Annotated in this window: 51 protein-coding genes, 2 pseudogenes, 3 riboswitches and 2 other annotated features (1 of these 58 cut by a window edge); of the genes and pseudogenes, 45 read left to right on the top strand and 8 right to left on the bottom strand. The window is 50.8% G+C overall.

Going from position 1 to position 57,671, the window contains the following annotated elements; translation table 11 throughout:
* The 3 genes from Q4E64_RS01795 to Q4E64_RS01785 all read left to right on the top strand — a co-directional run.
* A protein-coding gene (locus tag Q4E64_RS01795) for a vitamin B12 dependent-methionine synthase activation domain-containing protein (RefSeq protein ID WP_303165947.1) crosses the window boundary here: on the top strand, positions 1-430 show its 3' portion. 200 nt of this gene lie to the left of the window's left edge; the window shows 430 of its 630 coding nt (coding positions 201-630); its start codon lies off the left edge, out of view; its stop codon occupies positions 428-430.
* A gap of 212 nt (positions 431-642) precedes the next feature.
* Positions 643-3,000, top strand: coding sequence for a homocysteine S-methyltransferase family protein (locus Q4E64_RS01790; RefSeq protein WP_303165946.1), 2,358 nt, complete (start codon positions 643-645; stop codon positions 2,998-3,000).
* Between the two features lie 177 nt (positions 3,001-3,177).
* Positions 3,178-3,438 (top strand): hypothetical protein, encoded by a 261-nt coding sequence (locus Q4E64_RS01785; protein WP_303165945.1) that lies wholly within the window; start codon positions 3,178-3,180, stop codon positions 3,436-3,438.
* A 166-nt stretch (positions 3,439-3,604) separates the two neighbouring features.
* Here Q4E64_RS01785 and Q4E64_RS01780 read toward each other — a convergent pair whose 3' ends face one another.
* The 4 genes from Q4E64_RS01780 to Q4E64_RS01765 all read right to left on the bottom strand — a co-directional run bounded on the left by Q4E64_RS01780 (position 3,605) and on the right by Q4E64_RS01765 (position 5,376).
* The gene (locus tag Q4E64_RS01780; protein WP_303165944.1) at positions 3,605-3,829 is read right to left on the bottom strand and encodes a BrnA antitoxin family protein; all 225 of its coding nucleotides are present in this window, start codon (positions 3,827-3,829) and stop codon (positions 3,605-3,607) included.
* 14 nt (positions 3,830-3,843) lie between these two features.
* Positions 3,844-4,134, bottom strand: coding sequence for a BrnT family toxin (locus Q4E64_RS01775; protein ID WP_303165943.1), 291 nt, complete (start codon positions 4,132-4,134; stop codon positions 3,844-3,846).
* A gap of 170 nt (positions 4,135-4,304) precedes the next feature.
* Positions 4,305-5,015, bottom strand: coding sequence for an LrgB family protein (locus Q4E64_RS01770; RefSeq protein ID WP_303165942.1), 711 nt, complete (start codon positions 5,013-5,015; stop codon positions 4,305-4,307).
* Position 5,016: 1 nt separating this feature from the next.
* Positions 5,017-5,376 (bottom strand): CidA/LrgA family protein, encoded by a 360-nt coding sequence (locus Q4E64_RS01765; RefSeq protein ID WP_303165941.1) that lies wholly within the window; start codon positions 5,374-5,376, stop codon positions 5,017-5,019.
* A gap of 207 nt (positions 5,377-5,583) precedes the next feature.
* Here Q4E64_RS01765 and clpB point away from each other — a divergent pair.
* Positions 5,584-8,055 (top strand): annotated as a pseudogene (clpB, locus tag Q4E64_RS01760) (ATP-dependent chaperone ClpB); the annotation flags it as partial.
* A 197-nt stretch (positions 8,056-8,252) separates the two neighbouring features.
* Here the strand turns inward: clpB and Q4E64_RS01755 are convergent.
* Complete coding sequence (locus tag Q4E64_RS01755; protein WP_303165939.1) at positions 8,253-9,194, bottom strand: cation diffusion facilitator family transporter; 942 nt, start codon at positions 9,192-9,194, stop codon at positions 8,253-8,255.
* A gap of 98 nt (positions 9,195-9,292) precedes the next feature.
* Positions 9,293-9,386, bottom strand: a riboswitch (NiCo riboswitch).
* A gap of 109 nt (positions 9,387-9,495) precedes the next feature.
* Entirely contained in the window at positions 9,496-10,758 is a 1,263-nt protein-coding gene (locus Q4E64_RS01750) for an FAD-dependent oxidoreductase (RefSeq protein ID WP_303165938.1), read from the bottom strand.
* A 259-nt stretch (positions 10,759-11,017) separates the two neighbouring features.
* Between Q4E64_RS01750 and Q4E64_RS01745 the strand changes: the two genes are divergently transcribed.
* Entirely contained in the window at positions 11,018-12,277 is a 1,260-nt protein-coding gene (locus Q4E64_RS01745) for an S-layer homology domain-containing protein (protein WP_303165937.1), read from the top strand.
* A 400-nt stretch (positions 12,278-12,677) separates the two neighbouring features.
* On the opposite strand, the gene Q4E64_RS11425 is transcribed toward Q4E64_RS01745, so the two are convergent.
* Positions 12,678-12,755 (bottom strand): putative holin-like toxin, encoded by a 78-nt coding sequence (locus Q4E64_RS11425; RefSeq protein ID WP_368501481.1) that lies wholly within the window; start codon positions 12,753-12,755, stop codon positions 12,678-12,680.
* 277 nt (positions 12,756-13,032) lie between these two features.
* On the opposite strand from Q4E64_RS11425, the gene Q4E64_RS01740 reads away from it, so the two are divergent.
* The 4 genes from Q4E64_RS01740 to Q4E64_RS01725 all read left to right on the top strand — a co-directional run bounded on the left by Q4E64_RS01740 (position 13,033) and on the right by Q4E64_RS01725 (position 16,049).
* The gene (locus Q4E64_RS01740) at positions 13,033-13,197 is read left to right on the top strand and encodes a DUF3800 domain-containing protein (protein ID WP_303165936.1); all 165 of its coding nucleotides are present in this window, start codon (positions 13,033-13,035) and stop codon (positions 13,195-13,197) included.
* 10 nt (positions 13,198-13,207) lie between these two features.
* Positions 13,208-13,501: a hypothetical protein gene (locus tag Q4E64_RS01735; protein ID WP_303165935.1), complete on the top strand. Its 294-nt coding sequence runs from the start codon at positions 13,208-13,210 to the stop codon at positions 13,499-13,501.
* A gap of 310 nt (positions 13,502-13,811) precedes the next feature.
* The gene (locus Q4E64_RS01730; RefSeq protein ID WP_303165934.1) at positions 13,812-15,065 is read left to right on the top strand and encodes an S-layer homology domain-containing protein; all 1,254 of its coding nucleotides are present in this window, start codon (positions 13,812-13,814) and stop codon (positions 15,063-15,065) included.
* Positions 15,066-15,290: 225 nt separating this feature from the next.
* Positions 15,291-16,049, top strand: a complete 759-nt coding sequence (locus Q4E64_RS01725) for a transporter substrate-binding domain-containing protein (RefSeq protein WP_303165933.1) — start codon at positions 15,291-15,293, stop codon at positions 16,047-16,049.
* A 151-nt stretch (positions 16,050-16,200) separates the two neighbouring features.
* Here Q4E64_RS01725 and Q4E64_RS01720 read toward each other — a convergent pair whose 3' ends face one another.
* Entirely contained in the window at positions 16,201-17,175 is a 975-nt protein-coding gene (locus Q4E64_RS01720; RefSeq protein WP_303165932.1) for a M14 family metallopeptidase, read from the bottom strand.
* Between the two features lie 128 nt (positions 17,176-17,303).
* Between Q4E64_RS01720 and Q4E64_RS01715 the strand changes: the two genes are divergently transcribed.
* The 36 genes and pseudogenes from Q4E64_RS01715 to Q4E64_RS11420 form a co-directional block, all read left to right on the top strand.
* Positions 17,304-18,614 carry an MATE family efflux transporter gene (locus Q4E64_RS01715; protein ID WP_303165931.1) on the top strand — a complete coding sequence of 437 codons (1,311 nt, stop codon included), beginning with the start codon at positions 17,304-17,306 and terminating at the stop codon, positions 18,612-18,614.
* Positions 18,615-18,730: 116 nt separating this feature from the next.
* Positions 18,731-18,862, top strand: a riboswitch (cobalamin riboswitch).
* A gap of 99 nt (positions 18,863-18,961) precedes the next feature.
* Complete coding sequence (gene nikB / locus Q4E64_RS01710; RefSeq protein WP_303165930.1) at positions 18,962-19,903, top strand: nickel ABC transporter permease; 942 nt, start codon at positions 18,962-18,964, stop codon at positions 19,901-19,903.
* A gap of 4 nt (positions 19,904-19,907) precedes the next feature.
* Entirely contained in the window at positions 19,908-20,744 is an 837-nt protein-coding gene (nikC, locus tag Q4E64_RS01705; protein WP_303165929.1) for a nickel transporter permease, read from the top strand.
* A gap of 80 nt (positions 20,745-20,824) precedes the next feature.
* A complete protein-coding gene (locus Q4E64_RS01700; RefSeq protein WP_303165928.1) occupies positions 20,825-22,396 on the top strand; it encodes an ABC transporter substrate-binding protein in 1,572 nt (523 codons plus the stop codon).
* Positions 22,397-22,435: 39 nt separating this feature from the next.
* Complete coding sequence (locus Q4E64_RS01695) at positions 22,436-23,227, top strand: ABC transporter ATP-binding protein (protein WP_303165927.1); 792 nt, start codon at positions 22,436-22,438, stop codon at positions 23,225-23,227.
* Positions 23,220-24,194: an ABC transporter ATP-binding protein gene (locus Q4E64_RS01690; protein ID WP_303165926.1), complete on the top strand. Its 975-nt coding sequence runs from the start codon at positions 23,220-23,222 to the stop codon at positions 24,192-24,194. The genes Q4E64_RS01695 and Q4E64_RS01690 overlap by 8 nt, the downstream gene beginning before the upstream one ends.
* An 845-nt stretch (positions 24,195-25,039) precedes the next feature.
* Positions 25,040-27,415: a heavy metal translocating P-type ATPase gene (locus tag Q4E64_RS01685; protein WP_368501480.1), complete on the top strand. Its 2,376-nt coding sequence runs from the start codon at positions 25,040-25,042 to the stop codon at positions 27,413-27,415.
* A 239-nt stretch (positions 27,416-27,654) separates the two neighbouring features.
* Positions 27,655-27,867: a ferrous iron transport protein A gene (locus Q4E64_RS01680; protein ID WP_368501472.1), complete on the top strand. Its 213-nt coding sequence runs from the start codon at positions 27,655-27,657 to the stop codon at positions 27,865-27,867.
* A 13-nt stretch (positions 27,868-27,880) separates the two neighbouring features.
* Positions 27,881-28,102 carry a ferrous iron transport protein A gene (locus tag Q4E64_RS01675; protein ID WP_293728775.1) on the top strand — a complete coding sequence of 74 codons (222 nt, stop codon included), beginning with the start codon at positions 27,881-27,883 and terminating at the stop codon, positions 28,100-28,102.
* A 13-nt stretch (positions 28,103-28,115) separates the two neighbouring features.
* Positions 28,116-30,269 carry a ferrous iron transport protein B gene (feoB, locus tag Q4E64_RS01670; RefSeq protein ID WP_303165923.1) on the top strand — a complete coding sequence of 718 codons (2,154 nt, stop codon included), beginning with the start codon at positions 28,116-28,118 and terminating at the stop codon, positions 30,267-30,269.
* 116 nt (positions 30,270-30,385) lie between these two features.
* Positions 30,386-30,571, top strand: a complete 186-nt coding sequence (locus Q4E64_RS01665) for a FeoB-associated Cys-rich membrane protein (protein WP_303165922.1) — start codon at positions 30,386-30,388, stop codon at positions 30,569-30,571.
* Between the two features lie 98 nt (positions 30,572-30,669).
* Positions 30,670-30,751: riboswitch (ZMP/ZTP riboswitch) on the top strand.
* A 72-nt stretch (positions 30,752-30,823) separates the two neighbouring features.
* Complete coding sequence (locus tag Q4E64_RS01660; RefSeq protein WP_303165921.1) at positions 30,824-32,041, top strand: OFA family MFS transporter; 1,218 nt, start codon at positions 30,824-30,826, stop codon at positions 32,039-32,041.
* Between the two features lie 218 nt (positions 32,042-32,259).
* Positions 32,260-32,424 (top strand): hypothetical protein, encoded by a 165-nt coding sequence (locus tag Q4E64_RS01655; RefSeq protein ID WP_303165920.1) that lies wholly within the window; start codon positions 32,260-32,262, stop codon positions 32,422-32,424.
* Positions 32,425-32,518: 94 nt separating this feature from the next.
* Positions 32,519-32,730, top strand: a binding site (T-box leader).
* A gap of 89 nt (positions 32,731-32,819) precedes the next feature.
* Positions 32,820-35,474: a valine--tRNA ligase gene (locus tag Q4E64_RS01650; RefSeq protein ID WP_303165919.1), complete on the top strand. Its 2,655-nt coding sequence runs from the start codon at positions 32,820-32,822 to the stop codon at positions 35,472-35,474.
* 50 nt (positions 35,475-35,524) lie between these two features.
* On the top strand, positions 35,525-36,829 hold the full coding sequence (locus Q4E64_RS01645) for a folylpolyglutamate synthase/dihydrofolate synthase family protein (RefSeq protein ID WP_303165918.1): 1,305 nt from the start codon (positions 35,525-35,527) through the stop codon (positions 36,827-36,829).
* 45 nt (positions 36,830-36,874) lie between these two features.
* Positions 36,875-38,194, top strand: coding sequence for an O-antigen ligase (locus tag Q4E64_RS01640; RefSeq protein WP_303165917.1), 1,320 nt, complete (start codon positions 36,875-36,877; stop codon positions 38,192-38,194).
* 116 nt (positions 38,195-38,310) lie between these two features.
* Positions 38,311-38,571: a binding site (T-box leader), on the top strand.
* A 106-nt stretch (positions 38,572-38,677) separates the two neighbouring features.
* Positions 38,678-39,682 (top strand): homoserine O-succinyltransferase, encoded by a 1,005-nt coding sequence (gene metA / locus Q4E64_RS01635; RefSeq protein WP_303165916.1) that lies wholly within the window; start codon positions 38,678-38,680, stop codon positions 39,680-39,682.
* Positions 39,683-39,711: 29 nt separating this feature from the next.
* A complete protein-coding gene (locus Q4E64_RS01630; protein ID WP_303165915.1) occupies positions 39,712-40,998 on the top strand; it encodes an O-acetylhomoserine aminocarboxypropyltransferase/cysteine synthase family protein in 1,287 nt (428 codons plus the stop codon).
* A gap of 207 nt (positions 40,999-41,205) precedes the next feature.
* Positions 41,206-41,562, top strand: a complete 357-nt coding sequence (locus Q4E64_RS01625; protein WP_303165914.1) for a DRTGG domain-containing protein — start codon at positions 41,206-41,208, stop codon at positions 41,560-41,562.
* Between the two features lies 1 nt (position 41,563).
* On the top strand, positions 41,564-42,007 hold the full coding sequence (locus Q4E64_RS01620) for an anti-sigma regulatory factor (protein ID WP_303165913.1): 444 nt from the start codon (positions 41,564-41,566) through the stop codon (positions 42,005-42,007).
* A gap of 61 nt (positions 42,008-42,068) precedes the next feature.
* The gene (locus Q4E64_RS01615) at positions 42,069-43,442 is read left to right on the top strand and encodes a [Fe-Fe] hydrogenase large subunit C-terminal domain-containing protein (protein WP_303165912.1); all 1,374 of its coding nucleotides are present in this window, start codon (positions 42,069-42,071) and stop codon (positions 43,440-43,442) included.
* A complete protein-coding gene (locus tag Q4E64_RS01610; protein ID WP_303165911.1) occupies positions 43,432-43,782 on the top strand; it encodes a serine kinase in 351 nt (116 codons plus the stop codon). Before Q4E64_RS01615 ends, Q4E64_RS01610 begins: the two co-directional genes overlap by 11 nt.
* Before the next feature lie 3 nt (positions 43,783-43,785).
* Entirely contained in the window at positions 43,786-44,556 is a 771-nt protein-coding gene (locus Q4E64_RS01605) for a PHP domain-containing protein (protein WP_303165910.1), read from the top strand.
* Positions 44,557-44,672: 116 nt separating this feature from the next.
* A complete protein-coding gene (gene nuoE, locus Q4E64_RS01600; protein WP_303165909.1) occupies positions 44,673-45,182 on the top strand; it encodes an NADH-quinone oxidoreductase subunit NuoE in 510 nt (169 codons plus the stop codon).
* Between the two features lies 1 nt (position 45,183).
* Positions 45,184-45,732: an ATP-binding protein gene (locus tag Q4E64_RS01595; protein WP_303165908.1), complete on the top strand. Its 549-nt coding sequence runs from the start codon at positions 45,184-45,186 to the stop codon at positions 45,730-45,732.
* 1 nt (position 45,733) lies between these two features.
* On the top strand, positions 45,734-46,099 hold the full coding sequence (locus Q4E64_RS01590; protein ID WP_303165907.1) for a ferredoxin: 366 nt from the start codon (positions 45,734-45,736) through the stop codon (positions 46,097-46,099).
* 67 nt (positions 46,100-46,166) lie between these two features.
* The gene (gene nuoF / locus Q4E64_RS01585) at positions 46,167-47,957 is read left to right on the top strand and encodes an NADH-quinone oxidoreductase subunit NuoF (RefSeq protein WP_303165906.1); all 1,791 of its coding nucleotides are present in this window, start codon (positions 46,167-46,169) and stop codon (positions 47,955-47,957) included.
* 13 nt (positions 47,958-47,970) lie between these two features.
* Positions 47,971-49,698, top strand: a complete 1,728-nt coding sequence (locus Q4E64_RS01580; RefSeq protein ID WP_368501479.1) for an NADH-dependent [FeFe] hydrogenase, group A6 — start codon at positions 47,971-47,973, stop codon at positions 49,696-49,698.
* A 443-nt stretch (positions 49,699-50,141) separates the two neighbouring features.
* Complete coding sequence (locus Q4E64_RS01575; protein ID WP_303165904.1) at positions 50,142-51,671, top strand: succinate CoA transferase; 1,530 nt, start codon at positions 50,142-50,144, stop codon at positions 51,669-51,671.
* A 222-nt stretch (positions 51,672-51,893) separates the two neighbouring features.
* Positions 51,894-53,543 (top strand): methylmalonyl-CoA mutase, encoded by a 1,650-nt coding sequence (locus Q4E64_RS01570; RefSeq protein WP_303165903.1) that lies wholly within the window; start codon positions 51,894-51,896, stop codon positions 53,541-53,543.
* Between the two features lie 35 nt (positions 53,544-53,578).
* Positions 53,579-53,968, top strand: a complete 390-nt coding sequence (locus tag Q4E64_RS01565) for a cobalamin B12-binding domain-containing protein (protein WP_303165902.1) — start codon at positions 53,579-53,581, stop codon at positions 53,966-53,968.
* Between the two features lie 80 nt (positions 53,969-54,048).
* On the top strand, positions 54,049-54,987 hold the full coding sequence (gene meaB / locus Q4E64_RS01560; protein WP_303165901.1) for a methylmalonyl Co-A mutase-associated GTPase MeaB: 939 nt from the start codon (positions 54,049-54,051) through the stop codon (positions 54,985-54,987).
* Positions 54,988-55,021: 34 nt separating this feature from the next.
* Complete coding sequence (gene mce, locus Q4E64_RS01555; RefSeq protein ID WP_303165900.1) at positions 55,022-55,453, top strand: methylmalonyl-CoA epimerase; 432 nt, start codon at positions 55,022-55,024, stop codon at positions 55,451-55,453.
* A gap of 155 nt (positions 55,454-55,608) precedes the next feature.
* Entirely contained in the window at positions 55,609-57,108 is a 1,500-nt protein-coding gene (locus Q4E64_RS01550) for a carboxyl transferase domain-containing protein (RefSeq protein WP_303166056.1), read from the top strand.
* 59 nt (positions 57,109-57,167) lie between these two features.
* Entirely contained in the window at positions 57,168-57,518 is a 351-nt protein-coding gene (locus Q4E64_RS01545; RefSeq protein ID WP_293729088.1) for an OadG family transporter subunit, read from the top strand.
* 55 nt (positions 57,519-57,573) lie between these two features.
* Positions 57,574-57,671: pseudogene (locus Q4E64_RS11420) on the top strand (acetyl-CoA carboxylase biotin carboxyl carrier protein subunit); the annotation flags it as partial.

Below are 57,671 nucleotides of genomic sequence, written 5' to 3'. Positions count from 1 at the left end.
GGCGCGGCATTTGCAGGGCTGCGGCGAGGCGCTGCTGCTGGGCGCGACGCTGGGCAGCAGGGTGGACGTGGCTATTCGCCGTCTGGCCTTGGGCAGCGTGGCCGAAGGCGCGGCGGCTCAGGCTGTGGCTGCGTCGCTGATTGAAAGCTATTGCGACCAAGTGCAGGCTGCGGCGGATACCGGCGGCTTGGCCCAACGCCCGCGTTTTTCCCCGGGCTACGGCGATTGGGATTTGCAGGAGCAGCGGTTGCTCTTTCCCGTTTTAAACTGCGCTAAGCTCATCGGCCTGGCGCTGACCGACGGCTTGATGATGGCTCCGTCCAAATCGGTAACGGCGATTATCGGCCTGTCGGAAAAAACGGAATGCGTTTGGAACAGGTGTATGACGTGCGGCAACATAAACTGCCCTTATAGGGAAAATGGGGTATAAAGATTTATAGATTTATTGACTGTTTTACTTATTTCTCCCCCAGTCACCTTTCGGTGACAGCCCCCTCTTAGAGGGGGCAAGAAAAATTAGTGCTTAAACATTACTTTTGCTCCCTCTTTGAGGGAGCTGGCATTTTGCGTAGCAAAATGACTGAGGGAGTTAGTCTTTTTCATAAGTCGACATATTAAACAACGAGGAGAAGAAAAGGAAATATGAATTTTAAGGAACTATTAGGTAAGCAAATGCTGTTTTTTGACGGCGCGACCGGCACCCAATTACAAGCGCGCGGCCTGCAGCCCGGCGAACTGCCGGAAAGCTGGAATTTTCTTCATCCGGAAATCGTCGAGACTGTCCACCGCGGCTATCTGGATGTGGGCTCCAATATTGTAAAGTCCAATACCTTCGGCGCTAACCCCATTAAGCTGAAAGGAACGGGACTGGACTGCAAGGAAACTATCGAGGCGGCTGTGGCTATCGCCAAGAAAGCCTGCGGCGGCCGGGAAAATAAATTTGTCGCTCTCAATTTGGGGCCGACGGGCAAGCTGTTGGCTCCCTACGGCGATTTACCCTTTGAAGAGGCTGTGGCAGCCTACGGCGAAATGGTGCGCTACGGCGCGGCTGCCGGAGCCGATTTGATTTTAATAGAAACCATGAGCGACACCTATGAACTCAAGGCTGCCGTTTTGGCTTCTAAGGAAAACTGCGATTTGCCGGTTTGCGTGACGATGACCTTCGACGAGGACGGCAAGCTGTTGACCGGAGCTACCGTGGAAGCGGCGGCGCTGATGTGCGAGGGCCTGGGCGTGGACGCCGTAGGCTTTAACTGCGGCCTGGGGCCGGTGCAGGTGGGCAAGCTGCTGCCGCAAATGCTGGCGGCGACGAGCCTGCCCGTAATTATCAACCCTAACGCCGGTTTGCCCGTGCAGCGCGACGGCAAGACCTGCTTTGACGTAGGGCCGGAGGAATATGCCGAATTGATGTACGATTTAGCGCGGCAGGGCGCGAGCATCGTCGGCGGCTGCTGCGGTACGACGCCGCAGCATATTGCGGCGATGATTGCTAAATGTCGCGAATTGCCGCCCGGAGGACGTCGCGACTGCCGCTTGACGGCGGTATCTTCCTATGGACGGGCCGTGCATTTGGGCGAAGGGCCTGTTATCATCGGCGAGCGCATTAACCCGACGGGCAAAAAACGCCTGAAGGAAGCTTTAGCCAATAACGATTTGGATTATGTGTGCCGCCTGGGCTTGGAGCAAATCAACAGCGGCGCGCATATTCTTGACGTTAACGTGGGTTCTCCCGGTATCGACGAGCCTGCTATGATCGCTAAGGCCGTGCCGGCTTTGCAGGCTATTACCGATACGCCGCTGCAAATCGACACCTCTAATTACGACGCTATGGAAAAGGCGCTGCGCTTGTATAACGGCAAGCCCATGCTCAATTCCGTCAACGGCAAGGAAGATAGTCTGAACCATGTGCTGCCGCTGGCGAAAAAATACGGCGCAGTGCTGGTAGCTTTGTGCCTGGACGACGGCGGTATTCCCAGCACTGCGGCAGGACGCATTGCCGTGGCGGATAAAATTATCGCCCGCGCTGCCGCATACGGCATCGATAGCCGCAATATCGTAGTGGACCCTCTGGCGCTGACTATTTCCACCGGCGCGGAAAACGCCGCTATTGCCTGCGAGGTGATTCGCGCTATGAAGGCTCGTGGCATTAACACGGTCATGGGCGTGTCTAATATTTCCTTTGGCTTGCCGGGACGCGAGGCCGTCAACAGCGCTTTCTTTACGCTGGCTCTGGCGGCGGGGCTGTCCTGCGGCATTATAAATCCGCAGAGCAAGCCCATGCTGGACGCTTTTTACGGCTACCGTGCGCTGAGCGGCTATGATGCGGGCTGCAAGGAATATGTGCAGCGTTACGCCGACGCGCCTAAGGCTGCGGCGACTGCGGTCAGCGAAATGGGGCTTTACGACGCTATCGTCAAGGGTCTGCAGGGAGAAGCGCGCAAGGCTGCGGCCGCTGCTTTAACGCAGGAAGCTCCCTTGGAGGTTATCAATAAATATATGATTCCGGCGCTGGATTTTGTGGGCAATGGCTTTGAAAAGAAAACTATGTTCCTGCCCCAGCTTTTAATGAGCGCCGACGCCGCTAAGGCCGCCTTCGAGGTGATCCGCGACGCTGTGGGCGTAGGCGAAACTCAGGGCGAAACGGTGATTATCGCCACAGTACACGGCGATATTCACGATATCGGCAAAAATATTGTGAAAGTGCTGCTGGAAAATTACGGCTATCGCGTACTGGATTTGGGCAAGGATGTGCCGGTAAATACTATTGTAGAGGCGGCTCAGGCAAGCGGCGCTAAGGTGGTGGGCCTGTCGGCGCTGATGACGACGACCGTAGGCGCAATGGAGGAAACGATTGCGGAGCTGCGCAAGGTGAGCGACTGCAAGGTGGTCGTAGGCGGCGCGGTGCTGACGGAGGAATACGCCGCGTCCATCGGCGCTGAACATTACGCGCCCAACGCCGTCAGCGCGGTTAATTATGTGAACAGCGTCTTTGGAAAGTGAAAACGGCTAAAATTTTATGTGTGGTTCAAGTGAAGCGACGCAGATAATGGCAGAGCCGCGGGAGTCATGATATTAAGTGAATGCTTAGCGATTGCGGAGCCAAAGGCGAACGCAGAGCTTAGCAGAACTTATGCCCTTGTGGTATAATAATATCAGGATAAGCAAGGAGGTGCGCGGATGAATATTTACTTATGGCGTCATAACAAGACCTATCACAGTCACAGCATGATCGAGGAGCCCTGCGTAAACAACGAATTTTATCTTGATGCGTTGGCTATTGTGGTGGCTGCCGATATGGAGGAAGCGCTGAACAAGCTGGCGGAGCGGAACGCGGGCTGGCGCGTGGACGATTTGCGCGCCTTGCCCTGTCAGGTATTTCCTGCCGATAAAGCGGGCGTCGTCTTTACGGAGCTGCGCGGCATGATTAATCATTTGTGAGAACAAAAAACCTTCGGACAAAATTGGATAGCAGTCCTATTTTGTCCGAAAAGTAAAATATCACTATAAAACTAAAAGCCTGCCTCCGCAGTATTGGCGAAGGCAGGCTTTTGTTGCTAGTTTGTAAGATTCCTAAAGATATTCTGCTGTGTAGTTACTACTTGTACTATACTGCGGCTTTTTCTTTCCACATAGTTTGCAGTTGCAGTTTGTGCTCTGCGCAGTATGATAAATACATATTGATAAGCGTTTGATAAGGTATTCCTGTTTGTGCGGCTAGTTCTTTAAAATAAATAACGACAGAGCTGTCGAGATTCATCGTTACTTGTTTTTTTATACGTTTGGCATAAGGATTTTTAACAGAATTGGTGAAATCATATTCTTCTCTCATAATTACACCTCTTTTCATAAGAAATCATGATATTGACGGGCTTCCTTGGCAGTAGCTTTTCGTGCCGAAATAATTCTGATTACAGAGTCATTCTTCCTGTAGCAATGACAAACGACCAAAAGATTTGCTTTTATGCTAAAGCCTAAAATAATAAATCTTTCCTCCTGTTCTGAATGGTCTGGGTCCGTAATTATCCTTGCTTCGACATCTTCAAAAACGGTTTGCGCTTCTTCAAAGGAAATTTTATGTTTCTTTTTGTTGATGGAATTTTTATTTTCATCCCACTCGAAATATAATTCTTCCATACTTATATTATAATTATAAAATAAGTATAAGTCAAGAGGTTGGAGATGAACGGTTTTTGTGTAATTATGCCAGGTAATTTTAATTGCTTTAATATAAAAAGCCCGCCTCCACAGTATGCGCGAAAGCAGGCTTTGACTATTTATGCTGTTATTACGTAGCGCTGGCCGCTTTACCAAACGCTTTGCAGAAGCGGCAGCAGCAGGGGCGCAAAGATGGAGGTGGCAATGCCCGTCAGGGCGATAGCCACACCGCCGATGGCCAGCTGCATAGCGCTGACGGCGGCGCAGGCGCTGGTGCCAATGCCGTGGCTGGACGCGCCGATGGCCAGCCCTGCGGCCAAGTCGCTTTTAATGCCGAAGACAGCCAGCAGCTTGTGATTAAAGGTAGCGCCTAAAATACCTGTAAAGATAACGGCGGCGGTGGTAAGCGCCGGGATGCCGCCGATGGTCTTGGATACCTCGATGGCGATGGGCGTGGTTACTGATTTAGGCAGTAGGCTTAAAAGTACCTGGTCGCTGGCGCCCAGTCCTTTGGCGCAGACGTAAATGGCAATAATCGCAACGACAGTCGCTAATGTTATGCTGCTGATGATAGCCGCAGCGTTTTGGACAATAACCGCACGGTTGTTATACAGCGGCAAGGCCAGCGCGATAGTCGCAGGCCCCAGCAGAAAATTAATAAAATCTGCACCGGCTGCATAATGCTCGTATTCCACGCTGGGGCAGAAAACGATGACGGCGATAATGACGGGGCAGGCGAGTAAAATAGGCGGAATGACGCTGAGCCTTAACCGGTCGACGATAATTTCGCTGATGGCGTACACGATAACGGTCAGGCCGATGCCGAAAAGGGGCGAGTTGATTAAAGCTTCGGGAAACATGTCAGCGGTCTCCTTTTTTTAATAAAAATTCCAGAAACAGAGCGGTGCCTGCCAAGACGGCCAGACTGCCGGTAATAATGGTTGCAAGTATCGGCAGCCATTCGGCTCTGATAACGTCGGCATAGAGCATGACGCTGACCCCGGCCGGCAAAAAGAGCATACCCATTTTAGAAATGAGAATATCGCAGACGTCTTCTATGGAAGATGCGGGAATAATTTTACCGCATAGCAACGCCGTTAAAATCAGCATTCCTAAAAGGGACGGCGGAAAGGGCAGGCCGATAGCGTTGATGATGATTGTAGATATCCATTGCAGTAAAAGCAAAAAAGCGGTACCCCTGAGCAGGGATGTGGGTGACATAATAATTTTTCCTCCTCTATAGCAAAAAGCATGTTCCATTGTGACATACTCATATATCATTGTCAAGGAAAAGAGGCGAATATTTCACGGATTTAACAAAATCTCCTATTTGACTTTTTGACTTTTACTGTTATAATATCAAGTGTAAGGACTTTAAAGCAAGCGGCGAGGATTAACCTGCCGCAGTGTATAGAGGAGGTTATTGAGATGAATGAACGCTATAGCGAAGAGGTAAAGGCGATTTTAGAAGCGGCGCAGCAGCAGGCCGTGATGAATTATCATCAGGAGCTGACTTGCGCTCATGTTCTGGCAGCTTTGTGCGGCAGCGACGGCTTTTTTAAATATTTGCTGCAAAGCCTGCATATCGACGAGAACGCTTTTGCTAGGGAGGCCAAGGCGCTGGTGCAGAAAATTCCCGGCGTGAAGGGGCAGGACCGCCAGCTGGTAATGGGCACCGGCTTTGCCAGAGTGATGGCTATTATTGGCCAGGGGCAGCAGGAAATTACCGTGGGCGCGCTGGTTGCGGCGCTGGCCAGCGACGGCGACAGCGACGTTGTGGCTTTGCTGCGCAAGTACGGTATCGATAAGAAGAAGGTGGAGGCAGCTTATATGCAGTATCAAAATACCGCAGCTGACGACGAAACGAAAAAAACCTTGGAAAAATATGGTCAGGATTTAACTGCCAAGGCCAGCGACGGCAAGCTGGACCCGGTTATTGGCCGCGACGAGGAAATTCGCCGCGTGGTAGAAATTTTGAGCCGCCGCAAGAAGAATAATCCTGTGCTGATCGGCGAGCCCGGCGTCGGCAAGACAGCTATTGCCGAAGGCTTGGCGCGGCGTATTGTGGCTGGCGACGTACCTGAAAGCCTGAAGAACAAGACGCTGTATGCTTTGGATTTGGCCGCTCTGGTGGCCGGCGCTAAATACCGCGGCGAATTTGAAGAGCGTCTGAAAAAGGTGCTGAAGGCTGTCAGCGACAGCGCAGGCCAGATTATTATGTTCATCGACGAGCTGCACACCGTAGTGGGCGCAGGCGCTGCCGAGGGCGCGATGGACGCGGGCAATATTTTAAAGCCTATGCTGGCGCGCGGCGAGCTGCGCTGCATTGGCGCTACTACGCTGAACGAATATCGCAAATATATTGAAAAAGACAGCGCTTTGGAGCGCCGTTTCCAGCCGGTTATGGTTAAGGAACCGGGCGTGGAGGACACGATTTCCATCCTGCGCGGCCTGCGTGAGCGTTACGAGGTGCATCACGGCGTAAGAATTAAGGACGCCGCACTGGTGGCCGCCGCCGTGCTGTCCAACCGTTATATTAACGACCGTTTTCTGCCGGATAAGGCTATCGATTTGGTGGATGAGGCTGCCGCCCGCTTGCGCACGGAAATAGATTCTCTGCCGACGGAGCTGGACGAAAGCAAGCGCCGTATTTTGCAGCTGGAAATTGAAGCTCAGGCCTTAGGCAAGGAGGACGACGACGCCTCCAGGGAGCGCCTGCAAAAGCTCAACGAGGAGCTGGCTAAGCTGCGCCAGGCTAACGACGAGTTGGTTAAGCGTTGGGACGCTGAAAAGGCTGCCATCGCCCGCGTGCGCGAGGTGAAAAAAGAAATCGACGACGTTAAGCAGCAAATGGAGCAAGCCGAGCGCAATTACGATTTGAACAAGCTGGCCGAGCTGAAATACGGCCGTCTGCCGGCTTTGCAAAAAGAGTTGTCCGCGCTGTCCCGCAAGGACGAGGCCGGTAACGATAACGTATTATTAAAGGAAGAAGTGGACGAGGAGGATATTGCCAGAGTGGTAAGCACCTGGACCGGTATTCCCGTTTCCCGTTTGGGCAGCGGCGAGCGCGATAAATTAGTGCATCTGGAAGAAATCCTGCACCGCCGCGTTATCGGTCAGGACGAGGCCGTTAAGGCCGTCAGCGAGGCCGTTATCCGCGCCCGCGCAGGCATTAAGGACCCCAACCGTCCGATCGGCTCCTTTATTTTCCTTGGCCCTACCGGCGTCGGCAAAACGGAGCTGGCCAAGACTCTGGCCGAGGTGCTGTTCGACGACGAGCGCAATATGGTGCGCATCGATATGAGCGAATATATGGAGAAGCACACTGTATCCCGTTTGATCGGCGCGCCTCCGGGATACGTCGGCTACGACGAGGGCGGCCAGCTGACAGAGACTGTACGCCGTCACCCCTACAGCGTAATTTTGCTGGATGAAATCGAAAAGGCGCACGCCGACGTGTTCAACGTGCTGCTGCAGGTGCTGGACGACGGCCGCTTGACCGACGGGCAGGGTCGCAGCGTGGACTTTAAGAATACGCTGATTATTATGACCAGCAACTTGGGCAGCAGCGAAATTATGAAGAACCAGGGCAGCATGGACAGGGAGAAAATTCAGCAAATGCTCATGAACTTCTTCCGTCCGGAATTCTTAAACCGTGTGGACGACATTGTGGTATTTAAGCCGTTACAGGCCGAGCAGATCAAGGATATCGTTAAGCTGGTGCTGCATGAACTGGGCGAGCGCCTGAACAAGCAGCTGGAGTTGACGCTGACCGCTACGGACGAGGCTGTGGCTTATCTGGCGCAGGCAGGCTTCGACCCGGCCTTTGGCGCCCGTCCGTTAAAACGCCTCATTGTACACACCGTGGAAAATATTCTGGGACGAAAGATTGTGGCCGGTTAAATTAAACACGGCTCCAGGGCAGAGGTTGTCCTGCAGAACGGCGCTATCGACGTAGTCGTAAAATAAAGTATATCGCTTATAAATCCTGAAGGTTAGCTCGAAGCTGGCTTTCGGGATTTTTTTATGAAAAATATGAGCAATAAAAAAGACCGAAGGGCTATCGCTTTAGCCTTTCGGTCTCTGTTTATTTAAAATTATCTGTTGCTGGGGCGCAATTCCGGCGGCAGCAGCGGACAGCGTTCGTGGATTTTCTCGCTGACGGGATTAACGTGAACCATGCAGTGCTTAACCAGTGGGAAATTTGCTTCGATGGCGGTGTGTACCGTTTCGGCGATGGCGTGAGCCGCCAGCAGGGAAAGATTATCCTTAACGCTGATTTCTACGTCCACATAAAGGCGGCTGCCGAAAATGCGCGTGGTCAGGCTGTCCAAATGCTCTACGCCGGGAACGCGGGCAACTAAAGCTTCCAGCTTTTGCGTGGTTTCTTCGTCGCAGCTGCGGTCCACCATTTTATCCATAGCGTCTTTAAAAACTTCGTAAGCGGCATACAAAATCATTACGCAAATGACCATGCTGGCGATAGGGTCCAGCACGGGGTAGCCCATGCGCGCGCCCAAAATGCCCACGAAGGAGCCGATGGAGGACAAAGCGTCGCTGCGATGGTGCCAGGCGTCGGCCATCAGAGCGCCGGAATTAACTTTTTTGGCAGCGTTGCGCGTATACCAGAACATAGCTTCTTTAACTACGACGGAAATCAGCGCCGCCCACAGCGCTAGTTGACCGGGAACGACGAGCTCGGATGCGTCGGCGACAAAAACCTTTTCGTAGCCGCTGTAGCCGATGAGCAGCGCTACCAGCGTCAGCATAACGGACAAAATAATGGCGGCCACGCATTCCATGCGTTCGTGCCCGTATTGATGCTCGGCGTCGGACGCCTTGTTGGAAAGCTTAACTCCTGCCATCACCACAAAGGTGCTGAAAACGTCGGACGCGGAATGAATGCCGTCGGAAATCATAGCGGCGGATTGAGCCATAAAGCCCGCCGCCAGCTTGCCCAGCGAAAGAGCCAGGTTGGCAACGATGCTGTTGAAGGACACCACCATGGCGATACGTTCTTCTTCGTTACTAAAGTTCATACTAAAACCTCCTTGAAATAAGGGGCTGGCAATGCCAGCCGCAATGGTCTTTGCAAACAGGCAGGCGCGCATAGAAAAACGCCTGCGGAATAGTAATTAACTGTCCCGCAGACGTTGAAACGCTGTCTGCTGCCCCAAGGGGCCCGGCTGCAAAAACCCTTGCAGGTTTACCGCCTGATCAGTTTGTACTGTAGCTCAAATATCGCAGTGCAAAGAGATTATTTGTAGTATAAGCGGTTAGCCAAAGCTTTGTCAAGCATAATTTTTGAAATATTTTTCTTAAAGGTAAGCGTTGCTTTTGTCAGCCGCGCAGATATTTAATCGCGCTTTGCGCGGCGATAGCGCCGTCGTTGGTGGCCGTCACCACCTGCCGCAGCACCTTGTCGCAGACGTCGCCTGCGCCGAAGACGCCGGGAACGGCGGTGGACATATCGTTATTGACCGCCAAATAGCCGTATTGATTGGTAATGCCCAGCTGGCGGCAGAAATCCGTTACCGGGTCGGCGCCAATATACGGGAAAACGCCCTTCGCTTGCAAAATTTCTTCTGAGCCCGTGTTTTTGTTCAGCACGCGCACGCCGGCAACGCGATTATTTGCAATGAGTATTTCCTGGGGAATACGCCAGGGCAGCACGGTGATTTTAGGATGGGCGGTTACCTTATCCTGAATAATTTGCTCGGCGCTGTATTTATCGCTGCGGGCTAAGATAGTGATGTGAGAAGCGAACTCCGCCAGATACAGGGATTCCTCAAAGGCGGAATTGCCTGCGCCGATAATAATAACCGGCTTGTCGCGGTAAAAGGCGGCGTCGCAGACGGCGCAGAAGCTGACGCCGCGGCCGATCATTTCCTGCTCGCCGGGAATATGCAGCAGCCGTTCTACCGTACCGGTGGCGATAATAACAGCCGGAGCGCTGAACTGCAGCCCGCTGGCGCAGCTGACGCGGTGCAGCTTGCCCTCCTGGGTGATGGATTCGGCTTTTTCGTATAAATAGGTGGCGCCCAGCGCCATGGCCTGTTCGTAAATATCGTAGGCCAGCTGGGAACCGTTGACTTGTTTCAGGCCCGGCCAGTTTTCCAGCTCAAAGGTTTTGATGAGCTTGCCGCCGGGAGCGAAGGCCTCCAGCACCAGAATTTTCAAACCGGCGCGGCGGGCGTAAATTGCGGCGGTCAGTCCTGCCGCGCCGCCGCCGATGATAATTAAATCGTAATTTTCGTCGGGCGCGGCTTCCGTCGGCGGTTGGCTGCCTAAAAGCTTTTCCAGCCGCGGCTGCAAGCGTTCTAACGGCAAAAAGCCCGTGTAACGGGAGACTGTTTTTCCTTCCTTTACAAAGAACAAGCCGGGGATAATGGTAACGTCCATTTCCTCCGTTAGTCTCGGCTCCTGGTCGATATCGATTTTTACAATATCAATGCGCTCGCCCATTTGCTTATTTATATCGTCCAGCACGTAGCCTAACATTTTGCAGGGGCCGCACCATTGGGCGTAAAAATCGGCTAGAAAAGTTTTACCCTCCGCCAGCATTTTGCGGAATTGCGCGGCGTCTGCGTGCAGTATAGCCATAATATCAACTCCTTGTGTCGTTTTGATTCTGGTAACGCTTCTATGTATATTATAACCTAAAGTCTGAACTTTGCCATGCTGCGCCGGAAAATTTTGAGCGAGCGTCACATAAGTGAAATTTATGAAAAAAGTTACTTGCAATAATGTGCAAGGAATATTATAATATAGCTAGTAATCATTTCTGTTAAGAACGGCTAAGCGTTAAATACCGCAGTGCTTAATAGTTCTGATTGCGATAATTTACAGGAGTGTGATGAACATGAAAAAATCCTTAGTATTGGCTATGGCCATGGCATTGGGCGTTACCGCTTCCGCTTATGCAGCCAATCCGTTCAGCGATGTTCCTGCTGGTCACTGGGCTTATGACAGCGTCAATAAGTTGGCAGCAGCAGGCGTTATCGATGGTTACGGCGACGCTACCTTCGGCGGCGACAAGCTGATGACCCGTTATGAAATGGCTCAAATCGTTGCCAAAGCTATGGCAAGAGGCGCCAACGTCGATAAGCTGGCCGCTGAATTTGCCGATGAACTGGACACCTTGGGCGTGCGCGTTGCTAATTTGGAAAAGAAAGCCGACAATGTAAAGATTACCGGTGAAGTTCGTTTCCGTCATTTTGAGTACAGCGGTTCTAAGGAAAAAGCTAATGGTAATAACAGCACCGTAGCTCGTTCCCGTATTTACATCAATGGTCAAATCAACGATACTTGGTCTTACACCGGAATGCTGGAAAATATTGAGAAGTTCAGCCATAACTCTGTTGGTGAAGAAGATACTTCTTTCCAACGTGCTTTTGTAAACGGTAGATTGGGCGGCGTAAAAGTTACTGCCGGTCGTTATGCCGAGTTCTTGGAAGATGGCAATATTTACGATCATCGTGCCGATGGTATCGTTTTTTCCTATGGCAAGGATGTTAACTTAACTGCTGGTTTTGGTAAAGCGGCTAATAAAGCTGAGAGCGGTACTTCTGCAGGTACTTCCGCTGCTGGCGATATGGCTTATGGTGTTTTGTCCAGCAAATTTGGCGTAATTGACGCTCATGTGGGCTATTACAAATTTGATGATGTAAAGAAGTTCGGTCGTGACACTTCTATCGGTAGAGAAGGTCAAGATACTGAAATTTGGACCGTTGGAGCTGCCGTACCTATCGTTAAAGATTTGAAGTTGTCTGCTGTATACCTAAAATCTGATCTTGATAAAGATTACACTGGTAAATCCATTGACGACGACGGGTATGTAATCGGCTTGAATTGGAAAGGCGCTAAAGCTGCAAAAGCAGGTTCTTATGGCGTTTGGGCTAGATATTATGACCAAGCTGCCGGTACCGTTATCGCTCATACTATGAATGGTAATGCCGATGGTAATTTTGGTACTAATGGCTTCAAAGGTTATGGCGTTGGTTTGGATGTGACTTTGGCTAAGAATATTGTTGGTTCCGTTGAATGGTATGATTTGGAAGACAAAGATAATTCCAGCAATACTGATAGAACCTTGTACTCCACTGTTGTATTCAAATTCTAATCCCTTCCCAACAATACAACGCAAAAATTTCGCAAGCGGGACGGCGCAGCCGTCCCGCTTTTTTGCTGTGCGAAAGAGAAGATACTTAACTTAAAATTTGACTTTTAACATAATTTGAGTTAAAATGCAGAAAATAAGTTAAATGCGATGGGGTGCTGTTCTTTTAGTTCTTTCCAGGCTCCTCTGTAAGGGAAGCTAGCGCGCAGCGCCTGAGTGCTTTTCTACATCTATATAAATCGATGCAAAATGCAACGCAAAGCGTTGACGGTTTTTATTTTTGAGTTTATAATAATAAAAGAGATAGCTTGATGTTGGCGTGTCAGCTTTCTCCAAAGTGTAATATGTGTGAAAGAAGAGCTGCTTGCCAAGAGTGGCTCTATTTCATTTTATAAGCAAAATCTTACTTACAAGCAGAAATAATGGTGGCTACAAGGATACCGAATGCTATCATCAAAGATAGCGCTTCATATATTCTCACGGCTTACCACCTCCCCACCGACAGTGGAGAAGAACCGACCATCAAACTATCTCATGGGTACAATTATATCACAAGATTGTCTAAAGAAAAATGTTTTTTCTACGGGACGGCGCAGCCGTCCCGCTTTGTGTTGAAAACAACCTTGCAAATTACTTGACTTTTTAGAGCTTTTTTTTACAATATATTTAGAAAATCAGTGCAACTGATTGGGCTGGTCATAAGACCTGGGTCCATCACAGGCGGGGAAGTTCCCCGCCAATTTTTTTAGGCGGATAAAATGAAAATGAAGGAATTAAGTGTATTTATTGATGAATCTGGAGATTTTGGCGCTTATGAACCGCATTCTCCGTATTATATTATAACTATGGTATTCCATGTTCAGGACTCCTTAATTGAAGCGGCTATTATGAATCTGGAAAAAGAACTGTCTTATATAAACTAGTGAACATTATTTGGATTTTCTTCATTTTGATAATGTAAAGATTTATTATGATAATGGTCAAGTGGAAGTTAATAAAATTCTATCTTCTGTTTTTAATGCGTTATTACCAAAAGTTGAATTTCGTAAAGTTGTGCCTTCACAATATAAGTTATTTCAAGTTGCTGATTTACTTTGTACTATGTATTTGATTCAACTGAAATTAGAAAGCAATTTTCTTTCAAGGTCTGAAATATATTTTTTTGGTAATGAACGTGATTTAAAGAAGAATTATTTGAAGCCTTTGTCTAAGAAAAGTTGGATTTAAAATTTGGCGTTTATAGGCGGGACGGCGTGAGCCGTCCCACTTTTGTTTGCATTTGCGGAAGCAGAATAGCGATAAAGTCGGAAGTAACACCTTGATATTTTCGGAAGTTGGTGATAGTTTGTGCCTATCTATCCACAATTTGTCTGACAATTAGCTTGTAATTTATCGTATACATAAAAAACGCTGATTTGTAATAAAAGATAAAGAAAGCTATAATATAAATAGCAATTATTTCTGTTAAGAATAAAAGGCGTAAATGCAGGCGAACTTAATAGTATTGATTGCGATACTTTTGAGGAGTGTGATGAATATGAAAAAGCCGTTATTATTGGCTATGGCAATGGTATTGGGCGTTACTGCCTCCGCTTACGCAGCGAATCCCTTCAGCGACGTCCCGGCAGGGCATTGGGCTTATGATAGTGTGAATAAGCTGGCGGCAGCAGGCGTTGTCGACGGTTATGGCGACGCTGCTTTTGGCGGCGACAAGTTGATGACCCGCTACGAAATGGCTCAAATCGTAGCAAAGGCTATGGCGAAAGGGGCTGACGTGGATAAGCTGGCCGCTGAATTTGCCGACGAGCTGGATACCTTGGGCGTGCGTGTAGCCAATTTGGAAAAGAAAACAGATAACGTAAAAATAACCGGTAATATCCGCGCTCACTACGCTTCGTATAAAAATGCCGCTAAGCGTAACGGCAGCTACGGCTCCAAGCTGCGTACCCGCTTGTTCGTCAACGGACAGCTCAATGAAGATTGGACTTATACCGGGCGTATCGAGAATATCCAAAATTTCAGAAATAATACCGGCGATGAAAAAACAGACTTTAACTGGGCTTTTGTCAATGGTAAAATCGGCGGCGTGAACGTGCGCGCAGGCCGTACCTGGATTTATTTGGGCGACGGCAATATTTACGACGAGAATATGGACGGCGTGGTTCTGTCCTATGGCAAGGATGTTAAGCTGGAGGCCGTTTACGGCAAACCGACCGGCACTAATGATAAATTTGGCTGGAATTATGAAAGCTTGATTGGCGCGTCCTTGAGCGGCAATATTGATAAGCTGAATTTATCCGCCGGTTACTATCGTTTTGGTGCAGATGGAGATAATCCTTACACTGATAGCAAAGGTAATTTAAAGCATGTGCATGGGCAAAAATTAGAGGATAATAATATCTGGTATGTAGGCGCTAATTATTCTTTTGGTAAGGCCAACCTAGGCGCGTCCTATTACTATACGGATTTAGATAATAATTCGGACGAGGACGGCTATTCTGTGCAGCTTTCCTACGGCAAGGCGCGTCCTAACAAGGTCGGCAGCTTCGGCCTAGTTGCGCAATATATGGATTTGCCTGCTGGCGTAGCGGTAGCGCATACGATGAACGGCGACTATCCCTTCGCGTGGAGCAACGAGAATCCCAGCGTCGGCTTTGAGGGTTATAAGCTGGCCGGTTATTATACGGTGGCTAAGAATATGGTGGCTGGCGTAGAATGGTTTGACCTTGACCCGGACGATAACCAGGACGATTATAAAACGCTGTGGACGCAGCTCATTATAACTTTCTGATTTTGTTTTGACAAAAGCAATACGGAGAAAAATTGCAGGCAGGACTGCTTTGGCGTTCCTGCCTGCTTTTTTCTGTACATTAACGCCAAAGTGTTCAGTATCTTTGAAAACAAAAGAAAGAACATATGAGCAGATATTGACATATGACTAAAATGCGCTATAATAAAAGCATAGCATGAATGCGCACACTCTCACAAAATTTAAGTAACAGTGGAGGAATTACAGATGAAAAAATTATTGTTGCTTGTTTTTTGCGTACTTTTGGCGGTTGCCATGGCTGGGTGCGGCAACTCTTCTAAGGAGAAAGCTGCCGGTAAGATTTTAAAAGTGGCGACGGACGCTAATTTCCCGCCGTATGAATATTACCAGGAAAAGACTAAGGTTCACACTGGCTTCGATATCGGCTTAATGAACGCTTTGGCAAAAAGCATGGGCTACGACAAGGTGGAATACATCAACGTTGATTTTAAAGATATCCTGACCGGACTGAACGAGAAAAAATACGACGCCGCAATTGCCGGTATGACTATTACTCCGGAACGTGAAAAATTAGCTACTTTTACCGAGCCTTATGTTGCGGACAGTTACCGCATTATCGTAGCGAAGAACAAGAACGGTAAATTCTTAGTGAGCGGCAAAACAGTAGCAGTGGAAGAAGGCAGTTATTCTATGGAATTGGCTCGCCAGAACGGCGCCGCTAAGCTGCTGCCGGTAAAAGGCGTGGAAGAAACCTTAAAAGCCGTTAGCGAGGGTTTGGCTGACTGCGCCGTGGCTTCTTCCGTATCCGCAGGTTTTTTCATTGCGCACGGGTATGGCGACAAAGTGAAATTCGCCGATGAAAAAGAATTGCTCACCGATAATATCGGCATAGCTGTAGCTAAAGACAACAAAGCTTTGGCGGAAGATATGAATAAAGCGCTGGCAGAATTGCGCCGTAGCGGCGAGTATAAAAATATCTATAGTTCTTATTTCGGCGCCAATTAATCTTTTTCAGTAAGTTCTTAGCATAGAGATTATTTTACAGGCTTTTAGCTGCTTATACATACACACCCCCTACAACTTCATAGAATGCAAAACTAAAAAGCTGTCGCCCTTTGTCCAGGGGCGGCAGCTTTTTGCTATGCGCGTTTTAATTTTAATCTTCGTCATCAAATTCTTTAAGTGTGCCGTAGGCTACTAAAATAGTGCCCTTGGGCGAAGCCAGCGCCGGGCATACATACAGGATAACGCCGGTCTGTTCGGCGTAGTAGGTGGTGAGCGTATTGCCGAAAACGTCGGTAATGCGGCCCAAAACCTGGCCTTCTTCTACGAAGTCGCCGCTGTGAATGTGGTGCAGCCAGCAGCCTGTTTCCAGCGCTTCCAGATAGATGAGGTTTTCTACGTCGCGGGGGCTGTGACGGCGCGGCTTAACGGGCAGGGAGAACATTTTCAGCTTGCGCAGAATATTGCGCACGTCGTCCTTGTAGGCTTCGATGTCTTCGTGCAGGCACAGTCCCGCCCCGCCGCGTTCGATAAGAATGGACGGCAGGCCGGTGCTGGCGGCATAATTATAAGCGCCGCCGGTAGCGAGCGAACGCACCATATATTCCATATCCAGCACGCGGGCGATGGAACGGGATTTCTTTTCCACCTCCGGAGTGGGCTGGCCGGGATAATACACATAAGGGTGCAGGCTTTCGTGAATATCGCCGCTGTGCATATCCACATAAAAATCGGCGATGGGGAAGAAGTTGCTGCTGATGAGATAAGCGGTTTTATCCGCCAGAGTGCCCAGCGGGTCGCCGGGGAATACGCGGTTCAGGTTTTTGCCGTCCTCAGGAACAATCATTTCCCTGCGCGCCCAGAAGCCCTGGATATTTACCGGGTGCATCAGAATGAGCGTGCCGCGCAAATCGCTGGGTTCTATGTCGCGTCCCAGCTCCATAGCCGCCGCAATCCCTGGGTATTCGCCGCCGTGAATGCCGGCGGTGATGAGCAGCGTGGGGCCGTCCTCGCAGCCGTTGATAATAGTAATAGGGATTTTTACCTGGGTGTCGGGAACAGGTAAAAAGGTACGCAGCTTTTGTCCTTGTTCGATGGTTAAGCCGCATATTTTGAGGGTGTTAGACATTATTACAACTCCTTACTTGATATTTTGCCATATTTTCTCTCTTGCCAAATATTATAACATGTGATAATCTTTTCACACAAGAGGTAATTATAAATAAAATAATATCCCAATAAGAGAGGTAAGTAGTAATGCGTATATTGACTGATAAGGAATATCTTGGCTTGACAGTACCGTTCATGCTGTCCACTATGACCCAGCCGTTGATGGGAGCGGTGAATACCGCCGTGATGGGGCAGCTGCCCGACCCAAAGTATATTGCGGCTGTGTCGCTTGGCGCAATTTTGTTTAATAATCTTTACTGGCTTTTCGGCTTTCTGCGCGTCAGCACTACGGGCTATGCAGCTCAGGCTTTCGGCGCGGCGGATAAGAGGTTGGGTCTGCTGGCGTTTTTCAAACCGCTGGTTTTGGCGCTTTTGGTAAGTTTTTTTTGCATCGTGCTGCAAAATCCCATCGTCGATTTATATTTGGGCATGATTGGCGCGGCGCCGGAGGTCAACCAGCTGTGCCGCAGCTATTATTATATTTTGATTTGGGGCGCGCCGCTGGTGCTTTTCAATTATGTGGCGTTGGGCTGGCTGATGGGGCAGACGCGGGTGCGCGCCAGCGTCTTTATGCAGGTGTCCATGAATGTGCTTAATATGTTTTTAAGCGTTTGGTTCGTTTTCTGGCTGCATATGGATATTGTGGGCGTAGCGCTGGCGACGCTGCTGAGCCAGCTGTACGGCGGGCTTTTAGGCGCTTTGCTGATGTATATTTACGGCGATTTCGATTACGGCAGCTTGCCCTGGGGCGAACTTTTGGACTGGCGCACCTTTGTAGGCATGTTGCAGGTCAACGCCAATTTGATGATCCGCACTGCCTGCCTGCTGACGGTAAATAATATTATCGCCGCCGTGGGCGCGTCGCTGGGAACGGTAGTGCTGGCGGCCAACGCCGTGCTTTTGCAGCTGAAGGATATCATGAGCTACCTTATCGACGGTATGGCGAACGGCGCGGCGATTTTTTCCGGGCGCGCAGTGGGCGCCGGCAGCAAGCAGCTCTTCAATGAAACCATCAGCGTGACTTATAAATGGCTGGGCGTACTGGCGGCGCTTTTAATGGGCGGGTATTATCTGACCAGCGATTATTGTATCCGTCTCTTTACCGGTATTGACGAAGTAATAACAGCAGCCAAGGCTTACGATATTTATGTGCTCTTTTATCCGGTCTGCGCAGGTATCGGCATGGTGCTGTACGGCGTGTTCTGCGGCGCGACCTATACGGCGCCTATACGCAATATGATGCTGCTGGCTTTGGGCGTTTTTTACCTGGCGCAATATTTTTTAGTACCGTTGTGGGGCAATTCCGGCTTGTGGCTGGCGCTGCTGTGCTTCATGCTGGCGCAGTCCGTAGTATTGTTGTGCTATTTGCCGGGGCTTAAGAAAAAAATCACACAATAGACAAATTATCGACAAAAAAGTGGCAAAAGCCTTGCAATTATTGAGAACCAGTGCTATTATAGATACAAAGCGTTATGTGTAAAATTTATCAATAGTACGCTTTACGATAATAATAAAATTATTAAATCTGCTGAGGTTGTCTCTAAATAAACGGAGATAAAATGGGAATACGGTGCAAATCCGTAACGGTCCAGCCACTGTGAAGCCTTTGCGCAAGTCAGACCTCTGCCTCAGTTTGATATATTTCCGCTTGAGACAGAAATATATTGCATAATAGTGCACGTTATGTTATATACCTTTTCTGCTGCGAGCGGAGAAGGTTATTTTATGTATGGAGATGATGCGCTTTGACTAAAAAGCAAATTCTGGCTCGTTTGGGTCAGATCGTCCTCGTATTACTGGGCATCAGCTTTATTACCTTTGCTTTGGTAATGCTGGCGCCCGGCGATGTTGCCCGTCAGATGATCGCAGGCAACGAGGATATTATCGTTAGCCAGGCTGAAATCGACGCTTTGCGCGCGGAATTAGGCTTGGACAAACCCTTCTTCTTCCAATACCTGGATTGGCTGGGACGCGCTTTGCAAGGCAACCTTGGCTTTTCCTTTATGGCGAAAAAGCCTGTGGTGGAAGAATTGTTTGAGCGTTTGCCCGGCACTATTTTGCTGTCTTTGGCTTCTCTGGTAATGATGATGGTAGTATCCATTCCCATGGGCATTTATTCCGCAGTAAAGCGCGGCGGTTGGATTGACAACATTGTGCGCGCATTTACTTTTATGGGCGTATCCATGCCGGGCTTCTGGGTCGGCTTGATGCTGTTGTGGATTTTTGGCCTGAAGCTGGATCTGCTGCCCATTGTCGGCGGTACGATCGGCGTTGATACGATTATTTTACCGGCGGCTACACTGGCTATCGCCATGGCCTCCAAGTACACGCGCCAGGTGCGCACAGCTATTTTGGAGGAGCTGGGGCAGGATTACGTAGTGGGCGCGCGCGCCCGCGGCATGAGTGAAAGCCACATTCTGTGGAAGGAAGTCCTGCCGAACGCTATGCTGCCGTTGATTACGCTGCTGGGCTTGTCCTTGGGCAGTTTGTTAGGCGGCGCGGCGGTTATCGAGATGGTATTTTCCTGGCCGGGGCTTGGCCGTCTGGCTATTGAAGCTATCACCTACCGCGACTTCCAGCTGGTACAGGGCGTTGTAGTTTGGATTGCTTTGATGTATATGGTAATCAATTTGATCGTGGATCTGTCTTACAATTATCTTGATCCGCGCTTGAGAAAGGTAAGGTAAGGGCATGGAAACATTAGTCAACGGTTTTAAAAATAATCGCGCCTTTGCCGTTACCAGTATCTTGGTAGTGCTGTTATTGCTGGTAGCTGTGGCCGCGCCTGTCTTGGCTCCCTACGACCCGACGCAGGCGACGATGAAGGACGCTTTTTTAGAGCCCGGCGCGCAGCATATTTTTGGTACCGATAAATTGGGCCGCGACTGCTTCAGCCGCGTGCTTTACGGCGCGCGCGCATCCTTGAGCGGCGTGCTTTTCCTGGTAGCCAGCGTATTTATCGTCGGCACTACCATGGGCGTGCTTTCCGGTTATTTCGGCGGCAAGGTGGATATAGTCATCATGCGTATTTCCGATATGATGATTTCCTTCCCCGGTATGATTCTGGCAATCGCCGTTGCCGGTATTATGGGCGGCAGTCTGGTTAATGCCGTTATCGCTTTGACCATTGTAAGCTGGACGAAATACGCGCGTTTGGCGCGTAGCCTTGTATTGCAGATTAAACGCCGCGACTTCGTTGATGCGGCTATTGTAAACGGCGGCAGCTCCTCGCATATTTTGTGGGTTCACATCCTCCCGAACATTCTGCCGATGATGGTAGTTACCGCGGCGGCTGATATCGGCGCGTTGATGATGGAACTGGCAGGCTTGTCCTTCCTGGGCTTTGGCAGCCAGCCGCCAGCTCCCGAATGGGGCTTGATGTTGAACGAAGGCCGTCAGCAGCTGCAAACGGCTCCTTGGTTGATGGTTTTCCCCGGTCTTGCGATTTTCGTAACCGTCGTTATTTTCAACCTGTGGGGCGACAATTTGCGCGACGTATTAGACCCGCGCAACAACGCTATCGAATAAGCGGGGCTTATCTGCTTATAGAATTGTTTTCAATATTATTTTTTATCATAATAATGTAGTAAGAAATGGAGAGTGTCTTTATGAAAAAATTATTCAAAGCTAGCGCAGCGGCGGCTATGATCGGTTTACTGGCTTTTGCAGCGGCAGGCTGCGGCGGCGGCGATAAAAAAGCGGCTGAAAAGAAAGAAGTCGTAAAAATGGGCGTTACCAACTTCGCCGATTCCTTGGAAACTACCGATAACTACTTTGGTTGGGTTGTAATGCGCTACGGCCTGGGCGAATGCCTGGTTAAATTCGATAAGAAAATGAATTCCACTCCGTGGTTGGCCGATAAATGGACTATTTCCGACGATAAGCTGACCTGGACCTTCCATATTAACGATAAAGCCTGCTTCTCGAACGGCAATAAGCTGACCGGTGAAATCGCAGCTGCTTCCATCCTGCGTACCTTTGAAAAAGCTCCGCGCGCTCAATCCATGTTCGAGTACGAATCCATTAAGGGCGAAGGTCAGAACGTAATTATTAAAACTAAGAAACCCGTGCCGACACTGCCGGGCATGCTGGGCGACCCGCTGTTCATCATTGTCGATACCTCCACTATTAAAGACCGCGATACCGCAAAACAAGGCGCTATCTGCACCGGTCCTTACGCTGTTAAGACCTACAGCAAAGCTAAAGCCGAAATGGTACGCAACGAGCATTATTGGGACGGCCCCGTTCCTTTCAAAGCCGTTGATATCCTGACCATCGACGATCCTAATACCCGCGCCATGGCTCTGCAAAAAGGCGAGATTGATTTCGCTATTAACATTGCCGCCGGCGATTTGCAGTTGTTCAAGGATAAAAACAAATTTAACATTTCCGAAATCTCTTCCTTGCGCGACGTACTGGCTCGTTTGAACGTAAGACCTGAACGTCCGTTGGGCGATTTGAAAGTTCGCCAAGCGTTGCTGCGCAGCCTGGACCGCGTAACCTATAACAAGGTTCTGCTGAAAGACACCTTCGTTCCCGGCGGCCCATACCTGCCTCCTTCCGTTGACTACGGTTATGACGAACTGTACAAGCAAGATCCTAACCAATACAATCCTGAAAGCGCTAAGAAGCTGCTGGAAGAAGCAGGCTGGAAGGATACCAACGGCGACGGTTACGTTGATAAAGACGGCAAGAACTTGGAAATGGATTTCATTTTCTACAGCGGTCGTGCGGAGCTGCCTCTGTATGCAGAAGCTACCCAGGCTGACGCTAAGAAGGTTGGCATTAAAGTAAATCTGAAGAACGTAGACTATAACGTACTGGACGGCATTGGCCGCCGCGGCGAATACGACCTGTGCATTTCCAATATTCTGTGCTTGCAAGCCGGCGATCCGGAGGTATTTATGAAACAATACCTGACTACCGGCCAAGAACAAAACGGTTCCGGTTACAGCAATCCTGAATATGATGCTTTGTCCGATAAATTGAGCGTAGAGTTTGATCCTGCTAAACGACGCGAAATCATTATTGCTATGCAGAAGGTTATTTTGAACGACGCCGCTTCTCTGGTATTCGGCCATCCGCAGACCAACATGGTTTCCAGCAAAGTTGTTGCTGATGCAGAAATTCTGCCCTGCGACTACTACTGGCTGACTAAAGATATTAAACCCGCGCAATAAGCGCTTTCTGTAAATCTTTGAAAAAGAAGGTATCGCTACATGCTTCTTGAAATTAAAGATTTGGACATCAGTTACGGTGACAAGCTCACCGTAACCGGTGCCAATGTAGAATTGGATAAAGGTGAGATCCTATCCATCGTAGGCGAATCCGGCTCCGGTAAAACGACCATTATCCGCGCCGCAATGGGCTGCTTGCCGGGCGCAGGACACGTTAGCAAGGGCAGCATTACCTTTGAAGGCCGTGATATGCTGAAAAATACGAAGGAAGACTGGCGTAAGCTTTCCGGCACGGAAATGTCCATGATTTTCCAAGACAGCGGCAATATGATCAATCCTATTCGTCGTATCGGCGTACAGTTCATCGATTATATCCAAGCGCATGATTCTAGTAAATCTAAGGATCAGGCTTATAAGATGGCTACCGCTATGCTGACCAATGTGCGCTTGCCTAATCCGGACAATATTATGAACAGCTATCCTTTCGAGCTTTCCGGCGGTATGCGCCAGCGTGTTGGTATCGCTATGGCGATGGTGTTCCAGCCTAAAATTCTGATGGCCGACGAACCTACCTCCGCTTTGGACGTAACTACACAGGCGCAGATTATCCGCCAGATCATCGACGTGCGCGATCAATTCGGCGTCGCCGTCATCATCGTAACCCATAACCTGGGCGTAGCAAGCTATATGTCCGATAAGATTATGGTTATGAAGGGCGGGCGCGTAGAGGAAAGCGGCAGCCGCTACGAGGTTTTGAGCAATCCTCAGACGGATTACACCAAGTCCTTGCTGGCCGCAGTACCTGTAATAGGAGGTAAATGCTACTATGAATAATCCTACGTCCTATGAACGTACACCGGTCGTACTGGAAATTAACAACCTGACGAAAAAATTCCCCGTGGACGGCGGCAAGTTCTTGACTGCTTGTGATAATATTACCTTACGCGCTTTTGAAGGGCGCACGCTGGGCATTATCGGCGAATCCGGCTGCGGCAAATCCACTTTGGTACGCTGCCTGCTGGGCATTCAGTCCACTACCTCCGGCGAGGCAATTTTTAACGGTAAGGATATTTTAAAGGCTAAAGGCGAGGAAAAACGTCAGAACCGTAAGCTGATTCAGATGGTGTTCCAGGATCCTAACGCTGCGTTTAACCCGAAAATGCTGGTAAAGGATATCCTGACCGAGCCTTTGAAAAACTTCGGCATGATCAAAAACAGCGAGGTAGACGCTAAGGCTGCCGAGCTTTTGGAAATGGTAGAGCTGCCTGCGTCCTTTAAGGACCGCTATCCGCACAGTATGTCCGGCGGTCAGCGCCAGCGTCTGGGTATCGCCCGCGCTTTGGCTTTGGAGCCAAAGATTATTGTGTGCGACGAAGCAACCTCCGCGTTGGACGTTTCCGTACAAGAAAAGGTTTGCGAGTTGCTGTGCAAGCTGCAAAAAGAAAAGAACATCACTTATCTGTTTATTGCCCATGATTTGGGCTTGGTGGATTTGATGTGCCATCAGGTTGCTGTGCTTTACTTGGGCAACGTGGTGGAATGGATGGAAACAGGCCGCATCGGCGAGCACTGCAAGCATCCGTACACTAAGTCCTTGATGAAAGCGGTATTTAAGGTAGCCGCCGACGAGCATTATAAGATCGAGCCCTTGGAGGGCGAAATCCCCAGCCCGTTGGACTTACCTCCTGGATGTCCTTTTGCCAGCCGCTGCGAGCATTGCACTGAGCATTGCCTGCAAAATAAACCGGTCTTGAGGGAAATTGAGCATGGACATTGGGTGGCTTGCCACTTGTTTGATTGATATTTCCTTTTCATCTCCATATTGGGTACGGCTCAAGCCGTACCCAACTAAAAAAATTTTCAAAAAGGTATAGATGAATACTCATTCATGTGTTATAATATATCTATAAACGATGAAAGTTCGGATACAAAAAATCTAGGCTTTCAGTTTATTTTTGGCAAAACATATGAATAAGTACTCACATAAAACCAAAAAGAAAGGCGGTATATATAATGAAGAAAGAAGTACGCGACTTAGAAGACGTGCGCATTGGCTCCGGCGATGTACGCTCCTTCCGTCATGTCGATGGACGCATTAGCGGCGCTGAGGATTATAGCAACCACCCGGACGGCTGCACCTGCGGGCGCTGCGGTAAGGACCACAGCCATGAAACGATGGGTCATGTTCCTGCCCATACTCATGGCGATGGGGACGTTCATTCCCACGATCACGCGCATGACCACGACCATGAAGAAGATCATCATGAGCATGGGGCGGATTGCTGCTGCGGGCACGACCATGGTCACGAGCATGAAGAGCATCATCACGAGCACGGAGACGAATGCGGCTGCGGACACGACCACGGGCATGGGCACAAAGAAGAGGATCATCATGACCACGGCGACGAATGCGGCTGCGGGCATGACCATGGCCATGAGCATGAAGGTCACGCTCATGCGCACGAAGAACATCATCACGAACACGGCGACGAGTGCGGCTGCGGGCATGACCACGGCCACGAGCACGCTCATAATCATAGTCACCATGTTCCGGGGCATCCCGATGATTGCCAGTGCGAAATTTGCCATCCGCACGAGGAATATTGCGATGTGTGCGGCGAGAGCTTGGCTAATTGCACCTGCCGTATGCCGGACGCCGATAAGGTAAAGCGCGTATATATATTGAAGAATTTGGGCTGTGCTAACTGCGCCGCCAAGATGGAATACAAAATCAAGGAGCTGCCGGGAGTAACCTATGCTAACATCAGCTTTGCGACTAAGCAGCTGCGCTTGAGCGCCGCCGACCACGACGCCTTACTGCCGATTATTCAGGAAATTTGTACTTCCATTGAATCTGACGTAGAGGTAGTGCCCCGCGATAAACGGCCTACCTTGAGCAAGGACAGCGGGCACGTTTATTTGGTGCAGAACCTGGACTGCGCTAACTGCGGCGCTAAAATCGAGCGCGCTTTGGCCGCTATGCCGGAGATTGAAAGTGCAACCTTGACCTTTACGACGAAAAAGCTGCGCGTTAAGGCTCAGAATTACGACGGTTTGCTGGAAAAAATGCAGGCCGTTACCGATAAAGTAGAGGAAGGCGTAGTGCTGGTAGAAGCCGCTTCCAAGCCTAATTTGGCGCCGGAGCTGGAAGAGCGCAAAAAAGCAGGCGGCATCTTCTCGACGCTCAGCGAAAAGCAAACCTTAATTGAAATCGTTTTGGGCGGCGCGGTTTTCATCGTTACCGAATGGCTGGGGCTGATTCCCGAAGCCTATCATATGTACTGCCTGATTTTCGCTTATATTTTGCTGGGCGGACGCATTGTGCTGACGGCGCTGAAAAATATAGCTAAGGGCAATGTCTTTGATGAAAACTTTTTGATGACTGTCGCTACTTTGGGCGCGTTCGCCATTCAGGCATGGGAAGAAGCTGTAGGAGTAATGTTCTTCTACCGCGTGGGCGAATACTTCGAGCAGCGCGCCGTAGAAAAAAGCCGCGGCCAGATTATGGACGCCGTGGATATGCGTCCGGAGGTTGTCAACCTGCTGGTAGGCGAAGAAGTAAAGGTTATTCCGGCTGAGGACGCTCATGTAGGCGATATCCTGCTGGTGCGCGTAGGCGACCGTATTCCTTTGGACGGCGTAGTTATCGAGGGCGAAAGCCTGGTTGATACTTCCCCGGTAACCGGCGAACCCGTACCTGTAAAGCGCACTTATGGCGATGAAATCGTTTCCGGCTGCGTGAATACCAGCGGTATGCTGAAAATCCGCGTGGAAAAGGTTCTGTCTGAATCCATGGTAACTCGCATTCTGGACAGCGTAGAAAACGCCGCCGCTTCCAAGCCGACCATCGACCGCTTCATTACCCGCTTCGCGCGGATTTATACTCCCTTTGTAGTAGCCGCCGCAGTAGTGACTGCCGTTGTTCCTTCCTTGATTACCGGCGAATGGGAAAAATGGATTTACACCGCCTTGACCTTCCTGGTAATCAGCTGTCCCTGCGCTTTGGTGCTGAGCGTGCCTCTGGCCTTCTTCAGCGGTATCGGCACGGGTTCCAAATACGGCATTCTGTTCAAGGGCGGCGTAGCTATGGAGGCTTTGAAAAATATTGCCGCCGTAGTTATGGATAAAACCGGCACTGTTACCAAAGGCAACTTCGTTCTGCAGCAGGTTAACGCTGCCGAGGGCATCGATAAAGACGAATTGCTTAAACTGACGGCCAGCGCCGAGCTGGTGTCTACGCACCCCATCGCGGTAAGTATTGTGGAAGCCGCTAAGGGCAAGGAACTGCCGCTGGTGCGTCCCAATAAATTTGAAGAAATCGCAGGCGAAGGCCTGGTAGCTTACTTTGGCGCGCGCCGCCTGCTGTGCGGCAACGCTAAGCTGCTGGAACGCTTTGGCGTCGATTACGGCGGTTACACTCCCACGATTAGCGGCAGCGAAGTTTTGGTAGCCGACGATAAAATTTATCTTGGCCAGCTTTTGATTAACGATACTTTGAAAGAGGACGCTAAGGACGCCATCGCTTCGCTCAAGAAGCAGGGTCTGGTTACCGCTATGCTGACAGGCGACGCGCAGAAGGAAGCGGAGGCTGTGGCCGCCGCCGCAGGCATCGACGAAGTACGCGCTCAGCTGCTGCCGCAGGATAAATTGAGCGAGCTGAATATGCTGCGCAATAAGTACGGCCCGGTAATGTTCGTCGGCGACGGCATTAACGACGCTCCGGTATTGGCCGGTGCGGACGCAGGCGCTGCCATGGGCAGCGGCGCGGACGCCGCTATCGAGGCTGCGGACGTAGTATTCATGAACTCCGAGGTCAAAGCTATTCCTCAGGCTATCGCCATTGCCCGCGCTACGGGCGCTATCGCCTGGCAGAATGTTATCTTCGCGCTGGCGGTAAAGGTTATCATTATGGTTGCCGGTCTGATGGGCTATGCGTCCATGTGGGCGGCAGTGTTCGCCGATACGGGCGTATCCCTGCTGTGCGTATTGAATTCCATCCGCATTCTGTATAAGAAAATATAAATTGGAACTGATGAAATAATTTTGGGCCGGCGCTTGGCGTCGGCCCTTTGCTTATTTATTTTAACAGCTAAAATATCAGCATAAGCTAACATAATATGATAATTAGTACTTGCTTTAGCAAAATTCCGCTTGACAAATATTTCCAGCAAGTGTAAACTTATTTTAGTAGTTAGGAAGACCTAACTACATAATTTTTTGACTACAGTTAGCTTAGACTGACATTGAAAACGGAGGAAAATATGATGCCTTTACTGATGGCAAGACGCGGAGAAATAAATACCATTGCAGCAGTGCATGGCAAAGCGGAAACCAAACGTTTTTTGGAAAGCATGGGATTTGTTATAGGCGCAGCAATTACTGTGGTAAGCGAATTTGACGGTAATTTAATCGTCAGCGTTAAGGATGCACGCGTTGCCTTGAGCAAGGTAATGGCCGCTAAAATTTTTATTTGAATTGGAGGGCATGATGACTACTTTAAAGGACGTGGCCGTAGGCCAAAAAGCAGTAGTAAAAAGATTGACTGGCGAAGGCGCATTGAAACGCCGTATTATGGACATGGGCGTAACCAAGGGCATTGAGATTTTCGTTCGCAAGGTGGCTCCCTTGGGCGATCCTATCGAAGTAACCGTTCGCGGCTACGAGCTGAGCCTGCGCAAGGGCGAGGCTGAAAACATCGTTGTAGAATAAGGGGAGGCTAGTGATGAAAGAGATAAAAATTGCTTTAGTTGGCAACCCTAACTGCGGCAAAACCACTATGTTTAATGATTTGACCGGTTCCAAGCAATATGTAGGCAACTGGCCCGGCGTAACTGTAGAGAAAAAGGAAGGTCGTCTGAAAGGGCATGATGACGTAATTGTTACCGACCTGCCCGGTATTTATTCCCTGTCTCCTTACACCTTGGAGGAAGTAATTTCCCGTAATTATCTGCTGGAGGACAAGGTAGACGCTATTTTGAATCTGGTAGACGGTTCCAATATTGAGCGTAATCTCTATTTGACTACGCAGGTTATGGAAATGGGTATTCCCGTAGCCATCGCTATGAACATGATGGATATCGTTCGCAAAAACGGCGACAAGCTGGATATTAAAAAGCTGTCCGGCGAACTGGGCTGTCATATTGTTGAAACCTCCGCTTTGCGGGGCGAAGGCACCAGCGCCGCAGCAGAAGCGGCCATCAGCGCCGCAGGCGGAGCTGCGCCCCGTTATATGCGTTTCAGCGCTGAGGTAGAGGAAGCCTTGAAAGCCATCACCCGCGAAGCAGGCAAGAAGATTTCCGGCGCCAGCGAGCGTTGGCTGGCTATTAAAATTTTTGAACGCGACGCTAAGATTATGAGCGCTTTGAATTTCAGCGAAGGCGAAAAGGCTAAGCTGGAAGAAATCGTAGCCGCTTGCGAGGAGCAAATGGACGACGACAGCGAAAGCATCATTACCAACGAGCGTTACAATTTCATCGGCCAGCTGATGCAGCAGGCTGTAGTAAAGGGGCAGACCGGCCTGACTACCTCTGATAAAATCGACCGCATCGTTACCAACCGCTTCCTGGCGTTGCCTATCTTTGCAGTCGTTATGTTCCTTGTTTATTATATCGCCGTGGATTCCCTGGGTACGATTGTTACCGACTTTACCAACGATACCCTGTTCGGCGAGTGGATTATGCCCTGGGTTCAGGAAAATCTGGAAGCTGCCGGTACTGAGGACTGGATGGTTTCTTTGGTTGTTGACGGCATTATCGGCGGTATCGGCGCGCCTATCGGCTTCGCACCGCAAATGGCTATCGTTTTCCTGCTGCTGAGCTTCCTTGAGGACTGCGGTTATATGGCTCGCGTGGCTTTTATTATGGACCGTTTCTTCCGTCAGTTCGGCATGAGCGGCAAGAGCTTCATTCCTCTGCTGATCTCCTCCGGCTGCGGCGTTCCCGGCATCATGGCCAGCCGTACTATTGAAAATGAAAAGGATCGCCGTTTGACCATCATGACCACCACCTTTATCCCCTGCGGCGCTAAGCTGCCGGTTATCGCTTTGCTGAGCGGCGCGATTATGGGCGGCGAGTGGTACATGGCTCCTATTATGTACTTTGTCGGCTTCTTCGCCGTTGTTACCTCCTGCATCATTTTGAAAAAGAGCGAGCTGTTCGCAGGCGATCCTGCTCCCTTCGTAATGGAAATGCCGCCGTATCATCTGCCCGCTGCGAAAAACGTATTGCTGCACACCTGGGAGCGCGTTGCCGGCTTCCTGAAAAAAGCCGGTACCATCATCTTCCTGTGCTGCGTAGCTATGTGGTTCCTGGCAAGCTACGGCTTGGTTGACGGCAGCCTAGCTATGGTAGAAGAAACCGAGCAAAGCTTCATCGCCGTTATCGGTAATGCGCTGGCTCCCATCTTCTCCCCTCTGGGCTTCGATAGCTGGCAGGCTGTGGCCGCCGCTTTCTCCGGCTTTGTGGCTAAGGAAGCAATCGTCAGCACCATGGCTATTCTGGCTGGCCTGGCTGAAGCGACCGAAGAAGAGCCCGACCTGTGGACTGCCGTTATGGCTATGTTCCCCAGCGCTGTGGCCGCCTTCTCCTTCCTGGTATTCAACCTGCTGGATTCCCCGTGCCTGGCTGCTATTTCTACCATGAGCCAGGAAATGAACAGTAAGAAATGGACCTGGGCAACCATTATTTTCCAAAACGTGTACGCTTATGTTGTTTGCCTTATCATCTATCAGTTTGGCCGCGTCTTTGTAGGCGGCGAAGGCTTCAGCGCAGGTACGGCCGTTGCCGCCGTGTTCCTGGGAGCGTTCATCTACCTCTTGGTACGTCCGGCTAAAAAGACCTCTGAGGGCGCTAACGTACTGAGCGTTGACGCAAAATAAAAAAGACTCAAGCGCAGCTGGCGCTTGATCTGCGATAAAAAAATTATCAGGGCTGCCAGTGCTAAGCATTGGCAGCCCAACCCTCCGTTAGGAGCTTGTGGAAAGCGAGGTGCGTTATGGCAACCTGGATTGTAGGTTTAATTGTTATCGGCGCTGTTTATTTGGCGGCCAAGCATGTGTTGCGCGCTCATAAAAACGGCGGCTGCATAGGCTGTGACGACTGCGGTAAGAGCGGCTGCTGTCATTGCACCGAAATAAAAACGCCTAAGATTGATACCAAGCATAAATGCTGTGAAAAGTGATTATGTAACAAGCTTTACTATATATAGTGGGTAAGAAAAATTACGCTACACTATCTTGACAATTTCATGGAATGGGCTATAATTAAGACATAACTTAAAAAGCAATGCGGCTCCTGACGGATAAGTGGAGTTTACCACGTGGACTGCGTTGTGATATGGCCGACCGTCTGGGCAAGCAGTTGCTGCCCAGATTTTTTATGGGCAAGGCTGCTGAATATTCATTATTTATGATGAAGAAAAGAGGTAATCACAATGCAGCAAACAAAAAACAAATGGCTTATCGTTCTGGCGGCTATCGGGATTCACATTTCCATCGGGTCAGTTTACGCCTGGAGCGTATTGACGCGGCCCATTATGCAGGCAATGGGCTTCATCTTACAGCAGGTCACCTGGACTTTTTCGCTGGCGATTTTATTTCTGGGTTTGTCCGCAGGCTTTTTGGGAACTTATGTGGAACGCTACGGCCCGCGCAGAAGCGGGCTGACAGCCGCCGCTTTTTTTGGCGTCGGTATGCTGGGAACGGCTTACGCTTTAAGCCGGCACAGCCTGCCGCTGCTGTATTTAAGCTACGGCGTAATCGGCGGCATCGGTTTGGGCGTGGGTTATATTACGCCGGTTTCCACCTTGGTTAAATGGTTTCCGCAGAACCGCGGCTTGGCGACCGGTCTGGCCATTATGGGCTTTGGCTTTGCCAGCCTGATTGCCGGGCCGGTAATGCAGCTTTTAATTGCTAAGTACGGCTTGATTGAGAATTTTATAATTTTAGGCTGCGCTTATGTTGTGGTTATGACGGCCTCCGCTTTGTATTTAGAGCCGCCGAAAATGCCGGAGCTGACCTCTAAAGGTAATTTTAAGGTGCAGCTGCCGGAGCAGCAGGGGCAGTTCAGCGTGCAGGAGGCTATGCGCACCTGGCAGTTTTACGCTTTGTGGTGGGTGTTCTTCACCAACATTACCTGCGGCATCGGCTTGCTGGCTGTAGCGTCGCCTATGGCGCAGGAGGTTATCAAAATGTCGCCCATGGAGGCTGCGTCCATGGTGGGCGTTATCGGCTTGCTCAACGGCGGCGGGCGCATAGTTTGGTCCACGATTTCCGATTATTTGGGACGGCGCAATACGTATATCGCGTTTTTTGCGATTGAAATCGTTGCCTTCTACCTGTTGGCGGGCGTGACGGACAGTTTATTTTTCCAGCTGCTGATTTTCATTATCATCACCTGCTATGGCGGCGGCTTTTCCTGTATGCCTGCGTATTTAAGCGATTTGTACGGAACGAAACAGCTCAGCGCTATTCACGGGCGCATTCTTACGGCCTGGGGCTTGGCGGGAATCGTCGGGCCGCTCTTGCTGTCGCAAATCTATGAGCGCACTCATAGCTATAGCGTGACGCTGTACTTCTTCAGCGCTTGTTTTGTCGTAAGCTTGGCAGTAGCTGTCGTGCTGAAATTTAAGGCGGATGTGCGCAAGGCATAAAAATTTATAGGGGAGCGAGGATGTCAAAAGCCTTCGAGCGTTCCGGAAAACCGGAGGGCTCGAAGGCTTTTTGTATGGAGAAGTGTGAAGTGTTAAGCTAAATTTAATTGCGCCGCTGCCCGGTCCCGTCCCACTGCCGGTACCGGGCTTTGAGTTCAGTTGAATTTAATTTTGCTTCATTATACTTAACAGTAAATTTGAGGAAATGAGGCGATAGCATGGAATTGATAAAAAGACATATGGACGATGTGATGTTTTTGCTGCTGGCGGCGGCTGTGTTCTTTGGCGTTGCCTGTTTGGACGGCTCGGAAAGCCGCGTATCTCAAGCGGTGATGACCGTTTTAAATTTTGTGGCCGAGGAGACGCCGCACATGCAGGCTTGAGCTTGTTTAAGCGGAGATTTTCTGCCGCTAGTGCATAAAATTGTTGACACCTGCTCCCGAACTTGCTAAGATATAATGTATAAAATTTATATATTCACAGGCAAGGAACGGAAGGATTTTTACCGTCAGCCGGGTCAGAGAGGCAGCGGGTGGTGCAAGCTGCTGCGGCGGTGTAAAAATTGTAGTCCGGGAGCCGCTTTGCTGAAAGCCAGTAGGCAGAGCCGTCGGCGCACGTTACGCGCTTTGAGCGCCCTGTATATATTTACAGGGAAGATAGGTGGTACCACGAAGCTTTTCGCCCTGTCCCTTACGGATGGGGCGATTATTTTTTAGCATTTAAAGCGGTCGCAGTCTGCTTGCTTTAGCAGCCGCCGCTTTTGTAAGGAGGATTTTTCATGTCTGAAGAACACAACATCCCTAAGGTATACGACCCTGCTTCCGTAGAGAAGAAGTGGTATAAATTTTGGGAGGAGCACCGTTATTTTCACGCCGAGGTAGAGGAAGGCAATAAGGCCTTTAGTATCGTTATTCCGCCGCCGAATATTACCGGCCAGCTGCATATGGGCCATGCGTTGGATAATACTTTGCAGGATATTCTGATTCGCTGGCACCGCATGATGGGGCACAACACTCTGTGGATGCCCGGCTACGACCATGCCGGTCTGGCTACGCAGATTAAGGTAGAGGAAGTAATTAAGAAGGAAGAGGGCAAGACCCGTTACGATTTGGGCCGCGAGGAATTTTTAAAGCGCGTTTGGGCTTGGAAGGAGCAGTACGGCGACCGTATCATCAACCAGCTGAAGCATTTGGGCGTTTCCTGCGATTGGGAGCGCAAGCGCTTCACTATGGACGAGGGCTGCTCCCGCGCCGTGCGCGAGGTTTTCTGCACGCTGTTTGAAAAGGGCCTGATTTATAAAGGCACGCGCATTACTAACTGGTGCGTAAACTGCAATACCGCTTTGAGCGATATCGAGGTAGAGCATAAGGACGATCCCGGTCATTTATGGTATGTGCGTTACCCCGTTGTGGAGGAAGAAGGCACCTATCTGACCATCGCTACCACCCGTCCGGAAACGATTCCCGGCGATACGGCCGTGGCCGTCAACCCCGAGGACCCGCGTTACGGCAAGCTGGTGGGCAAAACCTTGCGTTTGCCTACTACCGACCGCATCATTCCTATTATTGCCGACAGCTATGTTGATTTGCAATTTGGTACCGGCGCAGTAAAGATTACTCCGTCCCACGACCCCAACGACTATGAGATGGGCATTCGTCACAATCTGCCCAGTATCGTCGTTATCGGTATGGACGGCAAAATGACTGACGAGGCCGGCAAGTACGCAGGTCAGACCCGCGAGGAGTGCCGCAAAAATATCGTCGCCGATTTGAAGAAACAGGGCTATTTGGTGAAGATTGAGGAGCATTCCCATGCCGTAGGCCATTGCCAGCGCTGCGGCTGCGTTGTGGAGCCTTTGGTTTCCACTCAATGGTTCGTCAAGATGGAGCCTTTGGTAAAGGCTGCTGTGGATTGCGTGGAGGACGGGCGCACGCAATTTGTGCCCGAACGCTTTACTAAAACCTATACCGGCTGGATGGATAATATCCGCGATTGGTGCATTTCCCGTCAGATTTGGTGGGGGCATCGTATCCCCGTTTGGTACTGCGACGACTGCGGCGAAATGAGCGCCAGTCGTACCGATTTGACCGCCTGCCCCAAGTGCGGCAGCACTCACATTCATCAGGACGAGGACGCGCTGGACACCTGGTTCAGCAGCGCTCTGTGGCCTTTCTCCACGATGGGCTGGCCCGATAAGACGCCGCTCTTAAAGCAGTTCTATCCCACCAGCGTGTTAGTTACCGGCTACGATATTATTTTCTTTTGGGTAGCGCGTATGCTGATTATGGGTATGGAATTTATGCAGGACGTGCCCTTTGGGAAGGTCTTTATCCACGGTCTGGTACGCGACAGCCTGGGTCGCAAAATGTCTAAATCCCTAGGCAACGGCATCGACCCGCTGGAGGTTATCGATAAATATGGCGCGGATACCCTGCGCTTTATGCTGATTACCGGCAATACGCCGGGCAACGATATGCGCTTCTACTGGGAGCGCGTGGAGGCTACCCGCAATTTTGCCAATAAGATTTGGAACGCTTCCCGCTTTGCACTGATGAATATTGAAGGCTACGACCCCAAGGCCGAGCTGGCTCCCTATACGTTGGCCGACAAGTGGATCTTGTCCCGCCTGCAGCATACCGCCAAGGGCGTTACAGAAATGCTGGAAAAATTCGAGCTGGGCGAAGCAGGCCGCATGATTTACGACTTCATCTGGGGCGAGGTATGCGACTGGTACATAGAGCTGGCTAAGCCGCGCCTGTATAATAAAGAAAATGCCGCTGAACGCGCTACGGCGCAGCACGTGCTGGCTAAGGTGCTGACGAGCGCTATGCAGTTGCTGCATCCCTATATGCCGTTTATCACGGAGGAAATTTACCAATGCCTGCCGCACGAGGCTGAAAGCATTATGATTTCCAAGTGGCCGGAGGCCGACCCCGCTTTAATCGACGACGAGGCCGAGCGCTTGATGGGCGCGATTATGGAAAGCATTAAGGCTGTCCGCAATATGCGCGCCGAGGTTAATGTGCCGCCAGGAAAGAAGGTGCCGGCAATTATGCTGGTGGCGGGCGATTTGAAGGCCGGCGTGGAGGCTAACGCCAATTATGTGCACCTGATGGGTGCTATCAGCGAGCTGACGGTGCTGGACGATACTGCGGCTAAGCCGGAAAACGCTATGGCCGCCGTTGTTGCCGGTATCGAGGTTTACCTGCCTTTAGCCGGGCTGATCGATGTGGAAAAGGAAAACCAGCGCCTGCAGAAGGAGCTGGCCGTTATCGCTAAGGAGCTGAGCCGCGTGGAGGGCAAGCTGGGCAACGCGGGCTTCCTGGCTAAGGCTCCGGAGGCCGTTATCGCCAAGGAGAAGGCTAAGGCTGACGAGCTGAACGGCAAGAAGGCCGCTATCAACGAGCGTTTAGCTTATCTCGCTACGCTGTAACATTTTAGCCTCCCCCGCGGGGGAGGCTTTCTTATATTACGGAGGTTATTATGAATTACACTGAAAGCCTGGCGTATTTGGACGGGTTGGGCAAGTTCGGCATTCAGCTGGGCATGGAGCGCATCGAAGGACTGCTGCGGGAGCTGGATAACCCGGAACAGAAGCTTAAAACGGTACACGTTACCGGCACCAACGGCAAGGGCTCCGTGTCAAGTATGATTGCCAATATTTTACTGGCCGCCAATTTAAAGGTGGGCAAATTTACTTCGCCCCATCTGGTGAAATATAACGAGCGTATCAACCTGAACGGGCAGGACATCAGCGACGAGGATTTTGCGACGGTTATCAGCGCTGTCAAGGTTGCCGCCGAGAGCGTGGTGAAAAAGGGCGTCTGCCAGCAGCCTACGCAATTTGAAGTGCTGACGGCGGCGGCGTTCCTATATTTTTATCTGCAAAAGGTGGATTACGCGGTCATCGAGGTCGGCATGGGCGGCCTGTGGGATTCTACGAACGTCATTACGCCGGTGGTATCGGTTATTACCAACGTGGCGCTGGACCATACGGATCGCTGCGGCAAGACGGTGGAGCGCATCGCCATGCAGAAGGCGGGCATTATTAAGGAAAACGTGCCCGTGGTGACGGCGGCGGAGGGGAACGAAGCTTTAGGTCCGATAGTAAGCTTTGCCATGTTTAAAAATGCTCCAGTATATTTGTACGGCAAAGCCTTTTATGGCGAGGAAGTCAGCAGCTCTATGGCAGGACAAAAATTTACGCTGCACGCTGGAGATGTGTACAGCTCAGATTACGAGATTAAGCTGCCGGGCGAGCATCAGATTAAAAACAGCAGCGTAGCTATCGTGGCGGCTAAGCTGGTGTCCAAGCAGGACGACCGCATTAACGAGCTGGCGCTGCATTTGGGCGCGGCCAATACCGTGTGGCCGGGGCGCTTGGAGCGCATCTCGCAGCAGCCGGACATTATTTTGGACGGCGCGCATAATCCCAATGGCGCGGAAGCGCTGCGCAAGGCCTTGGATAAGTATTATCCGGGGCAAAGGGTATGCTTTGTTTTCGGCATGATGGGCGACAAAGACATGAGCGGCGTTATCAAGACGCTGATTCATCAAGACGACGTCGTTTACACGGTGCGCGCCGACCAGGGCGCGCGCGCGGCAGAAGCGGCAGATTTGGCTAAGCTTGTCGGACCCAACGCCGTGCCGGTTGACGATTTGGCGCAGGCTTACGGCCAAGCCTTGCAGGCCGCTGGCGAGCACGGCGTGGTTTGCGTTTGCGGCAGCCTGTATCTGGTGGGCGAATTTAAAAAGCTGCTGTTGGCGGAACGGCAGCGGCTGCATTAAAATCGTTTGGGCTGGACTGGGCGCAGAGCGCCGGTAGGTAGCGGTATGAATTTACAAAGGATTGCAGATTATCTCGATACAAAAATATATTATATGCTGCTGTTTACAGTGGCGGTGATTCCTTTGCATCAGGAATTTACCGCCTGCTGTGTGGCCGTAACCTTTTTGGCGGCGCTGCTGACGGCGGCGGTCAAGGGACGGCGGCAGCCCTGCGTGTTGCAAAAATGGCAGCAGGGAGCGCTGTATCTGCTGCTGGCTATAGGCTGGCTGTCCCTGCATTTTTCGCGCGACAGGTTTATTTCCTCGTGGAATTATGTGTACGTGGCGGGGCAGTACGGAGCGCTATTATTTGTGTTGCTGCGGTACGGCTGGCTGCGGCCGCAGGTCTTTGGCGGCGCGGAGCAGAAGCAGGCGTATGCTGCCGGTTGGCGGGGCTGCTGGCAGCGCTTCTGCGCTTTGCCGCGGCCTTTGCAGCTGATTGGAGCTTTCCTTGCGGTATCGGTTGTGGTCAGTAGCGTGGGCATCGCCCAGAAAATTCTGGGGATTGCCGGCGACGGCGTGTGGTCGGACCCGGCGCAGTTTCCCGATTTGAAGGTGCGCGTTTATTCCACGCTGGTGAACCCCAATATCTTAGCAGGGTATCTGGTGCTGGTGATTGCTTATGCCGCCGCTTTCTTTCAGGCGGCGAAGGGCAGCAGGCGCTGGCGGCTGGCATTTTTATTCACGGGCGTTTTGGCGTCTGTCTGCTTGTTATATACCTACAGTCGCGGCAACTGGTTGGCCTGCGCCGCCGTGCTGCTGGCCTTCTGCGTGCTGTTCTGCCGCAAGGCCTTTGTGCCGGTGCTGGCGGGCGGGGCGGCAGTCCTGGCCTTGGGCGGGCAGACAGTGCTGCACCGCTTATCGTCCATTAGCAGCGGCGAGGATACGTCGGCGGCGCTGCGCCTGGCTTATCTGAAAAGTACAAAATGGATTATTGAGAAATTTCCCTGGGGCGTGGGGTGGTACGGCTATCGCTTCGTGTATCCTGAATATAATTATTATCTTGCGGATACCAGCGTCATCATGTACCATTGCCATAATATTTTCCTAAATGTTTTAGCCGAGCTGGGCTGGCACGGGCTGTTTGCCTTCCTGCTGGTGTGGTGGGGCGTCTTTCTGCGCACGGGCTGGCGCCTGGCGTTCCGAGGGCGCGGCCTGTGGCTGCGCGCTATGGGGCGCGGCTATGTGCTGGCGACGGTGGGCATTGCCGTAGGCGGCTTGACGGATCACGTCTATTTCAATACGCAGATGGGTCTGCTCTTTTGGCTTTTGGGCGGGCTGACGATGCTGTGCTGGAAGCTGAACGCTTATGAGCGGCAGGATTAGGAGCGCTGTGTAATATTATTTACATTCGGCGCGGCATAAAATTGGCTGCTGTAAAATTTTGCAAATTTTGTTGACGCGGCGCGTTTAGTGTTGTATCATCTAGCACATAGCTTAATATTTGGACTATGAAGAGAAGAGTAGATGGGCGAGTCTGGCGCAGAGAGCCTCCGCTGTGGTGCAAGGGGGAGCAGATGGTTTCATTGAAGATGGTCTTGGAGTCGATGGGCTGAGATGTACGCATTTAGGCCGTCCGGGAGCGCCCGTTACAGCGCTGGAGTATTAAAGGGTAGCCAATCCCTGCGTACTTGAAGAGGTTCATGCGGCGACGTATGGACGAAATAGGGTGGTATCACGGAATTTACGCTTTCGTCCCTGTATGTATTACAGGAACGGAAGCTTTTTTATTGCCTCGTGACGGTTCCTGTAAAGGCGTTGTAAAATAAAGGCGCGCAGGCAGGCGCGCCGCCGGGAGGAGGAACTGTTATGCCGATTAAAGTCAACGATAATTTAGCGGCCATTGTGCAACTGCAGGAGGAAGGAATTTTTACCATGACGGAGGAACGTGCTAACAACCAGCGCGTGCGTCCGCTGAAGGTGTGCATTCTTAATTTGATGCCGCTAAAAAAGCCCACGGAAATTCAGCTGCTGCGCCTGCTGGGCAATTCGCCCTTGCAGATTGAGGTGGATTTCTGCCGCACAGTAAGCCGTGAAACCACCCATACGGATAATTCCTATCTGGACAGGGCCTATTTAGAGTTTAAGGACGTCAAGAACCGTTATTACGACGCTTTTTTGATGACGGGCGCGCCGGTAGAAACCTACGCGTTTGAGAACGTGGATTACTGGCAGGAAATTGTCGCCTATTTGGATTGGGCAGAGTTTCACTGTTATTCTACTATGACATTATGCTGGGGCGCACAGGCGGCGTTATACCATTATTATGGCGTCAACAAGACTGTGCTTCCGGCCAAAATGTTCGGTATTTTCCCTTATGGGCTGACGGTGCGCAACCATCCCCTGCTGCGCGGCTTTGACGACCGGTATTTTATTCCCCAGTCGCGGCATACGGCGGTGGACGACGACGCTATCGACGCCTGCAAGGCTTTGCAGGTATTATCGCGTTCGGTAGAAAACGGCATCAATATCTGCGCGACTAAAGATTTGCGCCGGATTTTTGTGCTGGGACATTTTGAGTACGACCGTTATACGCTGGCGGACGAATATTATCGCGATAAGAAAAAAGGCCTGCCCATCGCTATCCCGGAATACTATTTTCCCGATAACGATACGACGCAGCAGCCGGTGTTTAAATGGCGCAGCTATGCGCATCTGTTTTATATGAATTGGCTGAACATCGTTTATCAGGATACGCCTTATGATTTGACGCAGCTGGCTCCAGCCAATGGCGATAAGCTGAATAAGGCGCTGAACGAGTATAACAGGATTTTGCTGCAGCTGCAGCAGTTGGGCGCGGACATCAAAAAATAAGCAATTATCATAACGGAGGGAACGAAATCATGAGCAATGTCAATCTCAATACCAAATGCATCCAGGCAGGCTACAGGCCGGGTAACGGCGAGCCGCGTCAGATTCCCATTATTCAATCCACTACTTTTAAATACGACACCAGCGAGGCCATGGGCAAGCTGTTCGATTTGGAGGCCAGCGGCTATTTTTATTCCCGCCTGCAAAATCCTACCTGTGATTTTGTGGCGGCTAAAATCGCCGAACTGGAGGGTGGCACGGCGGCCATGCTGACCTCGTCGGGGCAGGCGGCTAATTTCTTCGCGCTTTTTAATATCTGCGAAAACGGCGGGCACATTGTAGCGTCGTCGTCGATTTACGGCGGTACTTTTAATTTGATAGCGGTTACTATGGCGAAGATGGGCGTGACGGCTACTTTTCTCAGTCCCGATTGCACGCAGGCGGAGCTGGACGCGGCCTTTCAGGATAATACTAAGGCTGTTTTTGGCGAAACCATTGCCAATCCGGCGCTGACGGTTCTGGATATCGAAAAATTTGCCAAAGCTGCGCATCAGCACGGCGTACCGCTGATTGTGGACAATACCTTCCCCACGCCTGTTAATTGCCGTCCTATCGAATGGGGCGCGGATATCGTTACGCATTCCACCACTAAGTATATGGACGGGCACGGCTCCTGCGTCGGCGGCGCGTTAGTGGACGGCGGCAAGTTCGACTGGCTGGCGCACGCTGAAAAGTTCCCCGGCCTATGCAGTCCCGACGCCTCCTACCACGGCATTACCTATGCCGAAAAATTTGGCAGGGAAGGCGCGTTTATTACGAAGGCTACGGCGCAGCTGATGCGCGATTTTGGCTGCAGCCAATCGCCGCAAAGCGCCTTTATCCTGAATTTGGGCTTGGAATCGCTGCATGTGCGCATGCCGCGCCATGTGGAGAACGGGCAGGCCGTGGCCGAATTTTTGGAAAAGCAGCCGCAGGTGGAATATGTTAATTATCCCGGCCTGCCCTCCAATAAATATTACGCTTTGGCGCAGAAATATTTGGGCAATGGCGGCTGCGGCGTAGTTTCCTTTAATTTAAAGGGCGGACGTTCGGCGGCGGAAGCTTTTATGAAGCGGCTGCAGGTGGCGGCTATCGAAACCCATGTGGCCGACGCCCGTACCTGCTGCCTGAATCCGGCGACGTCGACTCACCGTCAGTTGACGGACGAGCAGCTGGCTGCGGCTGGGATACCGGCAGGACTGGTGCGTATTTCCTGCGGCTTGGAGGATAAAGACGATATTATCGCCGATTTGGCGCAGGCGTTAGCGACAATAGAGTAAACGCTGGAGTATGTAAATTATTTTTAGGACTGATGCCTTAGGGCGCAGTCCTTTTTGCGCTTATGTAAGCAAAATTACAGTGCAGCAGTAGTTAGGAAAAAATCCTGACGGAATCGGCTCGCTTTATTTACATCTTACCACGAACAGTGTACAATAAATTTATATAAGTATATCAGACTGACGATCGAGCATATGGGAGCGATGTGTATGAATCTTAAAGATGTGCAAAGGCTGCTGGACGCCGAGGTATTGGCGGGGCGGGATTATCTGGAACGTCAGGTAGAAACCTGCTGCGGCAGCGATATGATGAGCGATGTATTAGCCTTTACCAAGCGCAATACGCTGCTGTGTACAGGGCTGACTAATATGCAGGTGGTACGTACTGCCGAAATGACCGAGCTGAGCGCGTTGGTATTTGTACGCGATAAGCGCCCGGACAAGGATATTCTGGTTGCGGCAGAGGAAAATATGCTGCCGGTTCTGGTAACAGGCTATTCGCTGTTTGAAGCCTGCGGTATTTTGTACGGGGCCGGGATTCGCGGCTGCCATAAAAGGAGTAAATAGAATGGGCGATAGTAAATCTGTAAAAATAGCTTTTGATTGTGTGGGCGGGGACTTTGAACGCGCCGGCGAGGCTTCCTCTAAAATTAAAAAGATGCTGCAGCGTTTGGGTATTCCGGCGGATATTGTGCGCCGTATCGCCATCGGTACCTATGAAGCGGAAATGAATGTCATTATTCATGCCGGCGGCGGCAATGTGGCGGCCGAGGTTTTTCCTGATAAAACAGTGATTACCGTCAGCGATAAGGGGCCGGGTATTCCCGATATCAACAAGGCGCTGCAGGAGGGCTGGTCCACAGCGCCCGATTATGTGCGTCAGATGGGCTTTGGCGCCGGTATGGGCCTGCCTAACATGCAGAAATGCTCCGACGAATTTGATATTCAGTCCGCTGTGGGGCAGGGCACGACGATTGTTATGTGCTTTAAGCATCAGAGCGAGGATTTGTAAGGTTGCCGGCTGGGCCCTTGGGCGTCAGCCTTGAATATATTTTGAGAGAGAGGTGATACGCATGGCTCCTACTAAATACTATCATTCTGTGCAGCTGCAGCAGGATAAATGTCAGGGCTGCGTATCCTGCGTTAAGCTTTGTCCGACGGAGGCTATTCGCGTGCGCAACGGTCAGGCGGAAATTCTGGCTGACCGCTGCATCGACTGCGGAGCCTGCGCCGCTGGTTGTCCCTACCATGCCTTTTCCGTGCGTTCCGACACGCTGGAGGGGCTGACCAAATATGCCTATAATATTGTGCTGCCTGCGCCGTCGCTGTATTCCCAGTTTCCGGCCAGCGTACCGCTGACGGATATTTGGCAGGGGCTGCACAATCTTGGCTTCGACGAGATTTTTGACGTTTCGCTGGCTTCCGAATATATAGCCTGCGAGATAGAGGACTATATTAAAAATTATACAGGCGGGCGCAAGCCTCTGATTTCCAGCACCTGTCCGGCTGTGTTGCGTTTGATTCAGGTAAAATTCCCCGAGCTGATTAAGCAGGTGGTGCCGGTGCTGGCTCCGGTGGAGGCGGCGGCTATTTATGTGAAGCGCGAGGCGGTCGCCCGGCTGCAAATGCCGCCGGAGCTGATCGGCGTTTGGTTTATCTCGCCCTGTCCGTCCAAGGAAACAAATATCCGCCAGTCGGTGGATGTACAGCATACGGAGCTTTCCGGCAGCTTTGGCCTGGCGGAGATTTATGGCCTGCTGTTGAAAAATCTTGGCGGCGGGCACGAGCTGCATGTGCGTACCGGCTCTTCCTATGGGCTTAGCTGGGGCGCTTACGGAGGGGAAATTGTTTCTGCCGGGATTACTAACGGCTTATCGGTGCATGGCATCGATAATGTATATGATATTTTAGAGCAGATTTCCATGAATAAAATGCCGCAGCTGGATTATGTGGAATGCTTGTCCTGTAAGGGCGGCTGCCTGGGCGGCCTTTTGACAGCGGAAAATAAATTTGTAGCGGAATGCAATCTGCGGCAGCGCATCAGCGCTATGCGCGCCGCAGAGCCTGACGACAGGCATGCGGCTATGGCGCAGACCATGGTGCTGCAGGATTTCCCCACCTCGGCGGCTTACCGCAAAAAGCTGGTGCCGCGGCCTATGATGCAGCTGGACGACGATATTATGGAAGCGATGAAAAAGTTCGAGCGCATGGAGGAGGTACTGTGTTCCCTGCCGGGGCTGGACTGCGGCGCCTGCGGCGCGCCCAGCTGTCAGGGATTGGCAGAGGATATCGTGCAGGGCAAGGCGCACGAGATTGACTGTATCTTTAAGCTGCGCGCCAGCGTGCATAAGCTTTCCCAGGGAATGCTGGAGCTGGCAAGGCAGATTCCTATTTATCATGAGCCTAAGATGTTGAATAATACGGAGGATGAGCATAATGAAGGTTAAAGAAATGATCGATGCACTGAATTTAAAGCTGCTGACTAAGGATGTATCCGAGGATGCGCTGTATGCCGACGTGGAGGGCGGTTATGCGTCCGACCTGCTGAGCAACGCTATGGGACAGGCCCAGCCGGGCATGGTGTGGGTGACGATGCAGGGGCATCAGAACGTGGCTGCCGTCGCTTCTCTCATAGGCTTATCCGCCGTGATTGTGGCAGGCGACGGACCCGTTGCCGCCGATACGCTGAACAAGGCTAATCTGAACGATGTGGTCATCGCCGCTACCGAGGAACCTGCCTTTGAGGTTATTGGTAAGCTGTACGCCCTGGGCGTGGGCCGGGCATAGGCTATGCAGCGCGTTTTAACCGATCTGCATATTCATACGCTGCTTTCGCCCTGCGCCGAGGTAGAAATGACGCCCCATCATATTGTGCTGCGGGCTGCGGAATTTGGCATTGGCGCAATCGCTATTACGGACCACAATGCCAGCGCCAATGCGGCGGCTGCCGTGCGCTGCGGCGAAGAATACGGCGTGAAGGTTTTTCCGGGCATGGAGGTGGAATGTCTGGAGGAGGCGCATATTGTGGCGCTGTTCGATACGCTGGAGCAGCTGGAAGCTTGGCAGCAGGTAGTGGATAAGCATATGAACGGCAGGCTTAACGACGCCGCCCGCTTTGGAGCGCAGTTCGTGGTGGATTCGGAGGATGAATTTGTGCGGGAGGAGGAACGGCTGATGTTGGCTCCTCTCAATTTAACTGCTGAGCAGGTGGTGCGCCAGGTGGCGGCCTTAGGCGGCTTAACCATTGCCGCGCATATCGACCGCCCGGCCTACAGCATTGTAGGCCAGCTGGGCTTTATCGAGCCGGGCTTTGGCTTTGCGGCGGCGGAAATTTCTGCCGCAGGCTGGCGGCGCAGCGTACAGTCCTCTTTGCAGCGATTGGCGGGCTATCTGCCCTATGTGACTGATTCGGACGCCCATAATATACTGGACTTTGTGCAGGGGCCGAAAAATCTGCTTACCGTAGAAGCGCTGACGCTGCAGGAGCTGCAGCTGGCTTTGGCGGGATACGGCGGGCGCAGCTTATTGCCAGGAAAATTTTCGGATTTCTGCGAAAAATAATAGAAATATAGTATGCTATAAGCAGGGCATACAGCATACAGCGTTGCTTAAACTTTACTATAATGCTATACTTAATTTAGTAATATATTCATATTCCTTTTTGGAGGAGGGATACCATGAGCATCAGTGAAAACAGGCTGGAGCATAATTGCAGCTGCTGCGGCGGCGCAAATCCAGAACGGGTGCGCATCGACGCTATTCTGGCCAAGTACAGGGACGTAAAGGGACCCTTGATTCCGATTTTGCAGGAGGTGCAGAATCTGTATAATTATTTGCCCAAGGATGTGCTGGAATACATCGCTAAGCAGACGGGCACGCCCATTGCCGATATTTACGGCGTAGTTACCTTTTATTCCCTGTTCCATCTGAATCCCCGCGGACGCAATATTATCCGCGTGTGCCAGGGGACTGCCTGCCATGTGCGCGGCGGCAAAACGATTTTGCAGGCTTTGGAAAAGCAGCTGGGCATTAAGGCGGGGCATACCACCGAGGATTTGCGGTTTACGCTGGAAACGGTGGCTTGTATAGGCGCCTGCGGTTTAGCTCCCGTTATGCAAATCAACGAGGACACTCACGGTCGTCTGACTACAGATAAGCTGGCGGCCATTTTAGACAGGTATAAATAAAATGCGGGAGCTGTCGCTGCATATTTTGGATATTGCGCAGAATTCGGTGGCTGCCGGAGCGAAGCATATCGCTATCGAGGTCAATGAAAATGAAGCCGGCTTTTTTGTCTTTCGCGTCAGCGACGACGGCTGCGGTATGGACGCGCAAATGCTGCGCCAGGTGCGCGACCCTTTCGTTACGTCGCGTAAGACGCGCAAGGTAGGGCTGGGCATACCTTTCATGGATATGGTAACGCAGCAGTGCGGCGGCCGTTTGGACATCGCTTCGGCGCCGGGTAAGGGCACGGAGCTGGCCGCTTATTTTGCTGCGGATAATATTGACCGCCCGCCTTTAGGCGATTTGGCGGACAGCATTGCCGTGCTGCTGGCGGGAGCGCCGCAGATAGAATTGTATTTTAAGTATAGCTGCGCAGGCGGCAGCTTTATCTTTACAACGCAGGAGGTGCGGGATATTTTGGGCGACGCCTGCGATTTTGCCAATTCCGAAATTTACGCTTGGCTGAGCCAGTATTTAGGACAGCAGCTGGCGAAGCTGCAAGGGAGGTTATGAAATGAAAAGCTTAGCGGATCTGCACGCTTTGCGTGATAAATTGAAAGCGGATATCAAGCTGCGGAAGGAAACGGGAACCAAGATTATTGTGGGCATGGGGACCTGCGGTATCGCTGCCGGAGCCCGCGAGGTCATGAAGGCAATTTTGGACGAGCTTAATAAGCGGCGGCTGCTGGAGGTACAGGTACAGCAGACGGGCTGCATCGGCATGTGTGAAAAAGAGGTGCTGGTGGATGTGGTGCGTCCCGGCGAAGCCCGCATTACCTATGGCAAGGTGAAGCCGGAGGATGTGCCGAAAATTATTGCCGAGCATGTGGTCAACGGCAGAATTGTGGAAGAGCTGGTAGTCGGTAAAATAGACGAATAAAATACTGCCGCAGTTGGCAGCTGCGGCATAGGCTGCCAACGGCGGGCAGCGGACTGGAGGAGAAATTATGCAGCATATCAGAGCTCATGTGTTGGTTTGCGGCGGTACGGGCTGCAAGGCCAACGGTTCCAAGGAAATCCAGATAGCCTTTGCCAAAGAGCTGCAAAGCTTTGGGCTGCAGGACGAGGTAATGGTGGTTGAAACCGGCTGCCACGGCTTTTGCGAGCATGGCCCGCTGGTTATCGTATATCCTGAAGGCACCTTTTATTGCGGCGTCAAAAACGAGGACGTTAAGGATATTGTCGAAGAGCATTTATATAAGGGGCGCATTGTGCAGCGCCTGCTGTACCATGAGCCTTTAACCCAGGACAGAGTGCCTAATTATTCTGAGATTGGGTTTTACAAAAAGCAGCATCGTCTGGTGCTGGCCAACTGCGGCGCTATCAATCCGGAGGCTATTGAAGAATATATCGCCGTAGGCGGTTATGAGGCGCTGGCTAAGGCCGTAACGGAAATGACTCCCGAGCAAGTGGTAGAGGAGGTAAAAAAATCCGGGCTGCGCGGACGCGGCGGTGGCGGCTTTCCCACGGGCATGAAATGGCAGTTTGCCAAAGCTTCGGTCAGCGATAAAAAATATGTTATCTGCAATGCGGACGAGGGCGATCCGGGCGCGTTTATGGACCGCAGCGTACTGGAGGGCGACCCCCATCGCGTGCTGGAGGGCATGGCTGTCTGCGGCTATGCTATCGGCGCTGACGAAGGCTATATTTATGTGCGCGCCGAATATCCTTTGGCTATTAAACGCCTGCGTATCGCTATTCAGCAGGCAGAGGAGATGGGCCTTTTAGGCGAGAATATTTTCGGCAGCGGTTTTAGCTTTAAGCTGCATATTAAAGAGGGCGCAGGCGCTTTTGTCTGCGGCGAGGAAACGGCGCTGATGGCCTCCATCGAGGGTAAGCGCGGTATGCCGCGTCCCCGTCCGCCCTTCCCGGCCGTATCCGGACTGTGGGGCAAACCGACGAATATTAACAACGTCGAAACCTTCGCTAACGTGGCGCAGATTATTGTACACGGCGCGGACTGGTACTGCCAGTTCGGCACGGAAAAATCCAAGGGCACCAAGGTTTTCGCTTTAACGGGCAAGATAAATAATACCGGTCTGGCCGAGGTTCCCATGGGCATCACCATGCGCGAAATTATTTACGATATCGGCGGCGGCATCACCAACGGCAAAAAGTTCAAAGCGGTGCAGATAGGCGGCCCGTCGGGCGGCTGCCTGCCGGAAAGCATGCTGGACCTGCCTGTAGACTACGATTCTTTGATCGCTGCCGGAGCTATGATGGGCAGCGGCGGCCTGGTCGTTATGGACGAAGACACCTGCATGGTGGACGTGGCTAAGTTCTTCCTGAATTTCACCCAGTCCGAATCCTGCGGCAAGTGTACTCCCTGCCGCGAGGGAACGAAGCGTATGCTGGAGATTTTGAACCGTATTACGGAAGGGCAGGGCCGCGAGGGCGATATCAAGCTGCTGGAAAATCTGGCGAAGAATATCAAGGAAACGGCTCTGTGCGGCTTGGGACAGACCGCGCCTAACCCTGTGCTGTCTACCTTGAAGTATTTCCGCCACGAGTACGAGGCTCATATTAAAGAAAAGCGCTGTCCGGCGGCCGTATGCGAAAAGATGGCGCGTTATACTATTACCGACGCTTGTCGCGGCTGCGGCTTATGCGCGCGCAATTGTCCGGCGAAGGCTATCAGCGGCGCTGTGAAAAAGCAGCATGTTATCGATCAGACTAAGTGTATTAAATGCGGCGCTTGCATGTCGGCGTGTCCGTTTAAGGCTATTATTAAGAGCTGAGGGGGTCTGCATGATGAAAATGGTAAATTTAACGATTGACGGCCGGCAGATCCAGGCTCCTGCCGGAAGCTCCGTCCTGGAGGCGGCTCGTGCCGCCGGTATCTATATTCCTACGCTGTGCTATCATCCCGACCTGCGGGCTGAGGGAGCCTGCCGCCTGTGCATGGTAGAGGCCAGCGGCGCGCGTACCCTGGTTGCTTCCTGCGTTTATCCTGTAAGCGAGGGTATGGTGGTCAAAACCAATACCAATAAAGTGCGCGAGGCGCGTAAAACGGTTATCGAGCTGCTTTTGACAAACCATCCCAAGGACTGCTTGTGCTGCCAAAAAAGCGGCGATTGCGAGCTGCAGAATATGGCGGCCGATTTGGGCGTGCGCAAGCTGCGCTTTGAGGGCGGCGAAACTAAGGCGCATACTATCGACAGTAGCAATCCGTCGCTGGTACGCGATCAGGAAAAATGTATTTTGTGCGGCCGTTGCATACGTGTTTGCCGCGACGTTCAGGGCATGAATGTCTACAGCTTTGCCGGACGCGGCTTCAATACCATCGTTTCGACGGCCTTCGAGCATGATCTGCTTAATTCTCAGTGCAGCTACTGCGGCCAGTGCGCCAGCGTTTGTCCTACGGGCGCCATTGTGGAAAAGGACGATACGGAAAGGGTTTGGAACGCCATCAACGACGACAGCAAGGTAGTCGTCGTGCAGACAGCTCCGGCAGTGCGCGTGGCCTTGGGCGAGGAACTGGGCATTCCCGCCGGCGAGATTGTGACGGGGAAAATGGTCACTGCTTTGCGGCAGCTGGGCTTTGATAAAGTATTCGATACTAATTTTTCAGCCGATCTGACGATTATGGAGGAGGGGCACGAATTTTTAGAGCGCCTGCAGAACGGCGGCGTGCTGCCTATGATTACCTCCTGCAGCCCCGGCTGGGTAAATATGATTGAAATGAAATATCCTGAGCTGCTGCCCCATTTATCCACGGCTAAATCGCCGCAGCAGATGTTCGGCGCTATAGCGAAAACCTACTATGCCGAAAGAGCCGGGATTGACCCGGCACAGATCGTCAGCGTATCCGTAATGCCCTGTACGGCTAAAAAGGCGGAGGCTGCCAGAGAGGAAATGTGCAGCAGCGGCTACCGCGACGTGGATATTGTCATTACTACGCGGGAGCTGGGACGCATGATCCGCGAGGCAGGCATTAATTTTGCTTCGCTGCCGGAAAGCCAGTACGATTCGCCTTTGGGTACCGGTACCGGCGCGGCGGTAATTTTTGGTACGACGGGCGGCGTTATGGAAGCGGCTCTGCGTACTGTAGCCGACGTCGTGGCGGGAGCAAGCCTGCCTAAAGTAGATTATACCGAGGTACGCGGCATGGCGGAAACCCGCGAGGCGGTCGTAGACGTGGCAGGTACGGCGGTGAAGATAGCGGTCTGCAATACCTTGGGCTCCGCTAAAAAAATGCTGGAGCGTATGAAGGCGGGAACGGCTGATTATCATTTTATTGAAGTTATGGCCTGTCCGGGAGGCTGCATCGGCGGCGGCGGACAGCCCATACCGGTAAGCGGCGGGATACGCAAAATGCGTCGCGAAGGGCTGCTTGCCTGCGATCGTGCCAGCGAATTACGAAAATCCCATGATAATCCGGAAATAAAAACGCTTTATGCTACTTGGCTTGGCGAACCTCTCGGAGAAAAAGCCCATAGTCTATTGCATACGCACTACAAAGCGCAAAACCGCGATTAGGCATAACAGAACAATACAAGTCCCCTGCCTGAATGTGAAAAAAGGCAGGGGATTTTTTAAAATTGTAAAGAAAAAGCTTGCTATGTTACAGTTTTATTGGTATCATAGTAAGCGTTGAGCGTCAATCTGACTGATGGGTCATAGAAGCTCGCTTCACTAATGAGTAGGAAATTATTTCTGAAAAAGAAGTGAAGTTTTTGGAAAAATGTGTTATAATTGTAGCAGAAAGAGAAGCAAATTTTATAAAAAATATTCCTGAAACTAGCAGGAGTTTTCCTGCCAGTGTCGAAAAGACTATATAGTCAAGTATGAAATGTTTGTGAAATGCTTGACCGAGGCAATACCTTGTCTGGAGGTTTGCGTGCAGAACTGCAGACAAGTTATAAGCAAAGGGGCGACCCTTATAAAACACAATGTCCTAATTATTAAGGAGGAAGGTAAACATGATCGACATTAAAGATCGCATTTGTGACGTAGTAGCTGGCAAAGTTATGAGCGCTGAAGCTGCTGCAGAATTTGTAAAAGACGGTGACAACGTAGGTGTCAGCGGCTTTACTCCGTCCGGCTATCCGAAAGCTGTACCTCTGGCTCTGGCTGAAAAAGCTAAAAAAACTCCTTTCAAAGTTAATGTTTGGACCGGCGCTTCCGTTGGCCCCGAAATTGACCAAGCAATGGTAGAAGCTGACTGCATCGACCGCCGTCTGCCTTATCAGACCAACGCCACCATGCGTAAAGCTATCAACGCTGGCAAAGTAAAATATGCTGATATTCATCTGTCCCATATGGCTCAAATGGTTCGTTACGGCTTTATGGCTAACCGCAAAGGCGTTGACGTTGCAATCGTCGAGGTTTGCAAAATCAACGATCTGGGCAACGGCATGGTAGGCCTGATCCCGACCACTTCCATGGGCAACAGCTCCTCTTATGTAGCTGGCGCTAAGAAGGTTATCGTAGAAGTTAACACCACCCAACCGAAAGAGTTGGAAGGCATGCATGACTCCTATGTTCCTCTGGATCCTCCTAACCGTCAACCGATTCCTGTTTGCGCTCCGGAAGACCGCATCGGAACCACCTACATTCCTTGTGAAGTAGACAAGATCGTTGCAGTAGTTCCTTGTGACATCACTGATAAAGTTCGTCCGTTAGGCGAAATCGACGAAGACGCTAAGCATATGGGCAAAAACCTGGTTGACTTCCTGAAAAACGAAGTTAAGGAAGGCCGCCTGCCGAAGAACCTGCTGCCGTTGCAATCCGGCGTAGGCTCCGTTGCTAACGCAGTTATCAACGGTCTGGTTAACTCCGACTTTGAAGACCTGACCGTTTATACCGAAGTTATCCAAGACGGTATGTTCGACCTGATCGACGCCGGCAAACTGCGAGTTGCTTCCGGTACTGCTCTGACCCCGTCTCCTGAGTGCCAAAAGAAATTCTACGAGAATGTTGACAAATATAAGAAATACTTGCTGCTCCGTCCGCAAGAAGTTTCCAACAGCCCGGAAGTTGCTCGTCGTATCGGCGTTATCGCTATGAACACCGCTATCGAAGTCGACATCTATGGCAATGTTAACTCCACTCACGTTTGCGGTACTAAATTGATGAACGGCGTTGGCGGTTCCGGCGACTTTGCTCGTAACGGTTTCCTGACCGTATTCTTCACCAACTCTCTGGCTAAAGGCGGCAAGATTTCCTCTGTTGTTCCGTTCTGCAGCCACATCGACCATGCTACTCTGGACGTTGACGTTATCGTTTCCGAACGCGGCGTTGCAGACCTGCGCGGCTTGTCCCCGAAAGAGAAAGCTCCTATCATCATCGATCAAATCGCTAACCCGAAATATCAACCCTGGCTGTATGATTACTTCAAACGCGCTTGTGAAGCTTGCGGCAACAGCCAAACCCCGCACATCCTGGCAGAAGCTTTCGATTGCTACAAACTGTTCAACGAAACCGGCTCCATGGAAGGCATGGTTAAATAATCAAAAAAACTTTTCAATACCCCTTGAGAAGTTTCTCAAAATAGGTTAAACTATGTTAAGGTACTTGCCGATAGGTGCGAGTCCTATCGGCAAGTATATATAAAAAAGTTGACGAGGCCCTGAGGCTTTGCCATATACCGTCACTGACGGACACTCTCACCATCATTTCGGATCCGTCCAATCCGAAATATGCAAACCAAATATTTTAAGGAGGATTTGAGAATGGCATTTGAAGAAATTAAAGCTGGTTTAGAGAAATATCATGCTGATGTTGAAGCTAAACTGGTAAAAAACCCTGAACGCGCAAACCTGGTTCCTAACAGACTGTACACCCCGGTAGATCTTGGTGAAGACTTTGACTACATGACTAAACTGGGCTTCCCCGGTGAATATCCTTATACCCGTGGCGTACAACCCACCATGTATCGTGGCCGTTTCTGGACCATGCGTATGTATGCTGGTTTCTCCACCGCTGAAGAATCCAACAAACGTTATCGTTACCTGCTGGCTAACGGTGGTTCCGGCCTGTCCTGCGCATTCGACCTGCCGACCCAGATTGGTTATGACTCCACCGATCCGATGGCTGAAGGCGAAGTTGGTAAAGTAGGCGTAGCTATCGACTCCTTGGCTGATATGGAAATCCTGTTCGACCAAATTTCCCTCGATAAAGTTTCTACTTCTATGACCATCAACGCTCCTGCATCCGTACTGCTGGCTATGTACATTGCAGTTGCTGAAAAACAAGGCGTTTCCGCTGACAAACTGCGCGGCACCATTCAGAACGATATTCTGAAAGAGTACGCTGCTCGCGGCACCTACATTTTCCCGCCGAAACCGTCCATGCGTTTGATCACCAATATTTTTGAATATTGCTCCAAGAATGTACCGCTGTGGAACACCATCTCCATTTCCGGTTACCATATCCGTGAAGCTGGTTCTACCGCTTCTCAGGAAATCGCATTCACCATCGCTGACGGCATTGCTTATGTAGAAGCTGCTATCAAAGCTGGTCTGGACGTTGACGCTTTCGCTGGTCGTCTGTCCTTCTTCTGGAACGCTCATAACAACGTATTGGAAGAGGTTGCTAAATTCCGTGCTTCCCGTCGTGTATGGGCTAAAGTTATGAAAGAGCGTTTCGGCGCTAAGAAACCCAAATCCATGATGCTGCGCGTACATACCCAAACTGCTGGCTCCATGCTGACCGCTCAACAACCGAACAACAACATCGTTCGTGTTGCTCTGCAAACTGCTGCTGCTGTAATGGGTGGTACGCAATCCCTGCACACCAACTCCAAGGACGAAGCTTTGGCTCTGCCGACCACTGAGTCCGTAACCATCGCTCTGCGTACCCAACAAATTGTTGCTTACGAATCCGGCCTGGCTGACACCGTTGACCCGTTGGGCGGTTCCTACTATGTAGAAGCTCTGACCGACAAGATCGAGAAAGAAGCTTGGGAATACATCAAAAAGATCGACGAAATCGGTGGCGCTCCTGAAGCAATCGCTAAAGGCTACATCCAAAAAGAAATCCAAGATTCCGCTTACAAATGGCAGATGGAAATCGAAAAAGGCGACCGTATCATCGTTGGCGTTAACAAATTCACCCAAGAGGAAGAACCTCCGAAAAACCTGCTGCGCGTAGACGGCTCTGTAGGCAAACTGCAAGCTGAAAAGATCGCTGCTCTGAAAGCTCGCCGTGACAATGCTAAAGTTGCTGAAACCTTGGCTGCTCTGGAAGCTGGCTGCGCAGACGAGTCTGTAAACCTGATGCCTTTGATCCTCGACGCTGTTCGTGCATATGCTACCGAAGGTGAAATCTGCGGCGTTATGAGAAAAGTATTCGGCGAATACCAACCTCATACCACTCTCTAATTTGTAAACACTGACATATACGGAGGTATTTTATAATGGCTAACGTTAAAGTTTTAGTTGCTAAACCGGGTCTGGACGGCCATGACCGCGGTGCTAAAGTTGTAGCTCGTGCATTGCGCGACGCTGGTTTTGAAGTTATCTATACCGGTATCCGTCTGACCCCGGAACAAATCGCTGAAGCTGCTCTGCAAGACGACGTACAAGTTGTTGCTTTGTCCTTGCTGTCCGGCGCTCACAACACCCTGTTCCCGAAAGTAGTTGAACTGCTGAAAGAAAAAGGTTTGGACAATGTTCTGGTTATCGGCGGCGGCGTTATTCCTGACGCTGATATCCCTGGCCTGAAGGCTGCTGGCATTGCTGAAGTATTCACTCCTGGCACCCCGACCAGCAAGATCGTTGACTTCATCAACGCTAACGTTAAATAATTTTATCCCATAAGTTGCAAGCCGGGCTTGTCCCGGCTTGCCTTATAAAATATTCACAATCTGACAAGGCGGTGTGAATTATGGAAATAGTAGATAAATTATTAAATCATTCTCGTCTTGCATTATCTAAGGCAATCACTGCTGTTGAAAATGAATATGATGACGCTGTCAAAATTATGACAGAGATCTATCCTCATACTGGTAATGCTTATGTAATTGGTATCACTGGCCCTCCGGGCGCTGGTAAAAGTACTCTGACAGATAAATTAGCAAAAGAATATCGTAAACGCGGCAAAACCGTTGGTATTGTAGCAATTGACCCCACCAGCCCATATTCCGGCGGCGCTATTTTGGGCGACCGCATCAGAATGATGGATTTGATGGCGGACGAAGGTATCTTTGTTCGTTCTATGGCTACCCGCGGCAGTCTCGGCGGCCTGTCCCAAAAAGCAGGCGACGCAGTAAAATTGATGGATGCTTTTGGCATGGATGTTATTATCGTTGAAACCGTAGGCGTAGGTCAATCCGAAGTTGATATTGTTAAGACTGCGGATACTACGATGGTTGTTGTCATCCCCGGTATGGGCGACGATATCCAGGCAATTAAAGCAGGTATACTTGAAATCGGTGACCTTTTCACGATTAACAAAGCTGACCGTGAAGGTACAGACAAGCTCAACATTGAGATTGAAATGATGCTCGAATTAAATCCCGAACATGTTGGCTGGCGTCCTCCGATTAACAGGACCATTGCTAGCAAGGGTGAAGGTATAGAGGCTGTTGTGGATTCCATTGAAGCCCACAAGGCATATTTGGTTGACTCCGGAAAATTGAGCGATATCCGTAAGAAACGTATTAAAAACGAAGTTACGGCTATGCTTAATGATCGCGTAAACCGCTACATCGACAAAGAGGTTATTCAAACGGAAGCATTTGACGATTTGGTAGTTAAGATGCAGACCCGCGAGATCGAGCCTTATTCTGTCGTTGATGATATTGTTGGTAAAGTTTTAAAATAAAACCACCAAAAAACAAATTTTAGGAGGAATTATTATGGCATTCAAAACTATTTGTGTTGACCATGTAGGTATCGCTTGCTCTGGCACCTTGGAAGAAGCTGCTAAACTGTACACTGAGGTTCTGGGCTTGAAAGCTACCGGTACTGAAGAAGTTAAAGAACAAGGCGTTGCAACCGTATTTGTTCCCTGCGGCGAAACCCTGATCGAACTCCTCGTTGATATTACTGAAAACAACGACGGCCCTATCGGCAAATATGTTGCTAAAAACGGCCCTGGCATCCAACATATGGCTCTGCGCGTTGACGACATCAAAGCTGCTATCGCTGACCTGACCGCTGCTGGCGTTCGCATGATCGATAAAGCTCCTCGCAATGGCGCTGGTCAAATGAAGATCGCTTTCGTTCATCCGAAATCTGCAGGCCTGCTGCTTGAGCTGTGCCAACCTGCTGCTACCTACGTTGATTAATTAGCGCTTAAAGTTAATCTAATCAGAGGGTACTAATCTACGATACATGCTGCTGAAGGCGTACAAGTGATATGCCTTCAGCATATGTATATAAATTTGTTCTCCCAATAATGATGGAGGTGTAAGATTTGTCTACTCAAGAAAAAATTGAGAAAATGCTCAAAAAGTCCGAAGTAATTCTGGCTGCTGGCGGCGAAAAACGTGTTGCTAAACAACATGAATCCGGCAAAATGACTGCTCGTGAAAGAATCGCTGCACTCCTCGACGAAGGTTCCTTCGTAGAATTGGATCGTTTCGTTCGTCATCGCTGCACCAACTTCGGTCAAGAAAAGAAAGAACTTCCGGGTGAAGGCGTAACCACTGGTTACGGTACTGTTGACGGTCGTCTGGTATACGTATTCGCACAAGACTTCACCGTTGAAGGCGGTTCCCTTGGCGAAATGCATGCTGCTAAAATCGTTAAGGTTCAACGTCTGGCTCTGAAAATGGGCGCTCCGTTGGTTGGCCTGAACGATTCCGGCGGTGCTCGTATTCAAGAAGCTATCGACGCTCTGGCTGGCTATGGTAAGATCTTCTTCGAGAACACCATCGCTTCCGGCGTTGTACCGCAAATTTCCGCTATCATGGGTCCTTCCGCTGGCGGCGCTGTATACAGCCCGGCACTGACCGACTTCATCTACATGGTAAAGAACACTTCCAAGATGTTCATTACCGGTCCTGCAGTAGTTAAATCCGTAACCGGTGAAGATGTAACCCAAGAACAACTGGGTGGCGCTATGACTCATAACTCCACTTCCGGTGTTGCTCACTTCGCTGCTGAAAACGATGAAGACTGCCTGCAACAAATTCGTTACCTGCTCTCCTTCCTGCCTTCCAACAACATGGAAACCGCTCCGATCGTAGAGACTGGCGACGACCCGATGCGTACCGAAGAAAGCCTGAACACCTTACTGCCGGATAACTCTAACCAAGCTTACGACATGTACGATGTAATTAAGGCTATCGTTGATAACGGTGAATTCTACGAGAACCAAAAATACTGGGCAAAGAACATCATTACCTGCTTCGCTCGTATGGATGGTCAAACCATTGGTATTATCGCTAACCAACCGAAAGTTATGGCTGGCTGCCTGGATATCAACGCTTCCGACAAATCCTCTCGTTTTATCCGTTTCTGCGACGCATTCAACATTCCTCTGCTGAACCTGGTTGACGTTCCTGGCTTCCTGCCTGGCTGCAACCAAGAATACGGCGGCATTATCCGTCACGGCGCTAAGATGCTGTATGCTTACTCCGAAGCAACTGTTCCTAAAATCACTCTGGTAACCCGTAAAGCTTACGGCGGTTCCTATCTGGCAATGTGCTCTCAAGACCTGGGCGCTGACCAAGTTATCGCATGGCCGACCGCTGAAATCGCAGTTATGGGTCCTGCTGGCGCTGCTAACATCATTTTCCGTAAAGATCCTGATGTTGAAGCTAAGACCAAAGAGTACATCGACAACTTCGCAACTCCGTACCAAGCAGCAATGCGCGGCATGGTTGACATGGTTATCGAACCGAAAAACTCTCGTCCCACCATCATCAACGCTCTGCAAATGCTGGAAAGCAAACGCGAAACCCGTCCGGCAAAACGCCACGGCAATATTCCTTTGTAATTCACAAGCAGTTGCTTAGTGCTTAAAAACCTATTTTAAGATAAGATGAGGTGAAATAAATGGGTCCTGTTACTACTAATCCTTGGTTAATCGCATTGATTAATATGACCATCGTATTCGGCGTTTTGATTGCGTTGGGCGTATTGATGAGCTTAATCCAAGTTGTCGATCCGACTAAAAAAAAAGTTGCTAAACCGGCAGTAGCTCCTACCCCGGCAGCAGCTCCCGCACCGGCAGCAGTTGCTGCCCCGGTTCAAGATGATAGCGAAATTATCGCTGTTATCGCTGCAGCAGTTGCAGCTTGCGGCGTTAGTGCAGACCAAATCGCTTGCGTACGTCGTCTGCCGAACGCTAGCTGGACTGTAAATGCACGTGTTGAAGCTATCAGCGTTCGTAAAGAATGCTTCTAATGCATATTGTTTGCAATTTTAATTAAAAAACGAGATTTTAAGGAGGATTATATCCATGAAAAAGTATACTATCACCGTTAATGGTACCGCATACGAAGTTGAAGTTGAAGAAGCTGGTTCCGTAGCTTCTGCTCCGAAAGCTGCTGCTCAGAA

The sequence above is a fragment of the Phascolarctobacterium sp. genome, from assembly GCF_030531065.1.
Classification (GTDB): Bacteria; Bacillota; Negativicutes; order Acidaminococcales; family Acidaminococcaceae; genus Phascolarctobacterium_A.
The sequence above is the reverse complement of the archived record's forward strand: the minus strand, read 5'-3'. Positions and strand labels throughout refer to the sequence as shown.

What these genes read in the sequence shown, in the direction of transcription:
- Q4E64_RS01790 (WP_303165946.1), top strand. Translation starts at nt 643, where the DNA reads ATGAATTTTAAGGAACTATTAGGTAAGCAAATGCTGTTTTTTGACGGC.
- Q4E64_RS01785 (WP_303165945.1), top strand. Translation starts at nt 3,178, where the DNA reads ATGAATATTTACTTATGGCGTCATAACAAGACCTATCACAGTCACAGC.
- Q4E64_RS01780 (WP_303165944.1), bottom strand. Translation starts at nt 3,829, where the DNA reads ATGAGAGAAGAATATGATTTCACCAATTCTGTTAAAAATCCTTATGCC.
- Q4E64_RS01775 (WP_303165943.1), bottom strand. Translation starts at nt 4,134, where the DNA reads ATGGAAGAATTATATTTCGAGTGGGATGAAAATAAAAATTCCATCAAC.
- Q4E64_RS01770 (WP_303165942.1), bottom strand. Translation starts at nt 5,015, where the DNA reads ATGTTTCCCGAAGCTTTAATCAACTCGCCCCTTTTCGGCATCGGCCTG.
- Q4E64_RS01765 (WP_303165941.1), bottom strand. Translation starts at nt 5,376, where the DNA reads ATGTCACCCACATCCCTGCTCAGGGGTACCGCTTTTTTGCTTTTACTG.
- Q4E64_RS01755 (WP_303165939.1), bottom strand. Translation starts at nt 9,194, where the DNA reads ATGAACTTTAGTAACGAAGAAGAACGTATCGCCATGGTGGTGTCCTTC.
- Q4E64_RS01750 (WP_303165938.1), bottom strand. Translation starts at nt 10,758, where the DNA reads ATGGCTATACTGCACGCAGACGCCGCGCAATTCCGCAAAATGCTGGCG.
- Q4E64_RS01745 (WP_303165937.1), top strand. Translation starts at nt 11,018, where the DNA reads ATGAAAAAATCCTTAGTATTGGCTATGGCCATGGCATTGGGCGTTACC.
- Q4E64_RS01740 (WP_303165936.1), top strand. Translation starts at nt 13,033, where the DNA reads ATGAAAATGAAGGAATTAAGTGTATTTATTGATGAATCTGGAGATTTT.
- Q4E64_RS01730 (WP_303165934.1), top strand. Translation starts at nt 13,812, where the DNA reads ATGAAAAAGCCGTTATTATTGGCTATGGCAATGGTATTGGGCGTTACT.
- Q4E64_RS01725 (WP_303165933.1), top strand. Translation starts at nt 15,291, where the DNA reads ATGAAAAAATTATTGTTGCTTGTTTTTTGCGTACTTTTGGCGGTTGCC.
- Q4E64_RS01720 (WP_303165932.1), bottom strand. Translation starts at nt 17,175, where the DNA reads ATGTCTAACACCCTCAAAATATGCGGCTTAACCATCGAACAAGGACAA.
- Q4E64_RS01715 (WP_303165931.1), top strand. Translation starts at nt 17,304, where the DNA reads ATGCGTATATTGACTGATAAGGAATATCTTGGCTTGACAGTACCGTTC.
- nikC (WP_303165929.1), top strand. Translation starts at nt 19,908, where the DNA reads ATGGAAACATTAGTCAACGGTTTTAAAAATAATCGCGCCTTTGCCGTT.
- Q4E64_RS01700 (WP_303165928.1), top strand. Translation starts at nt 20,825, where the DNA reads ATGAAAAAATTATTCAAAGCTAGCGCAGCGGCGGCTATGATCGGTTTA.
- Q4E64_RS01695 (WP_303165927.1), top strand. Translation starts at nt 22,436, where the DNA reads ATGCTTCTTGAAATTAAAGATTTGGACATCAGTTACGGTGACAAGCTC.
- Q4E64_RS01690 (WP_303165926.1), top strand. Translation starts at nt 23,220, where the DNA reads ATGAATAATCCTACGTCCTATGAACGTACACCGGTCGTACTGGAAATT.
- Q4E64_RS01685 (WP_368501480.1), top strand. Translation starts at nt 25,040, where the DNA reads ATGCCGGACGCCGATAAGGTAAAGCGCGTATATATATTGAAGAATTTG.
- Q4E64_RS01680 (WP_368501472.1), top strand. Translation starts at nt 27,655, where the DNA reads ATGATGCCTTTACTGATGGCAAGACGCGGAGAAATAAATACCATTGCA.
- Q4E64_RS01675 (WP_293728775.1), top strand. Translation starts at nt 27,881, where the DNA reads ATGACTACTTTAAAGGACGTGGCCGTAGGCCAAAAAGCAGTAGTAAAA.
- feoB (WP_303165923.1), top strand. Translation starts at nt 28,116, where the DNA reads ATGAAAGAGATAAAAATTGCTTTAGTTGGCAACCCTAACTGCGGCAAA.
- Q4E64_RS01665 (WP_303165922.1), top strand. Translation starts at nt 30,386, where the DNA reads ATGGCAACCTGGATTGTAGGTTTAATTGTTATCGGCGCTGTTTATTTG.
- Q4E64_RS01660 (WP_303165921.1), top strand. Translation starts at nt 30,824, where the DNA reads ATGCAGCAAACAAAAAACAAATGGCTTATCGTTCTGGCGGCTATCGGG.
- Q4E64_RS01655 (WP_303165920.1), top strand. Translation starts at nt 32,260, where the DNA reads ATGGAATTGATAAAAAGACATATGGACGATGTGATGTTTTTGCTGCTG.
- Q4E64_RS01650 (WP_303165919.1), top strand. Translation starts at nt 32,820, where the DNA reads ATGTCTGAAGAACACAACATCCCTAAGGTATACGACCCTGCTTCCGTA.
- Q4E64_RS01645 (WP_303165918.1), top strand. Translation starts at nt 35,525, where the DNA reads ATGAATTACACTGAAAGCCTGGCGTATTTGGACGGGTTGGGCAAGTTC.
- Q4E64_RS01640 (WP_303165917.1), top strand. Translation starts at nt 36,875, where the DNA reads ATGAATTTACAAAGGATTGCAGATTATCTCGATACAAAAATATATTAT.
- metA (WP_303165916.1), top strand. Translation starts at nt 38,678, where the DNA reads ATGCCGATTAAAGTCAACGATAATTTAGCGGCCATTGTGCAACTGCAG.
- Q4E64_RS01630 (WP_303165915.1), top strand. Translation starts at nt 39,712, where the DNA reads ATGAGCAATGTCAATCTCAATACCAAATGCATCCAGGCAGGCTACAGG.
- Q4E64_RS01625 (WP_303165914.1), top strand. Translation starts at nt 41,206, where the DNA reads ATGAATCTTAAAGATGTGCAAAGGCTGCTGGACGCCGAGGTATTGGCG.
- Q4E64_RS01620 (WP_303165913.1), top strand. Translation starts at nt 41,564, where the DNA reads ATGGGCGATAGTAAATCTGTAAAAATAGCTTTTGATTGTGTGGGCGGG.
- Q4E64_RS01615 (WP_303165912.1), top strand. Translation starts at nt 42,069, where the DNA reads ATGGCTCCTACTAAATACTATCATTCTGTGCAGCTGCAGCAGGATAAA.
- Q4E64_RS01610 (WP_303165911.1), top strand. Translation starts at nt 43,432, where the DNA reads ATGAAGGTTAAAGAAATGATCGATGCACTGAATTTAAAGCTGCTGACT.
- Q4E64_RS01605 (WP_303165910.1), top strand. Translation starts at nt 43,786, where the DNA reads ATGCAGCGCGTTTTAACCGATCTGCATATTCATACGCTGCTTTCGCCC.
- nuoE (WP_303165909.1), top strand. Translation starts at nt 44,673, where the DNA reads ATGAGCATCAGTGAAAACAGGCTGGAGCATAATTGCAGCTGCTGCGGC.
- Q4E64_RS01595 (WP_303165908.1), top strand. Translation starts at nt 45,184, where the DNA reads ATGCGGGAGCTGTCGCTGCATATTTTGGATATTGCGCAGAATTCGGTG.
- Q4E64_RS01590 (WP_303165907.1), top strand. Translation starts at nt 45,734, where the DNA reads ATGAAAAGCTTAGCGGATCTGCACGCTTTGCGTGATAAATTGAAAGCG.
- nuoF (WP_303165906.1), top strand. Translation starts at nt 46,167, where the DNA reads ATGCAGCATATCAGAGCTCATGTGTTGGTTTGCGGCGGTACGGGCTGC.
- Q4E64_RS01580 (WP_368501479.1), top strand. Translation starts at nt 47,971, where the DNA reads ATGAAAATGGTAAATTTAACGATTGACGGCCGGCAGATCCAGGCTCCT.
- Q4E64_RS01575 (WP_303165904.1), top strand. Translation starts at nt 50,142, where the DNA reads ATGATCGACATTAAAGATCGCATTTGTGACGTAGTAGCTGGCAAAGTT.
- Q4E64_RS01570 (WP_303165903.1), top strand. Translation starts at nt 51,894, where the DNA reads ATGGCATTTGAAGAAATTAAAGCTGGTTTAGAGAAATATCATGCTGAT.
- Q4E64_RS01565 (WP_303165902.1), top strand. Translation starts at nt 53,579, where the DNA reads ATGGCTAACGTTAAAGTTTTAGTTGCTAAACCGGGTCTGGACGGCCAT.
- meaB (WP_303165901.1), top strand. Translation starts at nt 54,049, where the DNA reads ATGGAAATAGTAGATAAATTATTAAATCATTCTCGTCTTGCATTATCT.
- mce (WP_303165900.1), top strand. Translation starts at nt 55,022, where the DNA reads ATGGCATTCAAAACTATTTGTGTTGACCATGTAGGTATCGCTTGCTCT.
- Q4E64_RS01550 (WP_303166056.1), top strand. Translation starts at nt 55,609, where the DNA reads ATGCTCAAAAAGTCCGAAGTAATTCTGGCTGCTGGCGGCGAAAAACGT.
- Q4E64_RS01545 (WP_293729088.1), top strand. Translation starts at nt 57,168, where the DNA reads ATGGGTCCTGTTACTACTAATCCTTGGTTAATCGCATTGATTAATATG.